Annotated in this window: 52 protein-coding genes (1 of these 52 cut by a window edge); 32 read left to right on the top strand and 20 right to left on the bottom strand. The window is 64.9% G+C overall.

Features of this window, described 5'->3' with window-relative positions:
* The 6 genes from IE126_RS12960 to IE126_RS12935 all read right to left on the bottom strand — a co-directional run.
* Positions 1-518, bottom strand: the 5' portion of a protein-coding gene (locus IE126_RS12960) for a CbbQ/NirQ/NorQ/GpvN family protein (RefSeq protein ID WP_189381242.1). 289 nt of this gene lie to the left of the window's left edge; the window shows 518 of its 807 coding nt (coding positions 1-518); it begins with the start codon at positions 516-518; the stop codon falls past the left edge of the window.
* Between the two features lie 5 nt (positions 519-523).
* Entirely contained in the window at positions 524-1,888 is a 1,365-nt protein-coding gene (locus IE126_RS12955) for a cbb3-type cytochrome c oxidase subunit I (RefSeq protein ID WP_189381241.1), read from the bottom strand.
* A gap of 12 nt (positions 1,889-1,900) precedes the next feature.
* Positions 1,901-2,356, bottom strand: a complete 456-nt coding sequence (locus IE126_RS12950; RefSeq protein WP_108129643.1) for a c-type cytochrome — start codon at positions 2,354-2,356, stop codon at positions 1,901-1,903.
* Positions 2,357-2,451: 95 nt separating this feature from the next.
* Positions 2,452-3,363, bottom strand: coding sequence for an FAD:protein FMN transferase (locus IE126_RS12945; protein ID WP_229825475.1), 912 nt, complete (start codon positions 3,361-3,363; stop codon positions 2,452-2,454).
* Entirely contained in the window at positions 3,318-4,517 is a 1,200-nt protein-coding gene (locus tag IE126_RS12940) for an NnrS family protein (RefSeq protein ID WP_189381240.1), read from the bottom strand. The genes IE126_RS12945 and IE126_RS12940 overlap by 46 nt, the downstream gene beginning before the upstream one ends.
* Positions 4,514-6,496 carry a NosR/NirI family protein gene (locus IE126_RS12935; RefSeq protein ID WP_189381239.1) on the bottom strand — a complete coding sequence of 661 codons (1,983 nt, stop codon included), beginning with the start codon at positions 6,494-6,496 and terminating at the stop codon, positions 4,514-4,516. Before IE126_RS12935 ends, IE126_RS12940 begins: the two co-directional genes overlap by 4 nt.
* Positions 6,497-6,638: 142 nt before the next feature.
* Between IE126_RS12935 and IE126_RS12930 the strand changes: the two genes are divergently transcribed.
* The 11 genes from IE126_RS12930 (at position 6,639) to IE126_RS12880 (ending at position 16,029) form a co-directional block, all read left to right on the top strand.
* The gene (locus IE126_RS12930; RefSeq protein ID WP_189381238.1) at positions 6,639-8,402 is read left to right on the top strand and encodes a nitrite reductase; all 1,764 of its coding nucleotides are present in this window, start codon (positions 6,639-6,641) and stop codon (positions 8,400-8,402) included.
* 104 nt (positions 8,403-8,506) lie between these two features.
* Positions 8,507-9,289 carry a uroporphyrinogen-III C-methyltransferase gene (gene cobA, locus IE126_RS12925; protein ID WP_189381237.1) on the top strand — a complete coding sequence of 261 codons (783 nt, stop codon included), beginning with the start codon at positions 8,507-8,509 and terminating at the stop codon, positions 9,287-9,289.
* A complete protein-coding gene (locus IE126_RS12920) occupies positions 9,282-9,590 on the top strand; it encodes a c-type cytochrome (protein ID WP_189381236.1) in 309 nt (102 codons plus the stop codon). The genes cobA and IE126_RS12920 overlap by 8 nt, the downstream gene beginning before the upstream one ends.
* Positions 9,587-10,726, top strand: coding sequence for a cytochrome D1 domain-containing protein (locus IE126_RS12915; protein ID WP_189381235.1), 1,140 nt, complete (start codon positions 9,587-9,589; stop codon positions 10,724-10,726). Before IE126_RS12920 ends, IE126_RS12915 begins: the two co-directional genes overlap by 4 nt.
* 2 nt (positions 10,727-10,728) lie before the next feature.
* Entirely contained in the window at positions 10,729-11,697 is a 969-nt protein-coding gene (gene ahbB / locus IE126_RS12910) for a siroheme decarboxylase subunit beta (protein WP_189381234.1), read from the top strand.
* Positions 11,697-12,167, top strand: coding sequence for an Lrp/AsnC family transcriptional regulator (locus IE126_RS12905; RefSeq protein WP_108129635.1), 471 nt, complete (start codon positions 11,697-11,699; stop codon positions 12,165-12,167). The genes ahbB (IE126_RS12910) and IE126_RS12905 overlap by 1 nt, the downstream gene beginning before the upstream one ends.
* On the top strand, positions 12,164-12,649 hold the full coding sequence (gene ahbB, locus IE126_RS12900) for a siroheme decarboxylase subunit beta (RefSeq protein WP_054302187.1): 486 nt from the start codon (positions 12,164-12,166) through the stop codon (positions 12,647-12,649). The genes IE126_RS12905 and ahbB (IE126_RS12900) overlap by 4 nt, the downstream gene beginning before the upstream one ends.
* A 3-nt stretch (positions 12,650-12,652) precedes the next feature.
* Positions 12,653-13,861, top strand: a complete 1,209-nt coding sequence (gene nirJ, locus IE126_RS12895; RefSeq protein WP_108129634.1) for a heme d1 biosynthesis radical SAM protein NirJ — start codon at positions 12,653-12,655, stop codon at positions 13,859-13,861.
* 67 nt (positions 13,862-13,928) lie between these two features.
* Positions 13,929-15,461 carry a nitrite reductase gene (locus tag IE126_RS12890; RefSeq protein WP_189381319.1) on the top strand — a complete coding sequence of 511 codons (1,533 nt, stop codon included), beginning with the start codon at positions 13,929-13,931 and terminating at the stop codon, positions 15,459-15,461.
* Complete coding sequence (locus IE126_RS12885; RefSeq protein ID WP_189381233.1) at positions 15,418-15,678, top strand: hypothetical protein; 261 nt, start codon at positions 15,418-15,420, stop codon at positions 15,676-15,678. The genes IE126_RS12890 and IE126_RS12885 overlap by 44 nt, the downstream gene beginning before the upstream one ends.
* A 123-nt stretch (positions 15,679-15,801) precedes the next feature.
* Positions 15,802-16,029, top strand: coding sequence for a hypothetical protein (locus IE126_RS12880; RefSeq protein WP_189381232.1), 228 nt, complete (start codon positions 15,802-15,804; stop codon positions 16,027-16,029).
* Between the two features lie 13 nt (positions 16,030-16,042).
* Here IE126_RS12880 and IE126_RS12875 read toward each other — a convergent pair whose 3' ends face one another.
* Complete coding sequence (locus tag IE126_RS12875; RefSeq protein ID WP_054302183.1) at positions 16,043-16,681, bottom strand: GntR family transcriptional regulator; 639 nt, start codon at positions 16,679-16,681, stop codon at positions 16,043-16,045.
* Positions 16,682-16,840: 159 nt separating this feature from the next.
* On the opposite strand from IE126_RS12875, the gene IE126_RS12870 reads away from it, so the two are divergent.
* Complete coding sequence (locus IE126_RS12870; RefSeq protein ID WP_189381231.1) at positions 16,841-18,334, top strand: amidase; 1,494 nt, start codon at positions 16,841-16,843, stop codon at positions 18,332-18,334.
* Between the two features lie 14 nt (positions 18,335-18,348).
* Here the strand turns inward: IE126_RS12870 and IE126_RS12865 are convergent, their stop codons facing one another.
* Positions 18,349-18,885 (bottom strand): MarR family winged helix-turn-helix transcriptional regulator, encoded by a 537-nt coding sequence (locus IE126_RS12865; protein WP_229825469.1) that lies wholly within the window; start codon positions 18,883-18,885, stop codon positions 18,349-18,351.
* A 125-nt stretch (positions 18,886-19,010) separates the two neighbouring features.
* Between IE126_RS12865 and IE126_RS12860 the strand changes: the two genes are divergently transcribed.
* The 3 genes from IE126_RS12860 to IE126_RS12850 are packed head-to-tail and all read left to right on the top strand — an operon-like array spanning position 19,011 to position 21,654.
* The gene (locus IE126_RS12860; RefSeq protein WP_229825467.1) at positions 19,011-20,168 is read left to right on the top strand and encodes an amidohydrolase; all 1,158 of its coding nucleotides are present in this window, start codon (positions 19,011-19,013) and stop codon (positions 20,166-20,168) included.
* Positions 20,169-20,196: 28 nt separating this feature from the next.
* Complete coding sequence (locus tag IE126_RS12855; RefSeq protein ID WP_108129629.1) at positions 20,197-20,934, top strand: DUF5058 family protein; 738 nt, start codon at positions 20,197-20,199, stop codon at positions 20,932-20,934.
* Positions 20,935-20,961: 27 nt separating this feature from the next.
* Positions 20,962-21,654, top strand: a complete 693-nt coding sequence (locus IE126_RS12850; protein WP_054302179.1) for a hypothetical protein — start codon at positions 20,962-20,964, stop codon at positions 21,652-21,654.
* Positions 21,655-21,702: 48 nt separating this feature from the next.
* On the opposite strand, the gene IE126_RS12845 is transcribed toward IE126_RS12850, so the two are convergent.
* A complete protein-coding gene (locus IE126_RS12845) occupies positions 21,703-22,434 on the bottom strand; it encodes a GntR family transcriptional regulator (protein ID WP_229825462.1) in 732 nt (243 codons plus the stop codon).
* Positions 22,435-22,494: 60 nt separating this feature from the next.
* On the opposite strand from IE126_RS12845, the gene IE126_RS12840 reads away from it, so the two are divergent.
* Together IE126_RS12840 and IE126_RS12835 are read left to right on the top strand one after the other, a co-directional pair.
* Positions 22,495-23,829, top strand: a complete 1,335-nt coding sequence (locus IE126_RS12840; protein ID WP_189381230.1) for a malonyl-CoA decarboxylase — start codon at positions 22,495-22,497, stop codon at positions 23,827-23,829.
* An 18-nt stretch (positions 23,830-23,847) separates the two neighbouring features.
* A complete protein-coding gene (locus IE126_RS12835; RefSeq protein WP_189381229.1) occupies positions 23,848-25,377 on the top strand; it encodes a malonate--CoA ligase in 1,530 nt (509 codons plus the stop codon).
* Positions 25,378-25,511: 134 nt separating this feature from the next.
* Here IE126_RS12835 and repC read toward each other — a convergent pair whose 3' ends face one another.
* From repC to pdxR, 4 genes are all read right to left on the bottom strand, one after another.
* Complete coding sequence (repC, locus tag IE126_RS12830; RefSeq protein ID WP_189381228.1) at positions 25,512-26,642, bottom strand: plasmid replication protein RepC; 1,131 nt, start codon at positions 26,640-26,642, stop codon at positions 25,512-25,514.
* Positions 26,643-26,924: 282 nt separating this feature from the next.
* On the bottom strand, positions 26,925-27,902 hold the full coding sequence (gene repB / locus IE126_RS12825) for a plasmid partitioning protein RepB (protein ID WP_189381227.1): 978 nt from the start codon (positions 27,900-27,902) through the stop codon (positions 26,925-26,927).
* 1 nt (position 27,903) lies between these two features.
* Positions 27,904-29,079: a plasmid partitioning protein RepA gene (gene repA / locus IE126_RS12820; protein WP_189381226.1), complete on the bottom strand. Its 1,176-nt coding sequence runs from the start codon at positions 29,077-29,079 to the stop codon at positions 27,904-27,906.
* A gap of 383 nt (positions 29,080-29,462) precedes the next feature.
* Positions 29,463-30,935: a MocR-like pyridoxine biosynthesis transcription factor PdxR gene (gene pdxR, locus IE126_RS12815; protein ID WP_189381225.1), complete on the bottom strand. Its 1,473-nt coding sequence runs from the start codon at positions 30,933-30,935 to the stop codon at positions 29,463-29,465.
* 108 nt (positions 30,936-31,043) lie between these two features.
* On the opposite strand from pdxR, the gene IE126_RS12810 reads away from it, so the two are divergent.
* The 6 genes from IE126_RS12810 (at position 31,044) to xsc (ending at position 37,456) form a co-directional block, all read left to right on the top strand.
* A complete protein-coding gene (locus IE126_RS12810) occupies positions 31,044-32,030 on the top strand; it encodes a TRAP transporter substrate-binding protein (RefSeq protein ID WP_189381224.1) in 987 nt (328 codons plus the stop codon).
* 66 nt (positions 32,031-32,096) lie between these two features.
* Positions 32,097-32,633: a TRAP transporter small permease gene (locus tag IE126_RS12805; protein WP_054302170.1), complete on the top strand. Its 537-nt coding sequence runs from the start codon at positions 32,097-32,099 to the stop codon at positions 32,631-32,633.
* Positions 32,633-33,973, top strand: a complete 1,341-nt coding sequence (locus IE126_RS12800; RefSeq protein WP_054302169.1) for a TRAP transporter large permease — start codon at positions 32,633-32,635, stop codon at positions 33,971-33,973. The genes IE126_RS12805 and IE126_RS12800 overlap by 1 nt, the downstream gene beginning before the upstream one ends.
* Before the next feature lie 54 nt (positions 33,974-34,027).
* Positions 34,028-34,411 carry a nuclear transport factor 2 family protein gene (locus IE126_RS12795; RefSeq protein ID WP_189381223.1) on the top strand — a complete coding sequence of 128 codons (384 nt, stop codon included), beginning with the start codon at positions 34,028-34,030 and terminating at the stop codon, positions 34,409-34,411.
* A 30-nt stretch (positions 34,412-34,441) separates the two neighbouring features.
* Positions 34,442-35,839 (top strand): NAD(P)/FAD-dependent oxidoreductase, encoded by a 1,398-nt coding sequence (locus tag IE126_RS12790; protein ID WP_189381222.1) that lies wholly within the window; start codon positions 34,442-34,444, stop codon positions 35,837-35,839.
* Positions 35,840-35,863: 24 nt separating this feature from the next.
* Positions 35,864-37,456: a sulfoacetaldehyde acetyltransferase gene (gene xsc / locus IE126_RS12785; protein WP_229825461.1), complete on the top strand. Its 1,593-nt coding sequence runs from the start codon at positions 35,864-35,866 to the stop codon at positions 37,454-37,456.
* A 176-nt stretch (positions 37,457-37,632) separates the two neighbouring features.
* Here xsc and IE126_RS12780 read toward each other — a convergent pair whose 3' ends face one another.
* A complete protein-coding gene (locus IE126_RS12780) occupies positions 37,633-38,661 on the bottom strand; it encodes an IS110 family RNA-guided transposase (protein WP_189381221.1) in 1,029 nt (342 codons plus the stop codon).
* Here IE126_RS12780 and IE126_RS12775 point away from each other — a divergent pair.
* From IE126_RS12775 to IE126_RS12760, 4 genes are read left to right on the top strand one after another with little or no spacing between them, the layout of a single operon-like run.
* Positions 38,660-39,010 carry a thiamine pyrophosphate-dependent enzyme gene (locus IE126_RS12775; protein WP_268245814.1) on the top strand — a complete coding sequence of 117 codons (351 nt, stop codon included), beginning with the start codon at positions 38,660-38,662 and terminating at the stop codon, positions 39,008-39,010. The two genes, IE126_RS12780 and IE126_RS12775, sit on opposite strands and share 2 nt — an antisense overlap.
* Before the next feature lie 59 nt (positions 39,011-39,069).
* Positions 39,070-40,083, top strand: a complete 1,014-nt coding sequence (locus IE126_RS12770) for a YeiH family protein (RefSeq protein WP_189381220.1) — start codon at positions 39,070-39,072, stop codon at positions 40,081-40,083.
* Between the two features lie 3 nt (positions 40,084-40,086).
* Positions 40,087-41,088: a phosphate acetyltransferase gene (gene pta, locus IE126_RS12765; protein WP_189381219.1), complete on the top strand. Its 1,002-nt coding sequence runs from the start codon at positions 40,087-40,089 to the stop codon at positions 41,086-41,088.
* On the top strand, positions 41,088-41,816 hold the full coding sequence (locus IE126_RS12760) for a sulfite exporter TauE/SafE family protein (RefSeq protein ID WP_189381218.1): 729 nt from the start codon (positions 41,088-41,090) through the stop codon (positions 41,814-41,816). The genes pta and IE126_RS12760 overlap by 1 nt, the downstream gene beginning before the upstream one ends.
* A 70-nt stretch (positions 41,817-41,886) precedes the next feature.
* Here IE126_RS12760 and IE126_RS12755 read toward each other — a convergent pair whose 3' ends face one another.
* The 3 genes from IE126_RS12755 to IE126_RS12745 all read right to left on the bottom strand — a co-directional run bounded on the left by IE126_RS12755 (position 41,887) and on the right by IE126_RS12745 (position 46,699).
* Positions 41,887-42,939, bottom strand: a complete 1,053-nt coding sequence (locus IE126_RS12755) for a 2,3-butanediol dehydrogenase (RefSeq protein ID WP_189381217.1) — start codon at positions 42,937-42,939, stop codon at positions 41,887-41,889.
* Positions 42,940-43,007: 68 nt separating this feature from the next.
* Complete coding sequence (locus tag IE126_RS12750) at positions 43,008-44,807, bottom strand: NAD(P)/FAD-dependent oxidoreductase (protein WP_189381216.1); 1,800 nt, start codon at positions 44,805-44,807, stop codon at positions 43,008-43,010.
* 140 nt (positions 44,808-44,947) lie between these two features.
* The gene (locus IE126_RS12745) at positions 44,948-46,699 is read right to left on the bottom strand and encodes a sigma-54-dependent Fis family transcriptional regulator (protein WP_189381215.1); all 1,752 of its coding nucleotides are present in this window, start codon (positions 46,697-46,699) and stop codon (positions 44,948-44,950) included.
* A gap of 196 nt (positions 46,700-46,895) precedes the next feature.
* Between IE126_RS12745 and IE126_RS12740 the strand changes: the two genes are divergently transcribed.
* From IE126_RS12740 to IE126_RS12720, 5 genes are read left to right on the top strand one after another with little or no spacing between them, the layout of a single operon-like run.
* Positions 46,896-47,105: a TOBE domain-containing protein gene (locus IE126_RS12740; protein WP_054302159.1), complete on the top strand. Its 210-nt coding sequence runs from the start codon at positions 46,896-46,898 to the stop codon at positions 47,103-47,105.
* A complete protein-coding gene (locus IE126_RS12735) occupies positions 47,102-47,596 on the top strand; it encodes an SAM-dependent methyltransferase (protein ID WP_229825460.1) in 495 nt (164 codons plus the stop codon). The genes IE126_RS12740 and IE126_RS12735 overlap by 4 nt, the downstream gene beginning before the upstream one ends.
* The gene (locus IE126_RS12730; protein ID WP_229825457.1) at positions 47,581-48,660 is read left to right on the top strand and encodes an ABC transporter substrate-binding protein; all 1,080 of its coding nucleotides are present in this window, start codon (positions 47,581-47,583) and stop codon (positions 48,658-48,660) included. The genes IE126_RS12735 and IE126_RS12730 overlap by 16 nt, the downstream gene beginning before the upstream one ends.
* Positions 48,661-48,682: 22 nt before the next feature.
* Positions 48,683-49,684, top strand: a complete 1,002-nt coding sequence (locus IE126_RS12725) for a FecCD family ABC transporter permease (protein ID WP_308429978.1) — start codon at positions 48,683-48,685, stop codon at positions 49,682-49,684.
* Positions 49,675-50,430, top strand: coding sequence for an ABC transporter ATP-binding protein (locus IE126_RS12720; RefSeq protein ID WP_189381214.1), 756 nt, complete (start codon positions 49,675-49,677; stop codon positions 50,428-50,430). The genes IE126_RS12725 and IE126_RS12720 overlap by 10 nt, the downstream gene beginning before the upstream one ends.
* A 5-nt stretch (positions 50,431-50,435) precedes the next feature.
* On the opposite strand, the gene IE126_RS12715 is transcribed toward IE126_RS12720, so the two are convergent.
* Genes IE126_RS12715 through nirB form a run of 3 tightly spaced genes read right to left on the bottom strand, consistent with a single transcriptional unit; the run spans position 50,436 to position 55,794 of the window.
* On the bottom strand, positions 50,436-53,030 hold the full coding sequence (locus IE126_RS12715) for a nitrate reductase (RefSeq protein WP_189381213.1): 2,595 nt from the start codon (positions 53,028-53,030) through the stop codon (positions 50,436-50,438).
* Positions 53,027-53,362 carry a nitrite reductase small subunit NirD gene (nirD, locus tag IE126_RS12710; protein WP_189381212.1) on the bottom strand — a complete coding sequence of 112 codons (336 nt, stop codon included), beginning with the start codon at positions 53,360-53,362 and terminating at the stop codon, positions 53,027-53,029. The genes IE126_RS12715 and nirD overlap by 4 nt, the downstream gene beginning before the upstream one ends.
* Positions 53,359-55,794, bottom strand: coding sequence for a nitrite reductase large subunit NirB (gene nirB, locus IE126_RS12705; protein WP_189381211.1), 2,436 nt, complete (start codon positions 55,792-55,794; stop codon positions 53,359-53,361). The genes nirD and nirB overlap by 4 nt, the downstream gene beginning before the upstream one ends.
* Positions 55,795-55,809 lie beyond the last annotated feature (15 nt).

Genomic DNA, 55,809 nt, shown 5'->3' with positions numbered 1-55,809 from the left:
TCCAGCGCGACGAACCGCTGCCGGGTCGAGGGTTTCAGCGTCTTGAGGATATTCTGGTAACCGGGGTTGTAGCTGGCGACCAGCAGGAAGTCGGGATGTGCCTCCAGCTCTTCGCCGGTGCGGTCGATCGGCAGGATGCGGCGATCATCGGTCAGCGGGTGCAGCACCACCGTCACGTCCTTGCGCGCCTCCACCACCTCGTCCAGATAGCAAATCGCGCCCTCACGCACCGCGCGGGTCAGCGGCCCGTCCACCCAGACCGTCTCGCCGCCCTTCAGCAGCCAGCGCCCGATCAGGTCCGAGGCTGACAGATCGTCATGGCAGGCGACCGTATAAAGCGGGCGGCCCAGACGATGCGCCATGGCGGCGACAAACCGGGTCTTGCCACAGCCCGTCGGCCCTTTCAGCAGGACGGGCAGGCGCCGCGCGGCGGCGGCGGCGAAGGTCTCGCATTCCACGCCCTGCGGCTGGTAGAAAGGGGCGTTCGCCGCCCCTTCCGTGATATGGGATCCATCCATCTGCATCACTCCGCCGGCTGGCTTGCGCCGCGTTCGATGATCTCGCGCCGGGGCACGAGCACGGCATAGATGAACAGCACCGCCCCCAGCACCACCGCGACACCCGAGCCGAAGCGCATGGCATAGAACAGCCAGAGCTGGTCCTGCACATCCATGTAGCCCTCGCCGTTCACCCGTTGCAGGTGGGTCTGGATCGTACCCGCGAAGGTCAGCGTGAAGGTCATGAACACCACACCGCCCGACATCAGCCAGAAGCTGACCATGTTCAGCACCTGATTATACGGGTCGCGGCCCAGCAGATGCGGCAGCGCATAGGTGATGATCGCCAGATTGAGGCAGACATAGGCACCGTAGAAGGCCAGGTGGCCGTGCGCGGCGGTGATCTGCGTGCCGTGGCTGTAATAATTCACCCCGTGCAGCGTGTGCAGGAAGCCCCAGACCCCGGCCCCGAAGAAGGCGAGCGTGGCGCAGCCAAGGCTCCACAGCAGGGCGGCCTTGTTCGGATGGTCGCGGCGGCCCTTCCAGACCATGACGAAGGCGAAGGACATCATGGCGAAGAACGGCGCCACCTCGAAGCTGGAGAAGATCGAACCGATCCACTGCCAGTAACCCGGCGTCCCGATCCAGTAATAGTGGTGTCCGGTGCCAAGAATGCCCGAGAACAGCGCAAGGGCGGCGATGACGTAAAGCCACTTCTCGACGACCTCGCGGTCCACCCCCGTCAGCTTCAGCATCAGGAAGGCGAGGATCGAGGCCATCACCAGTTCCCAGGTGCCTTCGACCCACAGATGGACGATGTACCACCAGTACATCTTGTCCAGCGCGAGGTTATCGGGGTTCACGAAGGCGAACAGGAACAGCAGCGCCAGCCCCCACAGCCCCAGAAGCAGGATATTGGTGATCGCGGTCTTGCGTCCGGCCAGCACGGTCATCGAGATGTTGTAAAGGAAGATCAGCGCCGCGACGACGATGCCCACCTTCACCCAGCGCGGCTGTTCGATGAACTCGCGGCCCTCGTTCCCCAGAAGCCAGTTGCCGTCAAACAGGTTGAACAGATAGGTGACGACCACCCCCGCCGTCCCGATGACGAAGATCGCAAGCTGAACCCAGGCGAGCTTGGGCGAGTGGATCTCACGTTCCGCCTCTTCCGGGATCAGGTAATAGGCGGCACCGAAGAAGCCCAGCAGCAGCCAGACGATCAGGCTGTTGGTGTGCAGCATCCGGCCCACGTTGAAGGGCAGGATTTCCGACAGGAAATTGGGCGAGATGTAGATCCAGCCCAGCACCAGCCCCATGGTCACCTGCACGGCGAACAGCGCCATGGCGACAACGAAATAGGCCAGCGCGATCTTTTGCGTTTGGTATTTCATGGCAGTCTCTCCTCAGCCCGCATCATTCGGCGGCCAGTCCTGCGCGCGGATCGTATTGGTCCACAGCAGGAAGTCGGCGATCTGGCGGTATTCCTCGTCGGTCAGCCCGAAGTTGGGCATCTGGCGGCGGCCCTCGATGCCGGTTGGCATGGCATCCATCCAGCCTTTCAGCGCGGTGAATGCGCCTTCGTGGTCGCCGGGTTCGATGCCCCAGCGCGTCATCACATTGGCCAGTTCCGGGGCGAAATAGGCGCCTTCGCCCAGAAGGGTGTGGCAGTTGATGCAGGCATGCTTTTCCCAAAGCAGTTTGCCCTGCGCCACGCTTTCGGTCAGCGTTGCCTTGTCGGTCGAGGTCTTGGTTATGTAGAAGTGCGAATGGGCCGTCAGACCCACGAAGATGAGGATGAAGAACAGTGACCCGCCGTAAAAGATATTGCGGGCCATGCTCTTGGTCATGACTTCGCGCATGGCGAGGTGTCCTTCCCTGAGCGGTTGCAGTCACCCTTCTGTGAAGAAGGCGCCCGAGTCCGGCCTTAACAAAAGTCAACCCGGCGATATGACATTCACGCCAGAAGCGCGATTTCGGCGCCGGGACATACGGCCAGCGTGCGGGTGATGGAGGCGCGGTCCATCAGGCAGAAGGCGGTCGACAGCGCATCGGCCAGCGCCGCATGCGGGGCAGTGACACTGACGGTCTGCCAGCGCGGCCTGAGCGGTGCGCGGGGTCCGACGATATGCGGCTGCCCCGCCCCGATCAGCGTGCCGCGCGGCGAAGAGGTGGCCATGGCGCCACCGCGCAGCGCAAATTCGCGCAGCGCCTGCCCTTCCGGCCCTGCAATGGTCACGCGCCAGGGGGTGCGGTCGGCGCGTGGGCCGGTGATGGCAATTTCGCCCATGTCGATCAGCGCATGGCCATAACCTTCGGACCGCAACAGCGCCGCAATGTGGTCGGCGGCCCAGCCCTGCGCAATGCCGTTCAGCGTCAGTGCCTGACCGGGGGCCAGCCGGATTTCACGCGCGTCGATCTGCACGCGACACAGCCCGATGGCAGCGCGGGCAGCCTGTTGGTCGCCGCCTGTCGCCAGAGCCTGCCACAACGGCTGCACCGTGGGATCGAAGGCGCCGCCGGTCAGATCATGCACCTGCCGCGCCAGCGCCAGCACCTCCAGCAGCGCAGGCGGCGGTCCGGCCAGACGGCCATCGCGGTTCAGCCGGGTCAGCGCGGAGTCGCGGTGCAGGCTGAAGACCTGTTCCATTCGCTCGATTTCGGTCACCAGCCGGTCGAAGGTCAGGCTGGCGCGGGCGGGATCGGCTCCTTCCAGCCGCATCGAGACGGCAGCGCCGAAGCCGCGGCCCTCCCAGACGGCAGCCTGCGCACCGCGCGGCGTGGCCAGAGCGGCGGCGGCGATGCTCAGGAACCGGCGGCGGTTCATCGTGGCGACCCGACCGGGGCGCGCGGCAGGCGCGGTTGCCACCAGACCAGCCAGAACTCTGCCAGATACAGGGTGAAGGCCATGACCCACAGCACACCGGACGTCAGCACCGCCGGTTCATAGACCTGCGGAAAGGCCGAACCGATCCAGCGCAGAGCGGCGGCGAACGGCAGCAGCGCATAGGCCAGCACCACGCCGCGCGGCGCGACGAGGGCGCGCCCGCTGTGGCCAAGGCTCGCGCGCGACATGATGGCCAGTGTCATGCCGCCGACACCGCCGATAGCCAGCAGATGCAGCGCCGCGATCTCGGACCCGAAGCCCAGACCTGCCAGCCCCAGCAGCACAAGGCCAAACGCATTCAGCGCATATGACAGATGCATGGTCCAGAGGATCGGCCGTCGCCAGGTCCAGCCCCCCCGCCACAGCGCGACCCGGCTCAGAGCCAACGCCCCGGCCAGCAGCGCCACCGCGCCGGTGAGCGTCTCGGGCAGACCGACCAGACATGCCACCGGTACCGCGATGGCCGCAGTGACCGAACCCGCCGCCAGTGGGCGCGGGTTGACGGGCAGGCGATCCTCGCGCCCCGAAGCCACCATGGCATTGCGGGTAAAGCCCGGCGTCACCCGCCCGCCCATGACAACGATCATCCCGGCCAACACCAGCAGCCCGCCGCGCAGCCCCTGCCCGGCGGTGCCGGTCAGCCCCATCCAGTCCAGATGCACCAGCAAGTTCGACAGCCAGAACAGTGCCAGCATCGCCACGAACAGCAGTTGCGGACCGCGCGGGCGGCGCAGAAGCTGGCTCAGCAACTGAACAGCAAGCAGCGGCGCGAAGGCCAGATCCGCCACCGCCACCATCGCGGGCGGCAGGTTGCCCGAGGCCCACAGCGCCAGCCGCCCCGCCAGCCAGACCGCCGCCGCCAGCGCGATGAAGCGGTGCGCCGCGCCCTTACCGCCGGTCCAGTTCGGCACGGCGGTCAGGAAGAACCCGGCCAGCGCCGCGCCGCCATAGCCAAAGATCATCTCGTGCGCATGCCAGTGCTGCGGCGCCATGGCGACCGGCAGATCGGCCAGCCCGCCCGTTGCATGAATCGCCAGCCAGCCGGTCCAGATGACCATGGCCAGCACGGCGAACAGCCCGGCGGACAGGAAAAAGACCCGGAAGCCTTCGTAGAACAGGCGTTTCACGGCACTCATGGTGTGGCTCCTTCCGTGGCACGGGCACGGCGTTTCAGCACCGGGCATTGCGTGCCGTCGTTCATGATGACCTGACAGCGCAGGCACAGGACACATTCATTGGGGTTGATGCGGCCGATGGCGTCGATGGCGCCGACGGTGCATTTCGTCTCGCACATCCGGCATTCGCGGCCGCATTGCGGGCGGCGCTTCAGCCAGTCGAAGATCTTCAGCTTGGCCGGGATCGCCAGCCCCGCACCCAAGGGGCACAGATAGCGGCAGTAGAAGCGTTCGATGAACAGCCCCACCCCCAGAATCGTCGCGACGAACAGCAGGAACGGCCAGGTCCGCAGGAAGCGCAGCGAGATCGCGGTCTTGAACGGCTCGGCCTCGGCCAGCAGCAGCGCGTCATGCATGGAATAGAAGGACAGCGCGAGGATGGAGACGAACAGCGTGTATTTGATGACCCAAAGCCGTTCGTGCAGCGCCTGCGGCACCGCGATCTGCTTCACACCCAGCCGCTGCGCCAGCGTATTGGTCAGCTCCTGCAAGGCGCCGAAGGGGCAAAGCCAGCCGCAATAGACCCCGCGCCCCCAGAACAGCATCCCCAGCGCGACAAAGGACCAGAGGATGAAGATGACCGGCTCGATCAGGAAGGTCTCCCACCGGAAGCCGGTCAGCAGGGAATGAACGAAGGCCACCACCTGCACAACGGAAAGCTGGCCGTTCAGCCCCATGCCAAGAACCAGAAAGGTGGCAGCCAGAAAGCCGATGCGCCCTGCCCGCCAAAGGCCCGGGCGTCGGGTGATCCATTCCTGCGCGAACAGGATCACGGTTAGCACCAGAAGCATCAGCACCACGATTGCCGCCTGCATCCGCTTGGCCTGCCAGATGCTGCGCCAGAGCGGCTCGGGTGTCGGCGCTTGCAGGATGAAAGCGGCTGGAAGCGCCACCGGCAGGCTGGCCGTCAGCGCCACCTCGCCCCCCGTCGCGGTCGGGCGGCTGGCGCGGACCTCCAGCGTGAAGGGGCGGGTCGGGTCGATGGCGGCGGGCAGGGCGAACAGGCTGATCTCCTTCATCGCGGGGGCATCCTTCAACGTCAGCCGCTTGATCATTCGATAGCCGTCCGCGCCGGGCTGCCAGCGGGTTTCCCCCTGAACCACGGTCAGCCGGTCGAACCTGCCCGTGCGTTTCCAGTCGGTGCCGCGATGCGATTGCAGCCCTGCGGACATGACCAGAAGCGCCGCCTCGCCCGGCCCCAGCGCGCCCAGGGCGCGGGTGAATTCCTGTTGGCCCAGCAGGTTCTGGCCGATGGCGGGCGGGTCGATCACCCCGGCCCAAAGATGCAGGAAATCGCCGGGACCGGGCGGGACCGGCACCCTGGCACCGGCCAGCGCCACCGCCGCCTCGGTCATGCCGATACGCGTTTCGCTCACCGCGCCGGAGGTCAAAAGCTGCCGCCAATCCGCCGGGGCGAAACTCAGCCGGTCGATGGCGCCGCCCGCAATGACGCCGCGCCCCACCGCAAGGGTGCGCGCGGTGCGCAGGATGCCGTCGCGGATAACCCCGGTGGAAACCGTGGCGCGGCTGATGATATCCGGCGCTTCGGGCGCTACCGGCGCGGCCAGATCGAGCCCGGCGAAGCCGCTGACATATCGGGCGATGTCGGCATCCGAAATCCCCAGCGTCAGTACGGGTTCGTCATGCCTGACCAGCCGCGCACCGAGGATCACCCCCTTGGGTGACAGCGCAACCCGCACATCCAGCGGCCGCCCGGAATAGCCCACCGACCCCGCAATTTCCGATGTGGAACCAAGATGCGCCAGCAGCATGTCGCCTGCATAGACCTCCCATCCCGGCACGCCCTCGTCGATCCGGCGCAGGATGAGCGGGCCGGTCACGCCGGTGAGGGCTGCAGCCTCGTCCGGCGTCGGCGCGTCTTCCGCACGGGCCAGACCCGCGCAGAACAGAACAAGCAGGGCAAGAAGGATCTGTCGCATGGCGGTCCCGTCCGGGGCATCCTCCGGTTCGTCCCGCACCCTGCCTGCGCGGGAACGTCGCGGCCTTAACCAAAGTCAAAGCCTCCGGCCGCCGATCACGGGAATGTGTGCCCAGCCTCACCAGCTGAACGGAGAGATTCCCATGACCCGCCGAGCCACCCGAGCCAGGACGCTTCTGTGGACCAGTGCCGCCCTCGCCCTCGGGCTGATGGTTGCCCCCGCCCAGGCGCAGGACAAGCCAAAGGAGCATGCAGACGGACCTGCCGCCGCCTATGAACCCTCGATGACCACCCTCGGCCAGCTCAAGGTCGAGATCCCGGGCCGCAAGCCCGATGATCCCGTGATGACGCAGGAGGAGTTCCAGAAAGCGACACAGATCTATTTCGAACGTTGCGCAGGCTGCCATGGCGTGCTGCGCAAGGGGGCGACCGGCAAGCCGCTGACCACCGATATCACGCGCGAAAACGGCTACGACTATCTGCACAGCTTCATCACCTACGGCTCGCCCGCCGGGATGCCGAACTGGGGCACCTCGGGCGAACTCAGCGAGGCGGATGTTGACCTGATGGCCCGTTACCTTCTGCTGGAACCGCCCGCCCCGCCGGAATGGGGCATGCCGGAGATGAAGGGGAGCTGGCAGGTGCTGGTGAAGCCCGAGGACCGGCCAAAGCAGAAGGAAAACGACATCGACATCGAGAACCTGATGTCGGTCACGCTGCGCGATGCGGGCCAGATCGCGCTGATCGACGGCGGCACCTACGATATCCGCGCGGTGATCGACACTGGCTATGCCGTGCATATCAGCCGCATCTCGGCCTCGGGGCGGTATCTGTTCGTGATCGGTCGCGACGGTCTGGTCAACATGATTGACCTCTGGATGAAGGAACCGGCCTCTGTTGCACAGATCAAGATCGGCATCGAGGCGCGATCGGTCGAGACCTCAAAATTCGAGGGCTGGGAAGACAAGCTGGCCATCGCCGGCGCCTACTGGCCGCCGCAATATGTGATCATGGATGGCGAAACACTGGAGCCGCTGAAGATCGTCTCTACCCGCGGCAATATCTATGACGAGCAGGTCTATCACCCCGAACCCCGCGTCGCATCGATTCTGGCCAGCCATTACAAGCCGGAATTCATCGTGAACGTGAAAGAGACGGGCAAGATCCTGTTCGTCGATTACACCGACCTCAAGAACCTCAAGACGGTGGAGATCGAGGCAGAACGCTTCCTGCACGATGGCGGGTTTGACAGCACGCATCGCTATTTCCTCGTGGCGGCCAACCAGCGCGGCAAGATCGCGGTGGTGGACACCAAGGAAGACAAGCTGACCGCGCTGATCGAAACCGGCGGTCAGACCCCGCACCCGGGGCGCGGCGCGAACTTCACCCACCCGGTCTATGGGCCGGTCTGGGCGACCTCGCACCTGGGGGATGAAAGCGTGGCGCTGATCGGCACCGACCCGGAGGGCCATCCCGATCAGGCCTGGAAGATCGTCGACAACTTCTTCGCACTTGGCGGCGGCTCGCTGTTCATCAAGACCCATCCGAACAGCACGCATCTTTATGTCGATGCGCCGCTGAACCCGGATGCCGAAGTGTCAGCCAATGTGGCGGTGTTCGACATCCCCGCCATGGGGGGCGATCCGGCGGTGGACCCGGAGTTCAGGACCCTGCCGATCGGCGAATGGGCCGGCATCGCAGATGGACAGCCGCGTGTGGTGCAGCCGGAGTTCAACAAGGAAGGCACCGAGGTCTGGTTCAGCGTCTGGAACGCGAAGGACAAGGAAAGCGCGATTGTCGTCGTCGATGACAAGACGCTGGAGCTGAAGCAGGTCATCAAGGATCCGCGTCTGATCACTCCCACGGGCAAGTTCAATGTGCTGAACACGCAGAAGGACATTTACTGATCCTTTCGCGTGTTCACGCCCCGCGGCTCCCCAGGCCGCGGGGCACCCGGAGGGGCGCATCTGCGCCCTTCTGTTCCTGTCACAGCCAGTCGGGACCGACAGCCATGAAAGACCTTGCCTCCTCACAGCCCGGCGGAATCGTGCATCTTGTCGGCGCCGGTCCGGGCGACCCGGAGCTTCTGACGCTGCGCGCGCTGCGCCTGATCCGCGAGGCCGACGTGGTGGTGCATGACCGTCTGGTCAGCCCCGAGATCATGGCGCTGGTGCCGCCCGGCACGCGGCGCATCGACGTGGGCAAGCTGCCAAAACATCATCGCCTGTCACAGGAAGGTATCAATGCCCTGCTGGTCGATCTGGCTGCGCAAGGGCTGTGCGTGGTGCGGCTGAAAGGGGGCGACCCGCTGATTTTCGGGCGCGGCAGCGAGGAGGCGGCGGCAATCCGCGCTGCCGGACAGCGCTGCACCCATGTGCCCGGCATCACCTCGGCGCAAGGGGCAGCCGCCGCGACCGGCGTGCCACTGACGCACCGGGGGCTTGCCACCGGCGTGCGCTATGTCACCGGCCACCGCGCGAGGGATGTCGCGCTGGATCTGGACTGGGCCTCGCTCGCCAGTCCAGAGACCACGCTGGTGGTCTATATGGGCGCCACGACCATGGCCGAGATTTCGGCGCGACTGGTGGCACAGGGACTGCCTGCCGATCTGCCGGTGCTGGCCATTGCCGCCGCGACCACGCCCCGCGAACGGCGGGTGCTGTCTACCCTTGCCGACATCGCAACCGCCGTCGCGGACGCCGAGCCGGGCGTGCCGCTGCTGTTCATCATCGGCCGCGTCGTCTCGCTCTACGCGCCGCTGCCCGGTGCCGCGCTTCAGGTGGCCCATGCCTAGGCTCGTCCTGCTCCTTCTGGTCCTGCCCGGCATGACGATGGCAGAGATCACGCCGGAACAGACCATGCGGCTGGAGCAAATGGTCACGCAGGATTGCGGATCATGCCACGGGCTGACGCTGAAAGGCGGGCTTGGCCGCGCATTGACGACAGAGGCGCTGGCCGGGGCCGATCCGGCCACGCTGGCCACCATAATCCTCGACGGCGTGCCCGGCACCGCCATGCCGCCCTGGCGCCCGCTGCTGACCGAGGAAGAGGCGCGCTGGATCGCCGACTATCTGACCACGAAGGACCAAAGATGAAACGCGCGCTTGCCCTTGCCCTGCTGACCCTTCTGCCGCTGCCCGCGCTGGCGCAGGCGACCGGCGACCTTGGCCTTGTGGTCGAACGCGCCAGCGGCAGCCTGCTGCTGGTGGATCGGTCCGACCGCGCGGCGTTGACGCGGATCGAGGGCTTGGGCGATCTCTCGCATGCCTCGCTGACCTACAGCCCCGACGAACGCTTCGCCTATGTTTTCGGCCGCGACGGCGGGTTGACCAAGGTCGATCTGATCGACCGCAAAGTGGTGGCGCGCACCATGCAGGCCGGAAACTCCATCGGCGGCGCCATTTCCGACGACGGCAGGCTGGTCGCGGTGTCGAATTACGAACCCGGCGGGGTGAAGGTGTTTGACGCCGAAACCTTGGCGCCTGTGGCCGACATCCCGTCCGCCGGCAAGACCATTGGTCTGGTCGACCTGCCCGGCCGCCGCTTCGCCTGGGCGGTCTGGGACACCGGCGAGGTGTTCATGGGCGATTTCTCGGGTGCCGCGCCGGTGGTGACCTCGCTGGGCATCGCCGGGGTCAACCCGTTCGACGCGGTGCTGACGGCAGATGCGCATACCTATCTGGTGGGCCTCTTCGGTGAAAAGGGCGTCATGTCCTATGACCTGTGGTCGCCGGAAACCCCGCCGCAGAAGTTCCTGACCGATTACGGCAAGACCGGTGCGGACATGCCGGTCTACAAGATGCCGCATCTGCAAGGCTGGGCCTTCACGGAAGGCCAGTTCGCCCTGCCCGCCGTTGGGCGGCACGAGGTTTTGTGGGTGGACAGCGAAACCCATGCCGACCGGGGCGCGACCCCTGTGCATGGCCAGCCGGTGTTCATCATCGCGCAACCGGCCTCGCCCTATGTCTGGGTGAACTTCGCAACACCCCTGAACGATACCGTGCAGGTGATCGACAGCCGCGACCACAAGGTCGTCGCCACGCTGACCCCCGGCAAGGCCGTGCTGCATATGGAATTCGCGCCACGCGGCGCCGAGGTCTGGATCAGCGCGCGGGATGACGACAAGGTGCTGATCTACGATACCCATACCCGTGAAAAACTGGCCGAGATCGCGGCCAAGGCACCCTCGGGCATCTTCTTCACTGCGCGTGCGCATCGGCCGGGGTTGTAACCATGGATGATCTGGACCTGCGCCTGCTGGACGAGTTTCAACGGGACCTGCCGCTTTGCCCGCAGCCCTTTGCGGTGATCGGCGCGGCCCTTCGCCTGACCGAAAGTGCGGTAGTCGACCGGCTGATCCGGTTGCGGGCCAACGGACAGGTGGCACGGGTCGGCGCCACGGTGCGCCCCAACACGGCAGGGGCCTCGACCCTTGCCGCCATGGCGGTGCCGGAGGATCAGATCGAGGACATCGCGGCCCTGGTCGGAGCAGAGCCGGGGGTGAATCATTCCTATCTGCGCGAGGCCGACTGGAACCTCTGGTTCGTCGCCACCGCCGCCGACCGGGATGACCTTGGGGCACTTCTGGACAGGCTTCGCATCGCATCAGGGCTGCAATTGCTCGACCTGCGGCTGGTGCGGCCCTTCAACATCGACCTTGGGTTCCGGCTGACCGGCGGCTTGTGCGCCATGCCTTCGGACCGCCCTCCCCTGCCCTATCAACTCCATCCCGGCGACGGTGCCCTGCTGCATGAACTGTCTGCGGGGCTGGCCCTGACCCCGCGCCCCTTCGCCGCACTGGCCGAGACGCTTGGCCGCGACGAAAGCGCGGTGATCGCCCGTATCGCCGTACTGCTGGCCGCCGGGATCATCACCCGGCTGGGCGTGATCGTGCGCCATCGCGCATTGGGGTTCACCGCCAATGCGATGGTGGTCTGGGATGCCGCGCCCGAACAGGCAGAGGCTGCGGGGCGCGCCCTCGCCGCCCATCCCGGCGTGACACTGGCCTATGAGCGCCAGCCGGTGCCCGGCCTCTGGCCATGGCGGCTTTATTCCATGATCCACGCCCGCAGCCGGTCCGAGGCGCTTGTGGTACTGGAGACCGCAACCCGCCTGCCCGCCTTGCAGGGCATGGCCTATCGCGTGCTGTTTTCGACCCGCTGTTTCAAACAGACCGGCGCCCGGCTGCGGAGGGCGGCGTGATGCGCCGCACCCTTCCCCCCGACGCGCTGGACACCACCGACCGGCTGCTGATCAACCGGCTTCAGGACGGGGTGGAGATCACCACCGCCCCGTTCGCCGCACTGGCCACGGCAACTGGTCTGACCGAAGAGGCCCTGCTGGCCCGCATCGCGCGCCTGCGCGAGATCGGCGCCATCACCCGCTTCGGCCCTTTTCTCGATGCGGCAGCCATGGGCGGGGCCTTCTGCCTGTGTGCCATGGCCGTGCCCGAGGACCGTTTCGAGGCGGTCATGACTTTGGTCAATGCCCATCCCGAGGTCGCGCATAATTATGAACGCCAGCACCGGCTGAACATGTGGTTCGTTCTGGCCTGCGAAAGGCCCGAAGGCATCGCATCGACCGCCGCCGGTATCGCGGCGGAAACCGGGCTGACCGTGCATCTTTTTCCGAAGATGCAGGAATTCTTCATCGGCTTCCGGGTAGAGGCATGAATATCGACGCCACCGACCGCCGCATCCTTCAGGCCACCGCTGGCGGCCTGCCGCTGACGCCGCATCCTTTCGCAGAAATCGCCCGCTGGCTCGATCTGACCGAGGCCGAGGTGATGGACCGCATGACCCGGATGCAGACCCAGGGCGTGATCCGCCGCATCGCGCTGGCGCCCAACCATTACGCGCTTGGCATGGTGGCGAATGGCATGAGCGTCTGGGACGTAGCCGACGACCGCGCGGCCGGGCTTGGCGCCAAAGTCGGCGCCCTGCCCTTCGTCAGCCATTGCTACCTGCGCCCGCGCAGCCTGCCCGACTGGCCCTATAACCTCTTTGCCATGATCCACGGCACCAGCCGCCCCGAGGTCGAGGCGAAACGCGGGCAGATCGCCCGCCTCCTCGGCCCGGCGTGCCGGGCGCAGGATATTCTCTATTCCACCCGCATCCTGAAAAAGACCGGGATGCGCCTTGCCGATGGGGGCTGAGCCATGTTCCGTCTGACCCAATACATGCGCGAACTGGTGGCCTCCACCCCGGTGCGCCGCCGCTCGGGCGCGGTGAAGCCCGTGGTGATCTGGAACCTGACCCGCACCTGCAACCTGCGCTGCCGCCATTGCTATACCACCTCGGCCGATGTGCCCTTTCCGGGGGAACTGAGTCACGCAGAGGCCATGGCGGTGCTGGACGACCTGCACGCCTTCGGCATTCCCGCGCTGATCCTGTCGGGCGGTGAACCGCTGAGCCGGTTCGATTTCTTCGATCTGGCGACGCGGGCGCGGGAACTGGGGTTCCGCCACCTCTCGCTGTCTACCAACGGCACGAAACTCGCCGAAAATATCGACCGCATTGCCGATCTGGGCTTCGATTACGTCGGCATCTCGCTGGATGGGATCGGCGCGATGAACGACTGGTTTCGTGGCATGGACGGCGCCTTTGACGCGGCCCTCGCCGGGGTGCGGGCCTGCAAGGCGCGGGGCGTGAAGGTGGGGCTGCGCTTCACCATCACCCAGGACAATGCCGCCATGCTGCCCGCGATGATGGACCTTTGCGATGCCGAAGGGGTGGACAAGTTCTATCTGTCGCACCTTGTCTATGCCGGGCGGGGCGACAAGAACCGGGGAGAGGATGCCGCCCACCGCCGCACCCGTCATGCGATGGATCAGTTGATGGACCGCGCCTGGATCGCGGTGGCCGAGGATCAGCCGCTGGAAATCGTCACGGGCAACAACGATGCCGATGCCGTCTATTTCCTGCGCTGGGTGCGGCGCAATTTCGATGCCGACAAGGCCGCGCAGGTCGAGGCGCATCTGGCCGCATGGGGCGGCAATTCCAGCGGACTGGGCGTCGCCAATATTGACCCGCAGGGCAAGGTGCATCCCGATACCTACTGGTCGGATTATACCGTGGGTTCGGTGAAGGATACGCCGTTCAGCCAGTTGTGGACCGGGGCCGATCCGATGCTGGCAACGCTGCGCCAGCGGCCGCGTCCCCTGAAAGGGCGCTGCGGCGGCTGCTCCTTCAAGGCGATCTGCGGCGGCAATACACGCATCCGCGCGCTTCAGATCACCGGCGACCCCTGGGCCGAAGACCCGGCCTGCTATCTGAACAACGCCGAAATCGGGCTGGATGCGGCCGAGCGGCTGACCGTCACGCCATTCCGGGGAAAAAGCCATGATCCGGCGCATCGTTTCCTGTAACCGCGCGTCTGGCGGCGAGGACAGGACGCCTCCGGCGGGGGGATATTTTCGCCGGGGTAAATGGGCAATGGCGGTTCTGCTGGGGCTGGCCGGGCCCGCGCAGGCGGGGCCGGACGGGGCGACGATCTATGCCGATCTTTGCGCCTCCTGCCATGCCGAAACGCGGCTGGGCGGCACTGGCCCCGCTTTGATCCCTGAAAGCCTTGGCCGTTTGCAGGGCGACAGGTTGCAGGCGGTGATCGCCGAAGGTCGCGCGATGACGCAGATGCCCGCCTTCCGCGACACGCTGCGCCCCGAAGAAATCGCGGCGGTGGCCGATTATCTCTCGGCCCCGCTGGCCGCCCCGCCGGTCTGGGATGCGGCGGCGATCGGCGCAACGCGCGAGATGACCACCGATTACCACGCCGCGCCCGCGCCGGTGTTCACCGCCGACCCCATGAACATCACGCTGGTGGTGGAAACCGGCGACAGCCATATCTCGGTGCTGGATGGTGACAGTCTCGCGGTGCTGGATCGGTTCGAAACTCCCTTCGCCGTGCATGGCGGTCCAAAATTCAGCCCTGACGGGCGCTATGTCTTTGTCATGTCGCGCGACGGCTGGGTGCAGAAATACGACATCTGGTCACTGCACGAGATCGGTCGGGTGCGCGCGGGCCTGAATAGCCGTAACATCGCCATGAGCGCCGATGGCAAATGGCTGGCGGTGGCAAATTACCTGCCCGCGACACTGACGATCCTGTCCACAGAGGATCTGAGCGTCGCACGCGTGATCCCGGTTGCGGATCGGCAGGGGCGGCCCAGCCGGGTCTCTGCCGTCTATCAGGCGCCGCGCCGCAAGACCTTTGTGCTCGCGCTGAAGGACGTGCCCGAAATCTGGGAAATCGCCACGACCGAGGATGGCGGCCCCTATTCCGAGGGGCTGGTGCATTCCAATGAAAACGGCATGGAAGAGGCGATGGGCGTCGAACGCGGGTTGTTCGCGCGGCGGCGCATCGCGGTCTCGGCACCGCTGGACGACTTTTTCTTCGACCCCGACTATCGCAACCTGATCGGCGCCAACCGCGAGGGCGAGACGGGGGTGGTGGTCAACCTCGACGTCGGGCGCGAGATCGCCAGCCTGCCCCTGCCCGGCATGCCGCATCTCGGCAGCGGGATCAGCTGGATGCGTGACGGGCGCCGCGTCATGGCCGTGCCGCATCTGAACGAAGGTCGGATCAGCGTCATCGACATGCAGGACTGGCATGTGGTGAAGGTGATCGAGACTTCGGGGCCGGGCTTCTTCCTGCGCAGCCACGACGGCGCACCGCAGATCTGGGCGGATGTCTTTACCGGGCCGCACAAGGGCGAGATGCATCTGATCGACAAGCAGACGCTGGAGGTGGTGAAGGTGCTGAAACCCGAACCCGGCAAGACGGTGGCCCATACCGAATTCACCCGCGACGGCAGCAGGGCGCTGGTCTCGGTCTGGGAGCAGGAGGGCGCGGTGATCGTCTACGACAGCCGCACCCTTCAGGAAATCACCCGACTGCCGATGCGCAAGCCTTCAGGAAAATACAATGTCTGGAACAAGATCACCTTCGAAGACGGCACCAGCCATTGACCCGCGCCGGATATGGTGGCTCAGGCTGTGGATCTGGCCTTTTGCGACCGGAGCGGTGGCGATCAACCTGTTCCTGCTGGGGCTGATCCTGCATTCCGCCGGTTTTGCCAATATCGCCCCCGTGTCCGCGCTGGTCTGGAGTCTGCCGCTCGGCCTCCCGGCGACCTGGGCCGCTTCACGCTGGATTGGCGGGCTGATCGCCGAGGCGGAGCGGTAACAACCCCGCCTTGCCCCCAGCGCAATGCTGCAATGCAGCATCTCCGGTTGTGAGCCCGGCCCTGCCGGCGTAAGTTCAGCCGCAAGGGGGGAAACCAACCGATCCATGCTTCAGGAGGTTTCCATGAGCTATACATCAGATATTCCGGACCGCAACGCGAGCCTTGGCAGGAAGTTTGGTGCGCAGGTTCTCGCATCTATTGGCGCTGCGCTGACCCGCTATGGCCGGATCCGGTCGCGGGCCGACCGCGTGGAACAGCTTCAGGCTCTGAGCGACGCGGAACTGGCCAAGCTTGGCCTGACCCGTGACCGGATCGTGCAGCACGTCTTCCGCGATCAGTTCTATTACTGAACTGTGAGGCCCCTCAGCGCCTCAGGGCGTTGATGATGTCCAGCGCCATCGTGTCGGAGAATGTGACGTGGGCGATCATCAGATCGCGCGCGCGGTCCCCCGCCGCATCCAGAATCGCGGCGGTGATCGCCTCGTGATCGCGGGCCGAGCGTATCTGTTCGCCCGGCAGCGCGTGGCGGGCTGCCAGATAGCCGATCAGCCGGTTCCCGGCGCCTAACGCCATCGCCCTCAGGTGCTCATTACCCGCCGCCGCCATGATACAGCGGTGAAAGGCAAGGTTCAGGTCATAATAGGCTGGCTGCGGACCACTGGCCGCGAGACAGGCGCGCGCGGCCTCCGACAGTTGTTCGGCCTGTATCGGGCCGATGCGCCGCGCCGCGCGATAGGCCAGCGCGCCCTCGGCCTCGGCCAGAACCTCGATCATCTTCATCAGCGCTTCGGCATCCAGCGCAGCAATGCGCGCGCCGTCGCGTGGGCGGCGTTCAATCACACCCACAGCTTCGAGCGCGATCAGCGCCTCGCGAATCGGCGTGCCGGAAATCATCAGCCTTTCGCGCAGATCCACCTCGTCAATGCGGTCACCGGGCAGCAGGGCACGCGCCTGCACCCGTTGCAGGATGTCATCGCGAACCTGATCCGCCTGCGCGCCCATATTCCCTAACTCCTTGATCCGGCATGGTCGATCAGGAGATAGCACACAAATTTCCACCATATAATTATAATTAAAGATTCTAAAATTATAGTTATTATTGACAGACCTGCTTTTTCACCCGACGCTTCCAACCATTGCAACTGGCATGAAAGGGAGGTCATGTCCGCCACCGCAAGGATCAGCAAGATCGACGATGACCTGCCCGCATTTACCGGGCCGGACCTGTGCAGGCTGGAAGCGACCGAGGTCGTGGCCCTGCTGCGCAAAGGTGAAATCTCGCCTGAAGAACTGCTGGACGCGGCCTGCGCGCGATTGCAGAAAGTGGAACCGGCGATCAATGCAATGCCCATCCTGTGCGAAGAACGCGCCCGCGCCGCCGTGCACAGGCTGGACCGCAGACCTTCGGAGCATTCCGGCTGGTTGGGTGGCCTGCCCTTGGCCATCAAGGATCTGACGCCGGTCGCCGGGGTGCGCACCACCTTCGGCACACGGGGGCTTGCAGACTTCATACCCGATCATTCCGACCCGCTTGTCGAACGGCTGGAAGCGAGCGGCGGTCTGGTGGTGGGCAAGACCAATACCCCCGAATTTGGAGCGGGCGGCAATACGTTCAATGAAGTCTTTGGCCCGACCCTCAACCCCTGGGACACGCGGCTGAACGCGGGCGGTTCATCCGGCGGTGCGGCTGCCGCGCTGGCGACGGGCGAGGTCTGGCTAAGCCATGGCTCGGATCACGGAGGATCGCTGCGTACTCCGGCGGCTTATTGCGGCGTCGTGGGGCTGCGGCCCAGTCCCGGCCGGGCCGGCGGTGGATCGGACGCCATCGGCTACATGATCGAAGGGGTTCAGGGTCCAATGGCGCGGTCCGTGCGCGATTGCGCGCTGTTTCTGGATGCAATGGCGGGGTATGAGCCGCGCTTTCCGATTTCGTACCCCGCACCGCACAAGTCGTTCCAGACCGCCGTCGCCGAAGCCGAACCCCAACTGCGCATCGCCTATGCCCCCGATCTGGGCGGCTTCTCAGCCGTGGATGCCGAAATGGAAACCCACTTGCGCAAAGTGCTGGAGCGGCTGGCGCGCGAAGGGGTGACAGTTGAGGAAACCTGCCCTCCCCTGCCCCATCTGGAACGCACCTATCACGCCCTGCGCGGCGAGATGTGGGCGGTGATGGGCCGCCGTCTGCCGCAGGAGATCCGCCGCCATTTCAAGGATACGCTGGAGGCGAACATGGCCTTCGGCGAAACGCTGACCATCGCGGAAATCGCCGACGCACAGCTGGACCGGACGGTGATCTACCGCAACATGCTGCGGCTGTTCGAAACCTTCGATGTGCTGGCCTGTCCGGTCGTGGGATGCATGCCGCATCCGCAAGAGGTGGAATGGGTGCGCGAAGTCGGCGGACAACAGTTGCATGGATATATGGACTGGCTGCGCTTTGCGTTCCTGGCGACCGTCACCGGCCTGCCCGCGATCTCGGTGCCGGTGGGGATCGGGCCGCGCGGGCTTCCGGTAGGACTACAGATCATCGGCAAGCCGCGCGGCGAGGCGGCGCTTCTGGCGGCAGCGCGGGTTGTGGAGCTTTCGGTTGGCGGGCCTTTCCGCCCCATCGACCCGGTGCTGCGGCATACCCCGCCCCCACTGGCGACCCAATGACGGCCGCAGCGGGGTTAAAGCGTTTCGGCGCGACGGGCGGCTTCGTCCAGCCGGATGGCAGCGCCGCGTTCGAACTCATCACTGTCGATCCAGTCGGCAAGCCTGTCCATCATACCCGTGAACGCCACAACCTCGGCGGGATCGAAGTTCTGGAACAGCAGCTCCAGCCCGACCTCCGACAGAAGATCGGCGCGGGCGCGCGCCGTGCCGCCGGTTTCTGTGATGTAAAGGCCAAAGCGGCGCGCATCCTGCGGGTCGTTGCGGCGTTCGACATGCCCGCCGCGCACAAGGCTCTGGATCAGCCGCGAGGCAAGGCTGCGTTCCAGCGCGCCATAGGTGGCGATTTCGGCAAAGCCGATGCCGGGGTTGTCGCCGATCAGCCGCAGCACCCGCACAGTTCGCACATCAAGCCCCACCAGGGCGACGAAACGATCATCAAGCGCCCTGACAGCAGCCGTACCCAGCATGTTCAGCTTGTAGACCGCGTTTCCCTGCCGAAACGCCTTTGACCAGTTCCTGTACATCGCGGCCTTTCCATCGCGTTTCGGCATGCGACCCCTGTGCAATACCGGCCCTGATCCATCAAGGCGCAAATATTCGTTAGGTACAATAGTATCAATATGAGACTATTTACAAATGCAACAATATAAACTGATTCGGGAGGAACATGATGGGGATGATCGAAAGCATCGTTGCGGCGCAGGACGAATTCGCCCGCATGCGCCGGGCCATGCACGAAAATCCGGGGCTCGGCTTTCAGGAGACCTTCGCAGCTGAGCTGGTGGCGACCAAGCTGCGCGAATATGGGCTGGACGAGGTGCATACCGGCATCGGCGGCACTGGTATCGTGGGCGTGTTGCACGGCACGCGGCCTTCAAACCGTACAATCGGCCTGCGCGCCGATATGGATGCGCTGCCGATCACCGAGGAAACCGGCAAGCCCTACAGTTCCAAAGTGCCAGGGGTGATGCATGCCTGTGGCCATGACGGCCACACAGCCACCTTGCTGGCGACCGCCTGGCATCTGTCGCGCGATCGAGATTTCGCGGGCAAGGTGCATTTCATCTTTCAGCCGGCAGAAGAGGGCCTGGGCGGAGCACTGGCCATGCTGAAGGACGGGTTGCTGGAGCGGTTTCCCTGTGACCGGATCTATGCCTATCACAACGCGCCAGGCTATGCGAAGGACCACATCTTCACCCGCAGCGGGCGGATGATGGCGGGCAGTCGCTTCTTCACCATCCGGGTGCAGGGCCGCGGCGGCCATGCCGCCCTACCCCAGACCACCATCGACGCCACGCAGATCGCCGCGAACATCGTGATGACGGCGCAAAGCATCGTCGCGCGCAACGTCGATCCCATCGAATCCGGCATCGTATCCTTCACCGATGTCTATGCCGGGACCAACAGCTTCAACGTGATCCCCGACAAGGCGTCGCTGAAGGGCTGCCTGCGCTATTTCAACAAGGCGGTGGGCGACCAGATGACCCAGCGCCTGACCGAGGTGGCACAGAGCGTGGCTGCCACCTATGGCGGCAGCGCCGAAATCATGTTCGAGGATATCTTCGTGCCGCTGGTCAACGACCCGGATGCGACCGCGATCGCGCTTGCCGTCGCCGCCGAAACGGTCGGCACCGAGAATGTGCATGGCGATGTGGCCCCCTTCACCGGCAGCGAGGATTTCGCCTTCATGGTCGAGGATGTGCCCGGCAATTACGTCATGGTCGGCGCCGGTCCCGGTGCCATGCCGCATAATCCGGGCTTCGATTTCAACGATGACATCCTGCCCACGGCAGCGAGCTATTTCTGCCGCCTGATCGCGGCGGAACTGGCCTGAACGAATAATCACCAACAGGGAAATCGAAATGGAACAGGTTCTTCAGGTCGCAAATGGCCCGGTCTTGTGGCTTTTTGCAACACTCGTGATCGGCGTCGTGGTGGTGCAGTCGCTGCTCTATCTGCGCATGACGCTGGATTTCTCGGACCGCTACGCCATCCTGACGGCGGAGGAACGGCGGGTGGTGTACAAGACCGCCGCGATCAATTCGGTCGGCCCCGCCATCGCGATCTTCTTCGTCGCGGTTTCGCTGATGGCCATGGTGGGCGGGCCGGTCACGCTGATGCGGGTGGGTGTCATCGGCTCGGCAGTGTTCGAGTTCCTCGCCGCCGATCAGGGCGCCAAGGCGCTTGGCGCGAAGCTGGGCGCCGATAGCTACACGCTTCAGGCCCTCGCGGCCTCAGTCTGGGTCATGACGTTGGGCGGCATGGGCTGGCTGCTTTCCGCCTTTCTGCTGACCAAGGGGCTGGACCGCGCGCAGGACAAGATGGCGGTCAGCAACCCCGGACTGATCCGCGCGGTCGGCACCGCCACCCCCATCGCCATCTTCGGTCTTCTGGGAGTCAATGCCGTGGTCGACAAGACCTGGCTCAGCAATTTCAGTATCGAGCCGGATGACATGGCCGCCGTCATCGCCGCCGCCGTGTGCATGGTTCTGCTGCATCTGGCAGGCAAGCACCGCGCCTGGCTGCGCGAATGGGCCGTGGGCCTTTCGCTGATCGTCGGGCTCGTCGCCGGTTCCGTCACCGGGCATCTGCTGGCCTGATCACAATAACATACGGGGAGACAAAACATGCCTGAACAAAACATGGAAGGTTTCTACAGAAGCAGCTTCATCCCGCGCGCCCATCGCATCGGTCGGCTGACGCTGGCTATTGCCATGGTGCTGTGCCTGATGCCCGCACTTTACCTGTCGTTCGTGCTGGGCGCCTTTCCGGGCGTCGGCCCGATCCTGACGGGCCTTCTGGCCATCGCCACCATCGTCGGCATCATGTGGGTGGTGGAGCCGGTTTCCTATTTCCCGGTTCTGGGGGTCTGCGGCACCTATATCAGCTTCCTGTCGGGCAACATCGGCAACATGCGCATGCCGGTGGTGATATCTTGTCAAAGCGCCATCGAGGCCGAGGCGGGTACCCGCAAGGCCGAGGTCGCGGCGGTGCTGGGCATCGTGGTCTCCGTTCTGGTGAACCTTGTGTTCCTGATTGCGCTGGTGCTGATCGGCAGCGCCTTGATCGCGGTCCTGCCCGCCCCGGTGGCGGAGGCGATCAAGGCCTATACGTTGCCCGCCCTTTATGGCGCGGTCGTGATCATGTTCATCAACAGCGCCACGCGCCGCAATGCGCTGACCGGGGCTGCGGCGGGGCTCGCCATCTTCCTGTCGCCGCTGTCCGAGATCTACAGCTCTGCCGCTGCGGGTATCCTCGCCATCGTGCTGGCGGTTGCGCTGAACTGGGGCAACCGCGCCGCTGTCCCGAAAGCGGCATGAGCCCCCTGCCCTGCCTGCGGGCCGTCCCGGTTCGGGGCGGCCCTTTCGTCATTCCCCGCCCGCCCGCAGCGCCGCGATGAGTTCGTGAAAACGGCTGCCCTGAATGACGACATGTGCATTCATTTCGGCCGCTGCCCGCACCGCCTCTCCGGCCTCGATTGCCGCGACGATGCGGCGATGTTCGTCCAGCGAACGCGTCATCCGTCCACGGAGCGTCAGCTGCCGGCGGCGATAGGGTTGCAGTATGGTTTGCAGCCGCAGAGCTTCGGCTTCGAGGAAGCGATTGCCCGAGGCGGCATAGATTGCCTGATGGAAGGCCGTATTCCGGCTGTAGTAGGCATCGGTGTCGCCAGTCTGGATCGCCGCTTCGCAGCCCGCCTGCGCGGTACGGATGCGTGCCACTTCGGACGCCGTCGCGCGGCTGGCAGCGAGGCGCGCGCACATCGCCTCCAGCTCCGCCATCACCTCGAACCGTTCGGTCAGCTCGACGAGGCCAAGCTCGGTCACGAATGAGCCGCGCTTCGGTTCGATCCGGACGAGTCCCGACGCTTCCAGGGCCTGTAATGCTTCGCGGATCGGGGTGCGTGAACAGGCAAACTCGGCCGACAGCGCTTCGGGGTCCAGCTTTTCACCCGGCACGAATCGGCCATCGACGATGGCATTTTCCAGCGCCTGCCGGATCTGCGCTGCGTTCATTCGGGCCGGGCGATCCAAGGCGACGTCCTGCTGAAGATTGATAACGGGTTGCAATTTAACCCTTCTTCGAAAGATGTCCAACATTCGTCATGTTATATACAACAATTATCTTAATATGTATAAGATGTCGCAGGAGGATATGCCATGCCACGCCCAAAACTCGCCTTTCTGACCGATCTGGTTCAGGCCATCACCGGCACTGAAGGGATCGGCCGCAAATCAGCGCCACCGGATGAAAATGCCACGCGCAAGGCTCTGGCCCGGCCCGCCCCCGAACGGCTGGCAGCCGCTTGCGAGGTGCTGATGGGCCGCGTCGGCGATGCCGCGCGCGTCGCGGTAGCGGAACAGGCCCTTGCCGCCTATGCCGAACTGGACGCGACAGGAAAGCGCGGCTTCTTCGATCTGCTGCGTGACCGCTTTGACGCTGACCCCACCCTCATCCGTCATGCCTTCGCCGCTTATGATGCGGCCCCTTCAGCCGCGACTCTGGTGCCGCTGTTTGACGCTGTGGAGCCGCCACGCCAGACCCTGCTCCGCCGTCTGAACACAGCGCCGGGAGCGACACGAAAGCTGGTCGATATGCGGGCCGACCTGTTGATCGCGATGCGCAACGATGCGTCCCTGCGACCGCTGGATGCCGATTTCGCGCATCTTTTTGCCTCATGGTTCAACCGGGGTTTCCTGCGGATGGAACGGATCGACTGGTCCACTCCGGCTTCCGTCCTTGAAAAGATCATGGCCTACGAATCCGTCCACCCGATGCAGGGATGGGAGGATCTGCGCCGCAGGCTCGATCCGGCCGACCGGCGGGTCTATGCCTTCTTCCATCCCGCGACCGGGGATGAGCCACTGATCTTCGTCGAGGTGGCGCTGACCCGCGATACCCCCGACCGCATCGCCCCGATCCTGACCGCGCCCGTCGCACCTGAGGCGGAGGAAGCTACGACTGCGGTGTTCTATTCAATCAACAACACGCTGGCCGGGTTGAAGGGCGTCTCTTTCGGTAATTTTCTGATCAAGCAGGTAGTGGCCGAACTTGCCGCAGAGCTTCCCGCGCTGCGCAGGTTCGTGACCCTCTCCCCTGCCCCGGATTTTGCGGCCTGGCTTGCCAGCGGTGAAGACGCGCGCGGTCCGGCCCTGGCAAAGCGGCTGGCTGTCGACGGATGGCAGAACGATCCTGCCAAAGCAGCCCGGCTGAAACCCGAGGTCGAGGCACTTGCGGCCCGCTACCTCACCGGCGCCCGCAACCGCTCCGGTGCGCCCCGCGATCCGGTGGCGCGGTTTCATCTGGGGAATGGAGCTGCCGCCTGGCGGGTGAACTGGCCTGCCGATCTGTCCGAAGGCGCACTGACGCGCGGCCATGGGCTGATGGTCAATTACCTCTACGAACCCGCCGCCATCGAAGCCCAGCATGAGGCTTTCGTTCGCGATGGCACCATCGCCACCGGCGCGCCCCTCGCGGCCGCCCTGACACGCTGATTTCAGCCGGAGACATCCATGCAGACGATCTATGAAAGCTTCCTTGCCTCGACCGAAGGCGCCCCCCAAAAGACGCTGTTCGAAAGGCCGGGCGCCCCCGATGTCACCTATGCGCAGGCGCGCGATCTGGTGCATCGTCTGGCCACCGTCCTGACCGGCTTTGGTGTGCAACCCGGTGATCGGGTCGCGGCGCAGACCGAAAAGAGCCCTGAGGCGATCTGCCTTTACCTTGCCACGCTTCAGGTCGGCGCGGTCTATCTGCCGCTCAACACGGCTTATACCGGCGCAGAGATCGACTATTTCCTGGAAGACGCCGCCCCGCTCCTGTTTCTGTGCAGCCCTGCAACGCGGTCAGAGCACCGGAGCCGCCAGTCAGCGGTGCTGCGCGTCGAAAGTCTGGGCGCCAAGGCGGATGGCACGCTGATGGATCAGGTCCGTATGGCCCACCCTATGACAAACCATGTTGCGCGGAAGATGGAGGATGCAGCCGCCATCCTTTACACATCTGGCACTACCGGCCGGTCAAAGGGCGCGGTGTTGACCCATGGCAATCTTGCGTCCAACACCGCCGCCTTGTCGCAGATCTGGCGCTATACCGCTGATGACCGCCTGATCCATGCGCTGCCGATCTTCCACACCCACGGCCTGTTTGTGGCCGTTAACATGACGCTAGCGGCTGGTGCCGCGATGATCTGGCTGACACGGTTTGAGACGGAGGAGGTGATCGGCCTGATGAGCCGGGCAACAGTATTGATGGGTGTGCCCACCTTCTACACACGGCTGCTGAAATCCGGCCGTCTTGATCATGCAGCGACCTCAAACATGCGGCTTTTCATTTCCGGTTCGGCCCCGCTGCTGCCGGAAGATCACCGTGACTTCGAAGCACAGACCGGCCACGCTATTCTTGAACGCTACGGGATGACCGAAACCTGTATGATCGCATCCAACCCTTATGACGGTTCCCGCAAGCCCGGTGCGGTTGGCATGGCCTTACCCGGGGTGGAAATCCGCATCACTGATCGCGAAACCGCCGGACCTCTGCCACGAGGCGAGATAGGCGCTATTGAGGTCCGGGGGCCGAATGTTTTTGCCGGTTACTGGAACATGCCGGAAAAGACAGCGGCGGAGTTTCGCGCGGATGGTTTCTTTATTACCGGCGATCTGGGGCAGATCGGCGAGGATGGCTACCTGCGCATTGTCGGGCGTGACAAGGATCTGGTGATCTCGGGCGGCTACAATGTCTATCCCAGGGAGATCGAGGCGCTGATTGATGAGATTACCGGTGTGGCTGAGAGCGCGGTGATCGGGCTGCCGCATCCCGATCTTGGCGAGGGCGTCACCGCCATCGTGGTTGGCGAAACGGAAGGCGTGATTGACGAGGCGGGCATTCTCCGCGCGATTGGCGATCAGCTTGCCCGCTACAAGCAGCCCAAGCGTGTGCTTTTTGTGCCGGAACTGCCACGGAACGCGATGGGCAAAGTCCAGAAAGCTGAACTGCGGAGACGTTTTGCGCAGCTTTACCAGAAGGGGACGCTGCCGGAGGCGTAACCGAAGCAAGCATGGCACGGAAGATGTTATTCTGTCCCGATGCATAAAATGCTGCGCAGCCAAGCCATGTTTACCCGGGTATACGTCTGATGGTCTCCTCGTGGGGGTACCAATGTTTACCGGGGCAAACATGCTCATGCCGTTTGCGGGCTTCGACGATTAACCAGCGAGCGGAACATACGCACAAGATCAAAGCCCTGTTGCCGTGCCTTGTCGGAAAGCCGGGACAGATAGCCTTGGGGGTTATGAATCCTTCCGAATGCCTCGATCAAACCCAGAACAGCGAGCGCCGCGCCAAGGGGGCCGAGACGGGTTCGGGCTGTCTCAACGACGGTTGGTGACAGACCAATCGCGGGTGCCAGAGCAGCGGAAAGGGCAACAATGTCACGCCAGCAACGTGGCTTCTCCAGCGCCATTTCTGCGGCAGTGGGGGCCAGGGCAAGACATTCATCGATGGAAAGATCAGCTGGGTTCCGATCCTCGTTCTGGGGTAAATCAGGTGTGACAGGCCCCTTGGCTATAAATTCGTCGCAGTATTCAGATTCATAAGATTCTTTTTTTGAACTCTGAATGTGCCGGTCATTTTGACTGTCGCTGGCGGTCAGATGAGATGTTGCTGAAGGCTGATCTACCGACGTTTCATCCACAGTATCGTTGATCTGGGCAAGAAGTTCGCTCAGTTGGTGGCTGTCGACCGAACGGCGCAGGGCGCGACGGGCCTCTTCGCAGGCCGTCGTTTTCGACGGATTGGTCTGGTGATACAATGCGTGGCGGATCATCGCGCGCAGAGCTTTGCGCCGCAGTTCTTCGCGGCGTTGCTCCTCCGCCAGCGCCTCAAGATCTAGGTCAAGGCTGAAGAGCGGGCCAAGGTCGATGCCATAGACCAGTTGCGCATCGCGAACCTGATAGCGCTTTCCGTTCGGGCTGAGTTTGCGGGCCAGCAACCCTTTTGACTGAAGATGAACGATCCGGCGCCGCAGGGTGCGTTCATCAATCCCGTCGCAGCGTTCCATCAGCGCGCGATTGGAGGCAAAGACAACCAGCCTCGTGGGATCGGCGTTATCCGGCACGAAGGACAACAAGCCGCGCAGGACCGTGATATCCCGGTCGCGCAGACCAAGCGGGCTGCGACAGATGCGGACAAGATCAAGCAGCCGCCAGCGCGGATCTTCGGACTTAGCAGCAGCTCGGGCAGGTTGCGGCGGACAAAAAGTACCTGCCCGCCGAACGTGCGCACGCACGGGCGATGACGAAATATGTTCCATGGCATGTTCAGTGGAACGATCCAGGCGGTCCGATGTCTCCGGACGCATACATCTGGCAGGAAAGCGATACTTTTCCCCAGAAAAAAGGACAAAAGATATCGGATCACCGCGATGCGATGTTGCGTGTGATTCGGGCCTGCGCTAGTTTGCTCTTGCTAGAAGATGAGCATTCTCAGGGTTGGCGCCCTGTGGTTTGCGCGGGCCTTCCGGGTGGGTTCCATTCGGGAGGCCTATCCTTTTCCGGTCCTGCTCCTCTGTTGTTTTCTCTGCTTCAACGTTTGATCACCCTTGTCTTGAACGGGTGACGAACTCCTGGTGAAGTTGCGAGAACACCATTTCCGCATTCTCGTGCAGCCAGGCAGCGAAGGCAGTCTGACCCGCGGAAGGACGAAAGCCGAGCTTCCCCCGGTTCAGTTCGACTTCGCCCAGGTCTGAGCCATCCTTCGCTATGATGCTGACGGCCGTGCGCGGCGCTGCTGGCGCCTTTGGTGGCTCAGGCAGAGCCTTCACCCAGGCGGCAAACCGCTGGTCCGAGTTGGAGCCTTCAGCAAATGGGGCAGGGTGGATCGTTGAGGCGTCGATCCCCTGTTCCAGCACTTTCACCGCCAGCTCATACCAGCGTTTCCAGCCGATTGAGGGCGCGGCCCCAATACGCTCCAGCACATCACGCGGAAAGGCTTCGCGCACCTTGCGCATATGCGACGTATGGCTGCGGTTCACGTTCAGCGCATCCTGAACAACCCGCGCATCATAGCCGGCCTCCTCCAGATCACCGGCGAACAGCGCCTTTTCGATGAAGGACGGGTCTTTGCGCAGGTTGTTTTCCTGCCCCTGCGCCAGCACCGCCTCTTCATCTGAAAGCGTGCGGATCAGCGCCTTGACCGGCGTCCCAAGCCCCCGGATCGCCGCGAGTCTGCGGCGACCGTAGACCACCTGATAACGCCCGCTGAGCGTCGGATGCGGGCGCAGCAGGATGGGAACCTGCTGGCCATGCCGGGCAATGCTGTCGCGAAGGTCGGTTATATCTTCGTCCAGCGCGCCAATGCGGTCTTTCAGGCCCGTATCCTCGATCAGATTGGGGTCGATATCCTGAATGGACCGGCTGCCGACGCTGCGCAGATCGTTGCGGATGGCGGCAATCGGCCCGGCGCTTTGAAACACCTCGGGCATCTTTGGCGCGGGGCGGGGCAGGGGGTCTTTCCCGCCTTCTTCGGACCGGGCGGCGGGGGCGATGCCCTCGAACATGTTCTTGCGTGCCATGTCAGATCCTCCCCCATGCGTGATGGATGTCTTGCTCCAGCTCGCGCGCGACCGCATTGATCGCTTCCATCGCACGGTCGTAGGTGTTGCGGTTCATGCTGCCCCGGCCAACCTCGAAAAGCGTCTGGTGTGTCAGCCCGGCGTCGGAAATGGCGGTTGATTTCAGGAAGGTTTCGGTCATTACCCGCTTCCCGAAATTCGCTCGCAAAAGCCCGGCAACCTGTGCCTGCGGTCCGTCTGATGGCTCGAAACGCGATACCAGATAGCGCAGGAAATCGTATTCCAGCGTCATGCCTGCGTCGCGGATCGTGTCCAGCAGTGACGAGGTCATGGTCAGGAACTGGGCCAGCGATGCCACGTCGATAAAGTTCGGCACGACCGGAATGATGATCGAGGAAGAGGCCACCAGCGCCGAAAGCGTCAGGAACCCTAGCTGCGGCGGGCAGTCAATGAAAACAAGATCATAGCTTGATTCTACGGACTGGATCGCTTCGCGCAAACGCAGATAGAACGGCGGTTCGGAGCCATGCCGCAGGGCGTAGGGCGTCTCGGTTTCATATTCCGAAAGGATCAGACCGCCCGCCGCGATATCAAGCCCGTGGAAATAGGTCTTTCGCACGACCTCGCTCATCGGCAGCGGGTTTTCGTAGCGTATCGCGTCGTAAATCGTGCCCTTCTGGGTAAAGTCGATCTCGGGGCGAAGCCCGGTCATGGAGGACAGCGAGGCCTGCGGGTCCATGTCGATGACCAGCACGCGATAGCCGTGCAGGGCATACCACTGGCTCAGATAGGCCGCGGTGGTGGTCTTTGCGCTCCCACCCTTGAAAGATACGCAAGAGATGATCTGCAAAGGCTCGGTGCCGACCCGCCCCCGCAGATACAGTGACGGGTCGCGCGTGGTGCGCGCCAGCGCCAGCCGGATCTGCGCCAGATCTTCGGCAGAATAGAGCTTGCGCCCGCGTTCATCCAGGGGAACGTCGGGGATCTTGTCTTCGGCATGCAGTTTGCGCAGGTGGCCCGGTGCCAGCCCGAGAAATTCTGCCGCTTCGGTCGAGGAAAAGCTTCTGAGGTGCTTGCGGGCATCCGGCGCAAAATTGCGCTCCAGATGCATCCGGATCGATTCATGCAATGTGGATGCATCGCCTTGAAGCTCGGCAAATACCTGCTCTGCTGTCATGCTGCCCTCTCATATCAGGCTGGCGCGGTTGGCCCGCACTCAGCATACTCTTCCGAGCCTTTGGTTCTTTGTAGCGCAGAAATCCGAAATTCTCGCAGTTTTCCGCTACGAACAGAAATGCGCCAAGTCGGTCCGTCACGCAAGGAAATTCTACAACTTGTGTAGGGACACCGTCGCGGACGGCGCCCCGCAGGGCATGGGTATCAACTAATTTATTGATAAATAAACACAAAGCCGGACCCTTGCGAGGGGCGACCAATCCAGATCTTGTTGGCGCCGCTGTCGCCATCATCCGGGTCGGCGTCAAAAACGGGACTCATTCGAATCGCGGGGCAGGGCGGTCGTGGTGCTAAGGCCTGTCCAAATCCGATATTGGGGCAGGCTCAGCCCAGTCGTGCCACGGTTTCAGCCAGATGCGCCACACCAGCCCTGATCCTGTCTTCGCTGATCGAGGAATAGCCCAGACGGAAGTGACGGCAGATGCCGTCAGGGGCAGCAAAGAACGGATGGCCCGGCTCGATCAGCACGCCTTTTGGCCGCAGCGCTTCGGCGAAACTGGCGCTGTCGATGGTTTCGGGGGCGGCAACCCAGAGGCTCGACCCTCCGTGGCGGGCGGCGCCCACCACTTCCAGCGGGGTCTGTGACAGGGCGCTGACCAGCGTTTCGCGGCGGCGGCGGAACACCTCGCGCAGGCGCACCAGATGGGCGTCGTAATGGCCGAGCGCCAGAAAATATCCGGTCACGCGCTGCATATGTCCGGGCGCATGACGCAGCATCATCGCGCGCAGCGCCCGCGCCTGCCGGATGAACGGCTCGGGCCCGACCAGATAGCCGATACGCAGGCCCGGAAACAAGGATTTGGAAAAACTGCCCAGATAGATCACCCGCCCCGAGGCATCCAGCGACTTGAGCGAAGGGGAGGGGGGTTCGAGAAAGCTCATTTCGGTTTCGTAATCATCCTCGACCACCAGAAAGTCATGCCGGTCGGCGGCGGCCAGCAGCGCACGGCGGCGTTCCAGCGTCATGGTGATACCGACGGGGATGGAGTGGCTGGGCGCAACCAGAACCAGCCCGGTCTGGGGCGGAAGGTCATCGGGGTTCAGCCCCTCCGCATCGGTGGGAACGAACAGCGTGGGCATGCCGTGCAGCCGGAGGCTTTCGGCGAAGTCGGGGAAACCAGGGTCTTCGACCACCGCCAGCCGGTCCGGCAAGGCCAGCAGCCCGACCGCGATCCACAGGGCGTTCTGCGCGCCCAGCGTGATCAGCACCTCTTCCGGCCGGGCGCGGATGCCGCGGCGGGGCAGGGTGTTGCGGCAGATGTAATCCACCAGCACCGGGTCATCCTGCGTCAGGCTGTCATCCGCCAGTTCGGCGAAGTCGCGCGCCCCCAATGCGCGGCGGGCACAATCGCGCCAGGCGGTGTGGTTGAACAGCTTCGGGTCCGCCTGCCCGTAGATGAACGGATAGGGATAGCTGCGCCAGTCCAGCGGCTTCACGATGCGTCGCCGCCGTGTCAGATCAGGCAGGCGCACGGCCCAGTTCACGCGGCTGACCGCTGTCTGGTCAATCGCTTCCAGACGCCGGTGCGGCACTTTCTGCGAAACCGCGAAACCGGACCGCGGCAGGCTTTCAAGATAGCCCTGCGCCACAAGCTCCTGATAAACCAGCGTGACGGTCAGGCGAGACAGGCCAAGATGCGTCGCCAGTGCGCGCGTCGAAGGCATCCGGCTTCCCGGTTGTGCCCGCGTATCCAGCAGGGCCGAGGTGATCGAGGCCGTAAGCTGCATCTGCAACGGCTCGCGCCGGTTGCGATCCACGAAGAACATGTCGGGCGAGATCTGGCCGGTCAGCAGCATGCGAAACTGGACCTAAGTTTGTGCGCATCTGGATATAAACATGCCTGACGTCGCGTGACAACCTGACGCAGCCCGACCGGGAGAGTCGGCTGAACAGGGAGTTCCACCATGACCTTTTCGTCCCGCACGCTGCGCCGTGCGACTGTCCTTGCCATGCTTCTGGCCAGCGCCGTCCCGGCTGCCGCACGCGATTTCCGCATTGCGGTCGGTGACGGGGCAGGCGGCACGCAAGAGGCGCTTGGCCTTGCCTTCATCAAGGCGCTGGAAGAAAAATCCGGCGGTGCGGACAGCGCCAGGCTGTTCCTGAACGGCCAGCTTGGCGATGAACAGGATACGGTGACGGCGGCCGCGACTGGCACGCTGGATTTCTCGATCCTCGCCATCAACAATATCACGCCCTTCTCTCCCTCGGTCGGCACGCTGACCCTGCCCTATGTCATCCTGTCGCTGGAGGATGCCGAGAAGATTACCCAAGGCGAAATCGGTCAGCAGATGGTTGACCGCACGGTCGAGGACGCGGGCGTGCGCATCATCGGCTGGGCCTATTCGGGGTTCCGTGTCCTCACCAATTCCAGGAAGCCTGTGACCACGGTGGCCGATCTTCAGGGTCTCGTCGTGCGGGTGCCGAAGAACGAGATCATGATCGAGACCTACAAGTCCTGGGGCATCAATCCGACGCCGATGGCCTGGTCGGAAACCTTTGCCGCGCTGCAACAGAAGGTCGTGGACGGGCAGGACAACCCCTACATGACCGTGCACGCGATGAAGTTCGACGAGGTGCAGAAATATGTCACCAACATCCGCTACATCTTTTCGATCGAGCCGCTGATCGTCTCGGAACAGCTGTTTCAGTCGCTCAGCCCCGAAGAGCAGGCCAATGTGCTGGCGGCGGGGCAGTTCCTGCGTGATCAGGAGGCGCAGATCAAGACGGACCTGGTGGCCAAGGGCATGGAGATCAGCGACCCGGCGGATGGCGAGGCAGAGTTCATCGAACGTGCCACCACGACCGTCTGGCCAAAATTCTATGACAGTATCGGCGGCAAGGAGGTGCTGAACGGCGTCCTCGCCTCGCTCGGTCGCCCGACCGTCGAGTGATCGCCACCGGGGGCCGCCTCCTGTAGCGCGGTCCCACCCCCTGTCGTCTTGCAACAAGGGTCAGCCATGTCTTCCTTCTGGCGCCATCTCGACAAGCTGGAAAGTTATCTTTGCCAGCTTCTGCTCGCCTGCTTCGTCTGCCTGCTTTTCGTGCAGATCGTCGCGCGGTCGGTTTTCGGCAATTCGATCACCTGGATCGAAGAGCTTTCCGTCATCCTGTTCGTCTGGTTCGCCTATTTCGGGGCCAGCTATGCGGCGCGCATGTATGCGCACAACCGCGTGTCCTTCCACATCAACCGGCTGCCGCGGTCCGTGGCGCGCTGGGTTGAGGCGGTGGGGGATCTGGCCTGGATCGGTTTCAATCTGGTCTTCATCCGCTACGCCATCGAATATCTGAGCCTGATGAAGCCTTTCGTGAAGGCGCAAACGCTGGGCTGGCCGATGAAATGGGTCATGCTGGTGCTGCCCGTCGCCTTCACGCTGATGACGCTGCGCATTCTTCAGGTCAACTATCTGAAGCTTGTGCGGGGCCAGGACCCGCGCGACCCCGACGAAGTGGATATGGCCGCTCTTGCCGCCGCAACCAGGGCGGAGGCGGTGTGATGGACGGTCAGATCACGCTGGTCCTTTTTGGCACCTTCTTCTTCCTGATGATCCTCGGGGCACCGATTTCGGTCGGGCTGGGTGTCTCGGCTCTGACGACGATGTGGTTCCTCGGCGACAACCCGATCAAGATGGTACAGATCGCCTTTTCCTCGGTCGGGGCCTTCCCGCTGATGGCGCTGCCGGCCTTCATTCTTGCCGGGGCACTGATGGAGGCGGCAGGCATCTCGCGCCGTCTGATCACTGTCGCGGAAAGCCTGGCCGGCCCGTTCACCGGCGGCATCTCGGCCGCCACGGTGGTGGCCTGCCTGTTCTTCGGCGCGATTTCCGGCTCCGGTCCCGCCACGACAGCGGCGGTGGGGATGCTGATGATCCCGGCGATGGTGCGGGCGGGCTATGCCAAGGGCTATGGCGCCGCCGTCACCGCCGCCTCGGGCGGGCTGGGCATCGTCATCCCGCCGTCCATTCCGATGGTGATTTTCGGGATCTCGGCCATGGGCATGCAGCCCCCCGCCGAGGCGGTGGAGAAATTCGGCGCCTTCCAGACCGTGTCGATTTCCAAGCTGTTCATCGCGGGGTTCCTGCCGGGCTTCCTGATGGCGGCGGGCCTTCTGGTGATGAACTGGCTGCGCTGCCGCGCGGCAGGCTATTGTGGCGGGGCCGACCCGCTGTCGCCCGCCCATATCTTTGACGCCTGCCGCAAGGGATTCTGGGCGCTGATGGCCCCCTTCGTGATCCTCGGCGGCATCTATGCCGGGCTCTTCACCCCGACCGAGGCTGCCATCGTCGCCATTGCCTATACGCTGTTCGTCGGCATCTTCATTTATCGGGAGATCCGCCTGACCGAGGTGATGAAATCGCTTGAGGCGACGACCTGGCTGACGGGGCGTGTGCTGCTGGTGCTGTTCACCGCCACGATCTTCGGCCGCATTCTGGTGGAAAACCAGATCCCCGCGCATATCGCCGATGCGATGCTGGGTCTTACGCAGAATATCGCCGTGATCTGGGCACTGATCATCGTCTTCCTGCTGTTCGTCGGCATGTTCATGGAAACGCTGGCCGCCATCATGATCCTCGTGCCGGTGATGCTGCCGGTGGCCTATTCGGTGGGGATCGACCCGATCCACTTCGGTATCGTGATGATCTGCACTCTTTCGGTCGGGTTCCAGACCCCGCCGCTGGGCGAGAACCTCTTTATCGCCGCCGGGATTTCCAAGGTTTCCATTGAGGAAATCTCGGTGCGCGCCCTGCCATTCGCCGCCGCCAGCACCGCGATGATCGCCGTGATCGCGGCCTTCCCTGAAATCGCGCTCTGGCTGCCCAGGGTGATGGGCTACTGACCTCCGTTTTCCGGCCTGCCCGTTCTGGCCCGGCCACTCTTGAAAGGACCAACCATGACCCTGACCGCCGATGACCTGAAGGCTACGTTCGATGCCTTCAACCGCCATGACATCGACGCCGTGATGACCCATTTCGCCGAAGATTGCGTGTTCACCACCGTCGGCGGGTCCGAAGTGTTCGGCACGCGGATCGAAGGCCGCGACGCTATTGCCCAGGCGTTTGTCGCGGTCTGGACGGCGATGCCCGATGCAGAATGGGCTGATCACCGGCATTTCGTCTGCGGCGACCGCGCCGTGTCGGAATGGACGTTTCGCGGCACCGATGCCGAAGGCCGCCGGACTGAGGCGCAGGGGGTGGACCTGTTCACCCTGCGCGACGACAAGCTGGTGATGAAGCAGGCTTTCCGCAAACAGCGCCCCGTCATCCAGACGCGCTGATCCCATCCCCACCATAGCAGGAATGCGTCGATGCAAGGCACGACACCAAGACGCGCACGCGCGCCATACAACCAGAAGTATGATCCGGTGACGGATAAATCCATCGGAAGTGGCTGTGACTATGCCCCGACCTACTGGATCGGCACCGCCGGGCCTGCTCCGCAGGATGACGGCCCGGTGACAGGCGACATGGATGTCGATGTCGTTGTGATTGGCTCTGGCTATACCGGGCTGTCCTGCGCGCTGCATCTGGCCAAAGAGTTTGGCATCAAGGCGCATGTGCTGGAGGCCAACGGGGTGGCTTATGGCTGCTCCACCCGCAACGGCGGACAGGCACAGATCTCGTCCGGGCGGCTCAAACGTTCGCAGTGGATCGAGCGCTGGGGCGTGGAAACCGCGAAGGGCCTGCACGCCGAGGTCACCGAAGCCTTCGATCTTTTCCGTGGCCTGATCCGCGATCACGCCATCGACTGCGAACCGCAGGACGGCGGGCATTACTATATCGCCCACAAGGGCTGGATGATGCCGAAGCTGGCGAAGGAAGCGGCCCTTCTGCGCGAAACCTTCGGTTACGGTGCCCGGATACTTAACCGCGAGGAACTGCACGAAACGGCGGTGCGCGATCAGGAAGCCCATGGCGCCATGTGGGAGCCGGACGGCACCGCGATCCATGCCGCGAAACTGGCCTTCGGCTATCTGCGCGTGGCGCGCGAGCTGGGGGCGAAGGTCCATACCGACAGCCCGGTGGAAAGCTGGCAGACGATCAATGGTGTTCACCATCTGCGTACCCCCGGCGGCACGGTGCGGGCGCGGGCGGTAGCGGTGGCAACGGCAGGCTATGCGCCGCGCGGCCTGCATCCGCGCCTGCGTGACCGGATCATGCCGATCATGTCGAACTCCATCGTCACCCGCAAGCTGACGGCGGCCGAGCGTGAGGCCTGTGGCATCAGGGTCGGGTCGCCGCTGACTGACACGCGCACCCTGCGCCATTACTATCGCCTGTTGCCTGACGGGCGGGTGCAGATCGGATCCCGCGCGGCGATCACCGGGCAGGATGCGGACAATCCGGCGCACCTGGCAGGCCTGCGCGCAGCGCTGGCCCGCAAGTTCCCGGCGTTGCGCGGCATTGATCTGGATTACAGCTGGTGGGGCTGGGTCGATGTCAGCCATGATATGATGCCCCGCATCACCGCCATGCCCGGCCTGCCCAATGCCTTTTACGCCATGGGTTATGGCGGCAATGGCGTCATGTATTCCGCCCAGGCCGGGCGGCGCATAGCCCAGATGGTCGCCGGGCGCGCCTCGGATGTGCCGCGCCTGCCGATCTTCCATCAGGAACTGCCTCACGAGGGCTGGAAGACGCCGTTCCGGCGGCTCGGCCAGTGGGGACTCTACAAGCTTTACCACTTTCAGGACGAACGCGGCTGACGGCTGCGCAGAAGGAGAGATGCAATGAAAATGACCACCGAAGAAGCCTTCGTGAAAGTGCTTCAGATGCACGGGATCGAACATGCCTTCGGCATCATCGGTTCTGCCATGATGCCGGTTTCGGATCTGTTCCCCAAGGCGGGCATCACCTTCTGGGATGTGGCGCATGAAACCAATGGCGGCCTGATGTGCGACGGCTTCATCCGCGCCACCGGCAAGATGGCCATGGCGATTGCCCAGAACGGGCCGGGCGTCACCGGCTTCGTGACGGCAGTGAAAACCGCCTATTGGAACCATACCCCCATGCTGCTGGTGACGCCGCAGGCCGCCAACAAGACCATCGGTCAGGGCGGTTTTCAGGAGATGGAGCAGATGCGCCTGTTCGCCGACAGCGTCTGCTATCAGGAGGAAGTGCGCGACGCCTCGCGCATCCCCGAGGTGCTGAACCGCGTGATCCTGCGGGCATGGCGCAATTCGGCCCCGGCGCAGATCAACATCCCGCGGGACATGTGGACGCAGGTGATCGACGTCGATCTGCCGCAGATGGTGCATTTCGAACGCCCGGCGGGCGGCGAAGAAGCGGTGGCCGAGGCCGCGCGTCTGGTGTCCGAGGCCCGGTTCCCGGTGATCCTGTCGGGCGCGGGTGTGGTGCTGGGCGGGGCGATCCCCGATGTGGTGGCGCTGGCCGAACGGCTGGATGCGCCGGTCTGCTCCAACTACCAGCACAATGACAGCTTCCCCGGCACGCATCCGCTGGCCATGGGCCCCTTGGGCTACAACGGTTCGAAAGCCGCGATGGAAGTCATCGCCAAGGCCGATGTGGTGCTGGCACTGGGCACGCGGCTCAACCCGTTCTCGACCCTGCCGGGCTATGGCATCGACTATTGGCCGAAAGAGGCCAAGATCATTCAGGTCGATATCAACGCCGACCGGATCGGGCTGACCAAGAAGGTGACGGTCGGCATTCAGGGCGATGCCGGCAAGGTGGCGCGCGGCATCCTCGCACAGCTTTCGGGCACCGCGGGCGACGAAGGCCGGGCCGATCGCCGCGCGCTGGTTTCGCAGACCAAATCCCGCTGGGCGCAGGAGCTTTCCAGCCTCGATCACGAACAGGATGATCCGGGCACCGTCTGGAACGAGGAGGCCCGCAGCCGCGACGCCGATCTGATGTCGCCGCGTCAGGCCTGGCGTGCAATTCAGGCAGCGATGCCGGACGAGGCCATCATTTCGTCCGACATCGGCAACAACTGTGCCATCGGCAACGCCTATCCCGCTTTTGAAAAGGGCCGCAAATATCTGGCACCCGGCCTGTTCGGCCCCTGCGGCTATGGCTTCCCCGCGATCCTCGGCGCCAAGATCGGCTGCCCCGATACCCCGGTGATCGGTTTTGCCGGTGACGGTGCCTTCGGTATCTCGATGAACGAGATGACGGCCTGTGGCCGCGACGACTGGCCCGCCATCACCATGGTGATCTTCCGCAACTATCAGTGGGGCGCCGAAAAGCGCAACACGACGCTGTGGTATGACAACATGTATAACCGCCCCTTGCGCAAGAGGTTTTTTTGGGGGGAGCAATTTGGCGCGGTGTCGGGTGCTGACATGTATCCGGCCTCGTGATGCGGCCATTGTCATGCCGCGGGCCCGCATGGTGTTCGCGGGTCGGAACCAAATCAACGCCGCGTGCTCGAGGGCACTCTGTTGCGCTCTGGTTTTCCAACCCTGTCTCGCGACCGTTGCGCCAAGCTGCTCTCAGCCCTCCTCCGCTCCGACGACCTCGCGACCGCTGACGGACTTTACGTCGCCATGGCCGGAGCCCGATAGACCTCTCCGCTCTTCATCAACGCCCAGACGATCCGCGCCATCTTGTTGGCCAAGGCCACGCGCACCAGCATCGGCGGCTTGCGCTCCAGCATCCTTGCCAGCCAGGTGCCGGGGCGCGCTGACGTGTGGCAATGACGCTTGATGATGACGCTGTTGGCGCCGATGATTAGTAACCGACGTAGAGAGCGCTCGCCCATCTTCGTCGTGGCACCGAGCCGTTGCTTCCCGCCGGTCGAATGCTGCCTGGGCGTGAGGCCAAGCCATGCGGCGAAGTCTCGGCCCTTGCGAAACATGTCCGGTGGCGGGGCCAAAGTGGCTATGGCTGTAGCGATCAACGGGCCGATGCCAGGGATCGTCATCAGGCGCCGGGCGACAGCGCTCTCCCGGGCACGGCGGCCGATCTCCGCGTCCAGCGCCTCGATTTGCTCATCGAGCTGAGAAAGCGTTACAGTCAGGACCCTCAGGGAAGCCTGCGCCGTTGCGGGCAGTCCCGAGTCCTCGTCCGCGACAAGGGCAACAAGGCGACGTGCATTCGTCGCACCCTGTGGCACGACCCAGCCGTACTCGGTGAGGTGTCCGCGGAGCGCGTTGATGGCCTGAGTTCGCTGCCGGATGAGCAACTCTCGGACGCGGAAGACGCTGCTCGCCCCTTGGGTTTCCTCACTCTTCACGGGCACGAAGCGCATATTCGGTCTCTGCGCCGCCTCGCAGATCGCCTCGGCGTCAGCCGCATCATTTTTTTGCCGCTTGACGAAGGGCTTCACATAGGCGGGCGGGATGAGCCTGATGTCGTGACCGAGCTTGGACAGTTCCCGCCCCCAGAAATGCGCGCCGCCGCAGGCCTCCATCGCCACCAGGCTGGGCGGCAACTTGGCGAAGAACTCGATCACCTGAGCCCTTCTGAGCTTCTTGCGTAAGACAGCATTGCCTTTGCTGTCAGCGCCGTGGACCTGGAACACATTCTTCGCCAGATCCAGTCCGACCGTGATAATCTCCGACATGACCGCCTCCCAATTTGGATTGTTGCGATCCCACCATGGCACATCGATGCCGTCGGGGGGCGGTTACAGCATCAACTTCGTCGGCACCGAACTGGACCGCGACACAAGCTATGCCGCGATTGCGCGGGCTTGCGGGGCGCATGGCGTGCAGGTCCGCTCCACCGCCGATCTGACCGAAGAACTGCGCCGCGCGGTGGAGCGTCAGATGAAGGACCGCAAGACTACCTTCATCGAGGTTCTGCTCAATCAGGAACTGGGCGAGCCCTTCCGCCGGGATGCGATGAAAAAGCCCGTGCCGGTGGCGGGGATCAGCCGTGAGGACATGCGCCCGCAACGCGGCGCGGTCTGAGACATCCGGCGCGGCCCCGATAATGCGGGCCGCGCCGACCCTTTCTCTTGAGGTTCGTCATGCTTGACACCGTTACCCGCGCGCCGTCGCAGATCCGGCTGCTGTTTCCCGGCCTCATCACCGCCACGCTGGTGGGCGTGACGGCACAATTCCTGTCGGAACATTACGGCGCGCCCGCCATGCTGATGGCGTTGCTGCTGGGCCTCGCGCTCAATTTCCTGTCCGAAGATGGCAGCCGTACCGCTCCGGGCATCGCCTTCACCGCGCGCACCGTCCTGCGTCTGGGGGTTGCGCTGCTGGGGGTGCGGATCTCGGTCGAGATGTTGGGCGCCCTTGGCCCCGGCCTGATCGCGCTGACCGTGGCGGGGGTGGGGGCAACCATCCTGTGCGGGTTGGCGCTGGCCCGGCTGACCGGACGCGACTGGCGCTTTGGGCTGCTCACCGGCGGGTCGGTGGCGATCTGCGGCGCCTCGGCCGCCATGGCGATTTCGGCGATCCTGCCCCGGCACGAGAAATCGGAACGCGATCTTGTGTTCACCGTGCTGGCAGTGACTGTGCTGTCAACCGTGGCCATGGTGGTTTACCCAATGATTTCCAACGCGCTCGGCTTCACTGCGATCGAAAGCGGCGTGTTTCTGGGCGGCACCATCCATGATGTCGCGCAGGTCGTGGGCGCTGGCTTCTCGGTCGGGCAGGAAGCGGGTGAGACCGCGACACTGGTCAAGCTGATCCGGGTGTCGATGCTGGCGCCGGTTGTGCTGATCGCCTCGCTCGCGATCCGGGCGAAGGGGCTGGCGGCGACCGAAGGCGCGCGTCCGCCGTTGCTGCCGGGCTTCGTTCTGGGCTTCGTGGCCCTGGCCGCCCTCAATTCGATGGGTCTGATCCCGGCAGAACTGGCCGAGGGCGCGGCACTTCTGTCCCGTTGGGCGCTGCTGATCTCGATTGCGGCGGTCGGCATCAAGACCTCGCTGGCAAAAATGCTGGAGGTCGGTCCTGTCGCCATCGGCCTGCTGGTCGTCGAAACCCTGTTTATCGGCAGCTTCGTGCTGACCGGCCTGCATCTGCTGGATTGAGCCATGAAACCGCTGGACCGCATTCTTGAAGCCTGCCACGCCACGCCGCGCCACATCCTGTTGCCAGAGGGTGAAGACCCCCGCATCCAGGCCGCTGCCGTTCAGGCCGTGGCACGAGGGCTGGCCCGCATCACCCTGCTGGGCGATCCGGCGCGTGTGGGTCCGGCGCTGGATGCGCTGGGGGCAGCGCCCGGCGCGGTGGCGGTGATCGACCCGGCCCGCGCCCCGGATCTGGAGGCGCTGGCGGCCGAATGCCACCGCCTGCGCGCGGCGCGGGGGGTGACGCCGGATCAGGCCCGTGATCTGGTGCGCGATCCGCTGGTGCAGGCCGCGCTGCGGGTGCGGCTTGGTCAGGCCGATGGCACCGTGGGCGGGGCGGTCGCCACCACAGCCGATACCGTGCGCGCCGCCTTGCAGTTCATCGGGCGCGCGCCGGGCATCAATACGGTGTCCAGCTTCTTCCTGATGCTGTCCTGCGCCAAGGACGCGCCGATCAAGGGCGGCATGGTCTTTGCCGATTGCGGGCTGGTCATCACCCCGACAGCGGCAGAGCTGGCCGACATTGCCCGCGCCTCCGCCGCCTCTGCCCGCGCCCTGCTGAACGAGACGCCCCGCGTGGCGCTGCTGTCCTTTTCCACCGCCGGATCGGCGGAACATGACAGTCTCGCCCGTATCCGCGAGGCGCTGGAGCGGGTGCGGGCAGCCGAGCCGGATCTGGAAATCGACGGCGAGATCCAGTTCGATGCGGCCATCGACGATGCGATCCGCAGTCGCAAGGCACCGGGCAGCCGTTTGTCGGGGCGCCCCAATGTCTTTGTCTTTCCCGATCTGGCATCGGGGAATATCGGCTACAAGATCGCGCAGCGGCTGGGCGGGCTGACCGCCATCGGGCCTGTGCTGCAGGGGCTGAACCGTCCGGCAAACGACCTGTCGCGCGGATGCAGCGCCGAAGATGTGCTGGCGGTGATCGCCGTCACTTCGGCCCAATGCAGGGACGCCGCCTGATGAGCATAATGCTGCCCGCCGTGCTCGCGGCCATTCTGGTCGCCGGGCTGGCGCGGGCGGTCACCGGCTTTGGTTTCGCGCTGTTGGCGGTGCCGCTGCTCAGCCTGCATATGGCTGTGCCCAAGGCCGTGGCGCTGACCATCGTTCTTCAGGTGGCGATGGTGCCACGGGATGTGTTTGTCTCATGGCGGCGGCTGGACCGGGGCTATCTGCTGCGGCTGCTGGTCTGGGCGCTGCCTGCCATACCGCTCGGCCAGCTCGCGCTGCTGTCGGTGCCTGCCGAGGGCGCGCGCGTGGCATTGGCGGGGCTGGTGCTGACGGGCGTGGGGATGAGGGTGGCCCCGCCGCCCCTCGCCGGACTTCTACGCCGGATGCCGGTCGGCGTGGCCGGTTTTCTGGCGGGCTTCATGGGCGGGCTGGCCGCGATGCCCGGCCCGCCCGTTGTCCTGCATGCCCTGTCGCGCCCCGACGCGCCCGAGCGGACGCGGGCCACCCTGCTGCTGTTCTTTGGGGCGCTTTCCATCTGTGCGCTGCCGGTACTTGTGCAAAGCGGTGCGGCGGATGCGGGTCTTGGCCGGCTGGCGCTGATCGCGCTGCCCGTGTTGCTGCTGGCCGACAGTCTGGGCCGCCGCCTGTCGGGATATATCAGCGTCCCGGCCTATCAGGGCCTTTCCGCCGGGCTGCTGTGCCTGGCGGCCTGCCTGGCGGTTTACCCGGTGCTGCGCTGATAAAGGCCAGACAACGGGGCAGGGGGCTGGCCCCCGTCAGACAGACCGGGGGCCCTTCCTCAGGCCACGATCACTCGGGTGCCTTTACCAGAATTTTCACCTGCGATTTTTCGGCCACCAGCGCCTCGAACCCCTGCGCGACGATATCGTCAAGCGCGATGCGCTTGGTGACCAGCTTCTCGGCGCTGAAATAGCCCTCCACCATAAGCTCCATCACCGCCGGATAGATGTGGCGATAGGCAATGGTGCCCTGAAGCTGACGCTCTTTCAGCACGACGGTGTTGGGGTGAAAGGCCGCGTCACCTTCCCAGATCGAGACGATCAGCGTCTGGCCCTCATGCCGGGTGCTGTCGATGCACTGCTGCAATACGCGCGGAACTCCGGTCACCTCGAAGGCCACATGAACGCCGCCGGTCACTGCGCGGATCATTTCGACCGGATTGGCCGTCATCGGGTCAATCGCGGTGGTCGCACCCAGTTCCAGCGCCTTGCGCCGCCGCTCGGGCGACGGTTCGACGACGTGGATCTGCGCCGCGCCCGCGACGCGCAGCGCCTCGACCACCAGAAGCCCGATGGGGCCCGCGCCAAAGACGGCAGCGGTATCCCCGGCCCGGATCGCCGACATCCGCACCGCATGCAGCGCCACGGCGGCGGGTTCGACCAGCGCGCCCTGTTCCATCGACAGTTCGTCCGGCATCTTGTGGACCATGCGCGCAGGCACCACCGAGGTTGCGGCAAAACCGCCGTGACCGCCGGAAAGCCCGACGAAACCAAGGCTGTCACAGAGGTTGTATTTCCCCTCGCGGCAGCCCGGACAGGTTCCGCAGGCAAAGATCGGCTCTATGGCCACCCGATCGCCGGGGCGCAGGCCCGTCACGCCCTCGCCCAGCTCGGTGACGGTGCCGCAATATTCGTGGCCCATGGTGATCGGCGCCTTGTCGCGGCTCAGCGGATGGGCCTCGCTTACCGGAATGAAGATCGGCCCGGCCAGATATTCATGCAGGTCGCTGCCGCAGATCCCGGTCCAGGCAACCTTGATCGCGACCTCTCCGGGGCCGGGGGCAGGGGTGTCGATATCTTCGACGCGAATGTCCTTCACGCCATGCCAACGTGCGGCTTTCATGGAAGTCTCCTTCAGTGCAGGGAAAGGTTCCCGGCCCTCGTGAGGCCGGGGAGGATGGTGCAGTCGCGTCAGGACAGGTGATGCACCTCTTGCAGCCCGTAGACCGGGGTCTCGATCCCCTCCATCCGGGCCTTGAGCTGAAGCGCCAGATACAGCGAATAGTGTCGCGACTGGTGCAGGTTGCCGCCGTGAAACCAAAGCTGCTCCTGCTGCGTCGGCTTCCACATGTTGCGCTGCTCGCCCTCCCACGGGCCGGGGTCTTTCGTGGTGTCGGAGCCAAGTCCCCAGACCTTGCCAACCTTGTCGGCGACCTGCTGGCTGATCAGATCGGCCGCCCAGCCGTTCATCGAGCCATAGCCCGTCGCCAGCACCACCAGATCGGCCGGCAGCCGTGTGCCATCGGTCAGCACAACGGCGTCTTCCTCGAAATGATCAATGCCGCCCTTGGCCAGTTTCACCTCGCCGTCGATGATCAGCTGGCTCGCGCCCACGTCGATGTAATAGCCCGAGCCGCGGCGCAGGTATTTCATGAACAGGCCCGAACCATCATCGCCCCAGTCCAGATCGAAACCCGCCTTTTCCAGCCCGGTGTAGAAGGCCGCGTCGCGTTCACGCATCTGGTCGTAAAGCGGGATCTGGAATTCGTGCATGATTTTGTAGGGCAGCGAGGCGAAGATCATGTCCGCCTTTTCGGTCGTCATGCCATTGGCCACCGCCTGTTCGGAATAAAGCGCGCCAAGACCGATCTCCATCAGGCTGTCCGAGCGCACGATATGCGTGGACGAACGCTGCACCATCGTCACATCGGCATCGCCTTCCCAAAGCGCGGCGCAGATGTCATGGGCCGAATTGTTGGAGCCGATGACCACGGCCTTCCTGCCTGCCCAGGCATCCGGCCCCTCATGCTGGGACGAATGCTGGATCGTGCCCCTGAACGTCTCCATGCCGGGGAAACGCGGCATGTTCGGTTTGCCAGACATGCCGGTCGCCAGCACCAGATGGGTGGGTTCCAGCGTAACCGCCTCGCCGTCGCGGTTGACCTCGACCCGCCATTTGCCGGTGGCCGGATCATGGCTGGCGCGCGTCACTTCAGAGCGCGTCCAGTAATTGATCTCCATGACCTTGGTATACATCTCCAGCCAGTCGCCGACCTTGTCCTTGGGCGTGAAAACCGGCCAGTTGTCGGGAAACTTGATGTAGGGCAGGTGGTCATACCAGATCGGGTCATGCAGGCAGAGCGACTTGTAGCGGCTGCGCCACTGGTCGCCGGGCCGGTCATGCTTGTCCAGCACGATGGCGGGCACGCCAAGCTGGCGCAGCCGCGCACCAAGCGCGATGCCGCCCTGACCGCCGCCGATGATCACGACATAGGGCTGGGTGGTGTAGCCCAGGCTTGCCTCTTCCGCCTCGCGGCGTTCCTTCCAGGAACTGCGGTTCTTCTGCGCGCCGTGTTCGGCCCCCATCGGACGACGGGTGCCGCGGGGTTCCTCGAAGCCCTTCAACTCCTGAAGTGCGGTCAGCAGGGTCCAGATCCGGCCATCGCGCAACCGCATCAGGCCCCAGCCGCGCCCGGCCTTCGTCTCGAAGGTGATCCATGCCGTGATCACACCGCCCTCCTCGGCGGGGGTCTCTCCGGTCTGGATCTGGAAGTTGCCGGGCCGGGTGCGGGCAAGCTGGCTGTGCAGCAGGTCCGCCACCCCCGCAGGCCCCTCGACCGTCTTGAGGTTCCAGCTTACCGCAACCAGGTCGCGCCAGTAGCTGTCGGTCGCAAACAGCGCCGCCGCGCGCTCGGCATCGCCGCCCTCCAGTGCGGCGTTGAGGCTGTCCAGCATCTCCTGTGTTTGGCTGACCACTGTCATATCAAGCATCGCGTCTCCTCCTCTGCGCGTGTCTCGCGAGGAAGTATCGGGCGATGAATCGGGCGCGATCCACGTTTGCGAGGGCTGATGCCGGGGAAAAGTGGTCGCTGCGGCGCGGCATGTTGCGCGTGCAACGCCCACGCAACAGATCACGCGGGCGGCTGCAACCCGGCAGCGCGTATCCGGCGCAGGATGGTCGAACGGTTGACCCCGAACCGTCGGGCGGCGCGCGCCATGTTCCAGTCGCAGGCGACCAGAACCTGCTCCAGCGCCGCCCACGGATCGGCTGAGCCTGCGGCGGGCGGTTCGGGTGAAGGCGCAGCCTCGACCGGGCCGGGCAGATCGGGCAGGTCGATGACCGGCCCGATGCAAAGCGCCGCCGCGACATCGAGCACCTGTTCGAGTTCGCGGATATTGCCGGGCCAGCGCCGTCCCATCAGATCGGCACGGGCGGAAGGCGACAGACGGATCGTGTCGGCCGCGTGGCGGCGCAGGTGGCGCGACATCAGCCAGTCGATATCCCGCCGCAGCCGCAAAGGCGGCACTTCCAGCACACAGCCCGCAAGCCGGTGAAACAGAGGGCGCGGCACGCCGATCCGGGCCGGATCAAGACAGGTCGTGGACAGCGGGCGCAGGTTGGGCCTGCGATCCAGCAGCCCGCTCAGCGCGACGGCGGTTTCCGGGGCCAGATCCTCGATCCGGCGCAGGACAAGCGTGGTAGGGCCAACGGCCTCCAGACAGGCATCGGCCAGAGCCTCCGGCGTCAGCCCGGCGCATTCGAGGCTGATGAACCCCTGCGCCTTGCCCGTCATGTGGATCGCCCGTGCAAGCTTGGTCTTGCCGGTGCCGGTTTCACCCGTGATCGGCAGCGGCACGGTGCCGGGGGCCAGCCGCTCGGCCTGATCCAGCAGACGCGACATACCGGCGTCCCCGCCGGTCAGCCCGGCCAGCGCCCCGCCGGTGCGCATCCGCTGATGCGGCTGGCGCGGCGCCTTGGGGGCGATGGCATGCCCGAACAATGCTCCGCCGTCGCGCGTTTCGATCACGCGCTCTTCGGTCGGGCGGTCGCGCATCAGATCGGGCAGGTCATCGACGCTCATGTTCAGAACTTCGTCGATCCGGTGCCCGAGGATCGTTCCGCCGTCGGGAAACAGCCGGCGCGCGGCGCGCGTGTAGCCCAGTACACGCCCGGAGCCATCCAGCCGCACCGCCGCCTCGGGATCGACGTCCAGAAATTCCGGGCTGGACGAAAGCCGCAGCACCCAGTCGCGCGGGCTTTCGGCCATCAGGTTCGCCATTTCGACCCGCCGCGCCGCCGTGGTCACAAGGCTCATCGCAAGGTTCTGGCTGGTCTTGGGCGCAGGAGATCGCAGCAGCGAGATATCCAGCACCGCCGCAAGCTGACCAAGGCTGTCGAAGATCGGCGCCGCCGTGCAGGACAGGGCGGTATGCGCATTGCCGAAATGGTCATCCTGATGCACCGTCACCGGCTCCTGCAGGACGATGCAGGCACCGACCCCGCAGGTTCCCGCCAGATTCTCCGACCAGTTCGACCCGAGATAAAGGCCCGAGCGGCGCAGATCCTCGGTGAAAAGATCGTCGCCGAAAAAGTCGACGCAGACGCCCTTGGCATCGGTCAGCAGCAGCACATAGTTCTGCCCCGCAACCTGCCGGAACAACGACTGCAACCCTGATCTTGCCGTGGCGATCAGCCATTCGGCCTGCTTGCGGTGATCACGCAGTTCCGCCTCGGTCACGATATGGGCGGGGTCAGAGCGGGTCGGGTCCATGCCGTAAAGCTCGACACAGCGCCGCCAGGAGGCAGAGACAAAGCTGTCCCGCCCGGTCTGGCTACCGTCCAGCACCCGCCCGATCTCCTCGACATGCCGCAGGTCTTTCATGCGCATCGCCTCCCGTCGGGACTGTAGCACAGACCGCCGCCATCGGAGATGGAACATTGGTCGGAGATAGCGGGCATCCGCCAGCGGCCCTCTCAACCCTGCCGGCAACCGCGCGCGTGCGCGCGCATTGCTTCTGGACGAGGCTGTTCGATACGGGATATGTTTCAATGAACATATCGAATCCACAGGTGACAACATGAAACTGAGCGCGAGGAATATGCTTTCCGGGACGGTGGTGGATATCACCACAGGCGCTGTCACCAGCCATGTCAGGATCGACATTGGCGGCAGCGTGCTGACCGCCTCGATCACCAACAGCGCGGTGCAGGATCTGGGTCTGGTGGTGGGCGGCCAGGCCATTGCCGTCATCAAGGCCAGCGATGTCATGGTCGGAACCGTTGAATGATGCCGCAGGCTCCGCTTGTCTGGAACGGCCTGCGCCCCGGCGAGATTGTGACCGAATCGCAGATGGCTCAGGACGCGACAGTTCAGTTCATCGGCACGATCCACACCCCCTGGGCCGACCCGCATGCCTGCCCGAAATGGGGCGACGAGGTCGATGGCCCCGTCTGTTGGATCAACCTGCACCCCCGCTGGCAGCCAGCGCTGAAGGGTATTCTCGCGAAAGACCGGCTTCAGTTGCTGTACTGGCTGCATCTGGCGCGGCGGGACCTGTTGCAGCAAAGCCCGAGGTCGGATGGAGAAACCCTTGGCACATTCGCCATAAGATCCCCGCTTCGCCCCAATCCGATCGCCTCGAGCCATGTCCGGGTCATTGCGATTGAAGGGCCTCTGCTTTCGGTGCGGGGACTTGATTGCGTCAATGGCACGCCCCTGCTCGACATCAAGCCGGAAGGCGCTGCCCTGAAAGGAGACCTGTCATGTCCCTGCGCATAGCCAAGAGCCTGTCAGAGCCGGGGGATACCCGCCGCCCCGTCCGGGTCAGGATGCTGGCCGTTCTGGTTGCAGCGGTCCTGCTGGTCTTCGCCGGCGCTTTCACGGCTTCGGCGCGTGAAATCCTTGACGCGACGGGTCGCAAGGTCATCGTGCCGGATCAGCCGATGCGCGTTTTCGCGGCAGGCCCCCCTGCGTCGGTGCTGCTTTACGCCCTGAAGCCGGAGGCGATGATCGGCTGGGTGCGCGCGCCGCGCGACCGGGATCTGCCCTATCTTCAGACCGCGACCCACGCGCTGCCCGAACTCGGGCGGTTATCCGGCAAGGGCGGAACGCTGAACCTTGAGGTGCTGCTGGCGGCGAAACCGGATCTCATCGTCGATTTCGGAACCGTCAACGAAACCTATCTGACGCTGGCCACCAAGGTGCAGGAACAGACGGGTGTGCCCTATGTGCTGATTGACGGGTCATTTGCCAATACGCCGGCGGCGATCCGCCAGATGGCCGAAATCCTTGGCGTGCCCGAACGGGGCGAGGCGCTGGCAAGCTATGCCGAGGCGACCTTTGCCATGGTGACGCGGGTGCTTGAGGCCGTGCCGCCCGAGGACCGGCCGACTGTCTATCTGGCGCGCGGGCCGGAGGGACTTGAAAGCGCCGCCAGAGGCGCGATCAACGCGGAAATCATCGAATGGGCGGGTGGGCTCAACGTGGTGGGCGGCCCCGACCGCGGATTGGTGACAACCTCGGTCGAGCAGATTCTGGCCTGGGCGCCCGCCACTGTCGTGACCATTGACCGCGACTTTGCGAGGGATGTGGCCACCCTGCCGGGCTGGAGCGATGTTCCGGCCGTGCGGGACGCGCGGGTTCTGCTGGCCCCCGCCGAACCCTTCGGCTTCATCGACAGTCCGCCCTCGATGAACCGGCTGATCGGCCTGCACTGGTTGATGCACAGCTTCTACCCAGAGGTCGCGGAAGGTGATCTGGGGGCCGAGGTCGCCCGTTTCTACAAGCTGTTTTATCATGTGACTCTGGATGATGCGGCAGTGGCCGGACTTCTTGAAAACTAGGTCGCGACGGGGTGCGGTCCCGGTGGGGCGGCTGCCGCAGACCGGGGTTGCAGCAGCGGTTTTGCTGCTGTGCCTTGCGCTGTCCCTGATGGTCGGCCCTTACGGTCTCTCCCTGCGGCAGATCGGCGGGCTGATGCTGGCGGCGCTTTCGGGGCGACTGCCAGACGGACCCGAAGCCTCGGTTCTGTTCCAGATCCGTTTGCCGCGTGTGCTGGCTGCGGGGCTGGTTGGTGCCGCGCTGTCGGCGGCTGGGGCGGCCTATCAGGTGACTTTCCGCAATCCGCTGGTCTCGCCCGATATTCTGGGTGTTTCCGCCGGGGCGGGGTTTGGCGCGGTTCTGGGGATTCTTCTGGGCCTGCCGATCCTTGCCATTCAGGGGCTGAGCTTCACGGGCGGTATGGTCACCGTCGGGCTGGTGATGGCCCTGGCCGTGGCCTTCGGCAACCGGGGCGAGGCGCTGTCGCTGATCCTGACCGGCATCGCCATCGGGGCGCTGGCCGGGGCCGGAACCGCCATGGTGAAAACGCTGGCCGATCCCGATGACCAGCTTCCCGCCATGACGTTCTGGCTGCTGGGCAGCCTTGCGGGAACCCGGACTGCCGATGTGGCCTTCCTTTTACCCGCCCTTCTGCTGGGGGCGGGGCCGCTGATCCTGATGCGCTGGCGCATCGGCCTGCTGGCGCTTGGCGAAGAGGAAGCCCGCGCCCTTGGCGTGGAAACCACGCGGCTGCGCCTTGTCGTGATTGTCTGTGCCACGTTGATGACGGCGGCAGCGGTTGCCACGGCGGGCACGATCGGCTGGGTCGGTCTGATGGTGCCCCATATGGCACGCCTGCTGGCAGGTGCGCGTTTTGACCGGGTCTTGCCGCTGGCAGCGCTGCTGGGCGCGGCCTTCATGGTGCTGATCGACACCGCTGCGCGCAGCCTTGCCGTGACCGAAGTGCCGCTTGGCGTGCTGACCGCCATTCTGGGGGCGCCGGTCTTTCTGACCCTGCTGGCGCGCGGAGGCCGGCGATGGAACTGATCCATGCCAGCGGGCTGGCCATCGCTGCCGGGCGGCGCGTGCTGGTGCGCGACATTTCCTTCACCCTGCACCCCGGTCAGGTTCTGGCCCTTCTCGGTCCGAACGGAACCGGCAAGAGCACGCTGTTCCGAACCCTTCTTGGCCTGACCCCGGCAGCGGCGGGAACGATCAGGCTGCAAGGTGCCTCCCTGCCCTTGCCGCGCCGGGCCATTGCGGCCCGGCTGGCCCTGGTGCCACAGGCCATGCAGGCGGCTTTTCCGTGGACTGTGCGCGATTTTGTCCTGATGGGGCGGACGATGCACCTCTCCGGCTTTGCCGCCCCCGGCAAGGCCGATCACGCGGCTGCCACTGCTGCGCTGGAGGAGATCGGCCTGCTGTCCCATGCCGAGCGGCTGGTGACGCGGCTTTCCGGCGGCGAGCGCCAGTTGGTCCTGATCGCGCGGGCGCTGGCGCAGAATGCACCGGCCCTGTTGATGGATGAACCCTCCTCCGCGCTGGATTTTGCCAATCGGGAACGGCTGGCCGATCTGATGGAGCGGCTGGCCCGCCGCAGGCTAGGTCTCATGTTCAGCACACATGACCCGGCGCAGGCGGCAAGGCTGGCGTCCGAGGTGCTGACCATCGACCGGAGCGGTACCGCGCGGTTGGGCCCTGTGGCAGATCAGCTTGCCCCCGCCCGTCTCGCCGCCCTTTACGACATGCCTGAAGAGGCGGTGCGGCGCGGTCTGGGGAATCTGCTGCGCTGAATGCCTTATTCCGCAGCCTGAGGTCGGGCCAGTTGTGCCAGCATTGCCGCAATCTCGGGCCGGCAGGCGCCGCAGTTGGTGCCTGCCCCTGTCGCCTGCCCGATGGCCGCCAGATCGCAGGCTCCGTCGCGGAAGGCCGATTGCAGACGGTTGCGGCCGACACCTGCGCAGGCGCAAACCAGTGGCCCGTTATCGGCCCGGTCCGAGCCGCCTGCACAGGGGGCGAGGGTCGCGGCGCCGCGCGGCGTGCCGATCCGTGCGATAGCGGCATCCCGCGCGATCATCACAGGGGAGGGGGCCGCGAACAACAGCGCCACCACGCGCCCCGACAGGATCAGCGCGATGGAAACCTGACCGCGCGCCGCATCTTCCGTTTGCATGACTTCTGCATCCGGCAGGTCAAACAGTGCGCGCGCAAAGGCTAAGGGATCATCCGGGGCTTCCAGTAAGGCGAGTTCGGCGGCAAGGCCGGTTTCGGTGACCCGCCGTGCCCAGTAGCCCCCGTCAGGCGCGATGCTTCCGGCGGCGCAGGCAAAAGCAAACCAGCGAGCAGGCCAGGGTCGCAGAGATACTGCCGCAGCTTTCGATTCGGGCTGACCTGACAGAGGGTCCGTCACGGCGCTGACCACGGCGTCTATCCGGCCTGTGGGCGCCGTCTCGCCGGTCCAGTGCATCGGGGCGAAAATCTGCCGGGGTCGCACGCGATCGGTGACCACCACGCGCAGCACCGCACTTCCGGAGGCAGAGCGGACCTCGGCCAGTGACCAGGGCGACAGACCCGAGCGCAGCGCGTCAGAGGGGTGAACCTCGACAAAGGGTTCGCCAAGATGCTGGTTGAGCCGGGGCGCCTGTCCGGTTCGCGTCATGGTATGCCACTGGTCGCGAATGCGTCCGGTGTTCAGCCGGAACGGATGCTCCGGGGTAAGCATCGCCTGCGGTGGGGTGCTTGTCACCGCAATCATGCTCGGCCTGCCGTCGGGGGTGAAATACCGGCTGTCGCCAAAGAACCGGCCCCCTTGCCGCAACGCAGTGCTGGGCCAGCGAAAGGGTTCCATTCTGTCATAGTCGGCATCACTGATCGCGGCCTTGCCCGAAATATCGAAATCGCGCCCCAGCGCCCCCGCAATGCCAGACAAAGCGGCATGTTCGCGGAAGATCGCGGCGGGGCCGGGCCAGTCGAACCTGTCAAAGCCCATGCGCCGCGCCACCCCGGCGAGCATCCACCAGTCGGGGCGGGCGGCGCCGGGTGGCGCCAGCACCGCACGCTGGCGGCTGATCGTGCGGTCGGAATTGGTGACGGTGCCCGATTTCTCGGCCCATGCGGCGGCGGGCAGCAGAACATGGGCCAGCCGCGCGGTATCTGTGGCGCCGGTCACGTCGCTGACAGCAACGAATTCGCAGGCTGCGATGGCGGCGCGCACTGCATCGGCCTCGGGCAGGGTGACGGCGGGGTTGGTATGGATGATCCACAGCGCCTTGACCCGCCCGTCACCCACGGCGCGGAACAGGTCCACCGCCTTCAGCCCCGGTCGTTCGGCCATGCGAGGGGCGCGCCAGAATTGTGCGACCGCCGCGCGATGGGCCGGGTTTTCCAGCGACAGGTGACAGGCCAGCTGATTGGCCAGCCCGCCCACCTCGCGCCCGCCCATGGCATTGGGCTGGCCGGTCACGCTGAACGGCCCCATGCCGGGGTGGCCGATGCGGCCCGTTGCCAGATGGCAGTTCAGGATCGCATTCACCTTGTCGGTGCCCGAACTGGACTGGTTCACACCCTGCGAAAACACCGTCACGACCTTTTCCGTGCGGCACCACAGATCAAGGAACCGTGCCAGATCCGCAGGGCCAAGGCCGGTTTCACCGCTGTCGGCGCGGGCGGATTGCACCGCCGCCTCCAGCCCGGTGGCATCGCTGGCCAGAAGCTCCCGGTCTGCCAGTGCGGCCAGCAGCCGGTTGAACAGCGCCACATCCGCGCCGGGGGCAATGGGCAGATGCAGGTCGGCCGCCCCTGCGGTAACGCTGCGGCGTGGGTCGATGACCACGATCTTCGTGCCCCGCGTGGCCCGTGCCGCCTCGATCCGCTGCCACAGGACCGGATGGCACCAAGCGAGGTTCGACCCGACAAGGACGATCAGATCCGCCTCCTCCAGATCGTCATAGATGCCGGGCACGGTATCGGCACCGAAGGCCCGGACATGCCCCGCCACGGTCGAGGCCATGCAGAGCCGCGAGTTGGTATCGACATTGGCGCTGCCGATGAACCCCTTCATCAGCTTGTTGGCGACATAGTAATCCTCGGTCAACATCTGCCCGGACAGATAAAGCGCCACCGACTCCGGCCCGTGTGCGGCAATTGTCTGGCGAAAGCGGGTGGCGATCAGGCTCAGCGCCTGATCCCAGTCTGCGGGCCTGCCGTGGATCTCGGGCGTCGTCAGGCGGCCGGAGCGCCCGACCGTCTCGCCAAGTGCGGTGCCCTTGGAACACAGACGCCCGCGATTGGCCGGATGGTCCGGGTCGCCCCGCACGATCAGCCCGCTTTCACCCGCAGGGGCCAGCAGGACACCACAACCGACACCGCAATAGGGACAGGTCGAGCGGATCATGCGACGCGCTTTCCGGCCAGCCGTTCCACGTCGATCAGCACGCGACCCGCCAAAACCTGCGCGGGATAGGTGGCTACCGCCCCCTCATCCGCGCCCTGTGCCCGGCCGGTTTCCAGATCGAAGACCCAGGCATGCAGAGGGCAGGTCACGGCATGGCCGTGCACGATGCCATCGGACAGCGGCCCGCCCTTGTGGGGGCAGCGGTCATCCAGCGCGAAAACCCGGTCGTCATGCGTGCGGAACACCGCGACACAGCCTTCGGGCGTGCGCAGGGTGCGGGCGCCCCGCAGCGGAATCTCTTCCAGCGCGGCAATGTCGATCCAGCGCGTCATTCTGCGGCCTCCTGCATCAGCGTGGCAAGGGGGTGGAACCGCCGCGCCGCCTCGGGCGTGGCGCGTTCGGCCCAGGGGTCTTTCTGGCAGACGGATTGTGACAGGTCGAAGCGCTCGATCAGCCCGGCGCGGATTTCCGGGTCCAGCACCCGACCCTTTACCCAGTCCAGCCCGACCTTCTTCAGCCATTTGTAGGGCCGGTCCAGATAGCGGGCATTCTCGCGGTAAAGCTGGATGAAGGCGATGGTGAGGGCAATGGCCTCGTCCTCGGTGGCGACGGCGGCAAGACGCTCGGTTTCCTTCAGATCCATGCCCGCCGCGCCGCCGACACCGATCTGATAGCCGCTGTCAACGCAGATGATCCCCACATCCTTGCAGGTCGCTTCGGCGCAGTTGCGCGGGCAGCCCGACACCGCAAGCTTGACCTTGTGAGGCGTCCATGAACCCCAGAGCCGTTGTTCCAGCCTGATGCCCAGCCCCGTCGAATCCTGCGTGCCGAAGCGGCAGAATTCCGACCCCACGCAGGTTTTCACCGTGCGCAGGCCCTTGGAATAGGCATGACCGGAAACCAGACCGGCGGCATTCAGATCGGCCCAGATCGCGGGCAGATCCTCTTTCCGCACACCCAGCAGGTCGATCCGCTGTCCGCCTGTGACCTTGACCATGGGCACGTCATATTTGTCAGCAGCATCGGCAATGGCGCGCAGCTCGGCGGCATTGGTGACACCGCCCCACATGCGCGGCACGACGCTGAAGCTGCCATCCTTCTGGATATTGGCATGCAGGCGTTCGTTGACGAAACGGCTCTGGTCGTCGTCGCGGTAGTCCAGCGGCCAGTCGGCCAGAAGGTAGAAGTTCAGCGCCGGGCGGCAGGTGGCGCAACCGCACGAGCTGTTCCAGCCCAGCTCCTGCATCACGGCGGGCATGGATTTCAACGCATTGGCCTTGATCAGGCGGCGCACCTCGTCATGTGTGAGGCTGGTGCATCTGCACATCGGCTGCGCAGCGGGCCGGGAGAAGGCATCGCCCAGCGTCGCGGCCAGAACCTGTTCCACCAGCCCTGTGCATGTCCCGCAGGAGGCGCTGGCCTTGGTGCGGGCGCGCACCAGCCCCAGATCGGTTGCCCCCTCGCCGATCGCCCGGACGATCTGTCCCTTGCAGACGCCGTTGCAGCCACAGATCTCTGCCTCAGGCGGCAAGGCTGCAACGGCTGCAAGAGGGTCCGACTGGGCCCCCCCCTCGAACGCGGGGCCGAAGATCAGCGTCTCGCGCCGGGCCGAGATATCGGCGCCCTCCCTGATCTGCTGGAAGAACCAGTTGCCATCCGCCGTGTCGCCATACATCACCGCACCGATCAGCCGGTCATCCGCGATCACCAGCCGTTTGTAGATGCCGCGCGCCGGGTCGCGGAACACGATTTCCTCGCGCCCCGGCGCCTCGGCGAAATCGCCTGCGCTGAACAGGTCGCAGCCGGTGACCTTCAGCTTGGTGGCGGTCTGCACCGGGGCAAAGGCTGCCACACGGCCGTTCAGCACCCCGGCCAGCACCTTTGCCTGATCGTAAAGCGGGGCGACGAGGCCGAAGAGCTGGCTGTCGAACTCGACGCATTCGCCAAGCGCGAAGATCGCAGGGTCCGATGTGGTCAGCTGTGCATCGACCACGATGCCGCGCCCGACCTCAAGCTGCGCGTCATTGGCAAGGCGCACCTCGGGGCGGATGCCGACCGCCATGCACACCAGATCGGCGCCGTAGACGGTGCCATCCTCCAGCAGCACGGCTTCAACCTGGTCGGTGCCGAGGATCGCCTTGGTCGCCCCCCGGCAATGGACACGGATGCCGCGCCGTTCCAGATCCTTCTGCAAAAGGTAACTGGCGGCGGGGTCAAGCTGACGCTCCATCAGGTGGCCCATCAGGTGAATCACCGTCACATCGGCACCGCGCGCGGCCATGCCCGCGGCGGCCTCCAGACCCAGAAGCCCGCCACCGATAACCACGGCCCGCGCGCCGGGACGGCTGGCCGCGATCATGGCGTTGGTATCCTCCAGATCGCGGTAGGTCACGACGCCCGGCAGATCCTTGCCCGGCACCGGAAGGATGAAGGGCGCCGAGCCGGTGGCGATGACCAGCCGGTCATAAGGCACCGGGCCGCCTGCGCCGTGAACCACCTTCGCCGCGCGGTCGATCCGGGTCACGCTTTCCCCGAAGCGGCAGTCGATGCCATGCGTGGCATAGAAGGCGTCGTCATGGGTGACGATCTCGGCGTAAGTCTTTTCGCCCGACAGCACCGGGGACAGCATGAGGCGGTTGTAGTTGCCGCGCGGTTCGGCGTTGAACAGGGTGATGTGCCAGGCGTCCGGGGCGGTGTCGCGCAGATGCTCGATCAGCCGGCCAGAGGCCATTCCGGCACCGATGATGACAAGTCGCTGGGTCATGGGGTGTCCTCGCGG

The sequence above is a fragment of the Gemmobacter nanjingensis genome (assembly GCF_014652195.1).
In the GTDB taxonomy this organism is placed as follows: Bacteria; Pseudomonadota; Alphaproteobacteria; order Rhodobacterales; family Rhodobacteraceae; genus Gemmobacter; species Gemmobacter caeni.
The sequence above is the reverse complement of the archived record's forward strand: the minus strand, read 5'-3'. Positions and strand labels throughout refer to the sequence as shown.

What these genes read in the sequence shown, in the direction of transcription:
- IE126_RS12770 (WP_189381220.1), top strand. Translation starts at nt 39,070, where the DNA reads ATGCTTGACACCGTTACCCGCGCGCCGTCGCAGATCCGGCTGCTGTTT.
- ahbB (WP_189381234.1), top strand. Translation starts at nt 10,729, where the DNA reads ATGGATGATCTGGACCTGCGCCTGCTGGACGAGTTTCAACGGGACCTG.
- IE126_RS12920 (WP_189381236.1), top strand. Translation starts at nt 9,282, where the DNA reads ATGCCTAGGCTCGTCCTGCTCCTTCTGGTCCTGCCCGGCATGACGATG.
- IE126_RS12715 (WP_189381213.1), bottom strand. Translation starts at nt 53,030, where the DNA reads ATGATCCGCTCGACCTGTCCCTATTGCGGTGTCGGTTGTGGTGTCCTG.
- IE126_RS12930 (WP_189381238.1), top strand. Translation starts at nt 6,639, where the DNA reads ATGACCCGCCGAGCCACCCGAGCCAGGACGCTTCTGTGGACCAGTGCC.
- IE126_RS12800 (WP_054302169.1), top strand. Translation starts at nt 32,633, where the DNA reads ATGGACGGTCAGATCACGCTGGTCCTTTTTGGCACCTTCTTCTTCCTG.
- IE126_RS12795 (WP_189381223.1), top strand. Translation starts at nt 34,028, where the DNA reads ATGACCCTGACCGCCGATGACCTGAAGGCTACGTTCGATGCCTTCAAC.
- IE126_RS12805 (WP_054302170.1), top strand. Translation starts at nt 32,097, where the DNA reads ATGTCTTCCTTCTGGCGCCATCTCGACAAGCTGGAAAGTTATCTTTGC.
- IE126_RS12890 (WP_189381319.1), top strand. Translation starts at nt 13,929, where the DNA reads ATGGCGGTTCTGCTGGGGCTGGCCGGGCCCGCGCAGGCGGGGCCGGAC.
- IE126_RS12880 (WP_189381232.1), top strand. Translation starts at nt 15,802, where the DNA reads ATGAGCTATACATCAGATATTCCGGACCGCAACGCGAGCCTTGGCAGG.
- pta (WP_189381219.1), top strand. Translation starts at nt 40,087, where the DNA reads ATGAAACCGCTGGACCGCATTCTTGAAGCCTGCCACGCCACGCCGCGC.
- ahbB (WP_054302187.1), top strand. Translation starts at nt 12,164, where the DNA reads ATGAATATCGACGCCACCGACCGCCGCATCCTTCAGGCCACCGCTGGC.
- IE126_RS12935 (WP_189381239.1), bottom strand. Translation starts at nt 6,496, where the DNA reads ATGCGACAGATCCTTCTTGCCCTGCTTGTTCTGTTCTGCGCGGGTCTG.
- IE126_RS12860 (WP_229825467.1), top strand. Translation starts at nt 19,011, where the DNA reads ATGATCGAAAGCATCGTTGCGGCGCAGGACGAATTCGCCCGCATGCGC.
- IE126_RS12735 (WP_229825460.1), top strand. Translation starts at nt 47,102, where the DNA reads ATGATGCCGCAGGCTCCGCTTGTCTGGAACGGCCTGCGCCCCGGCGAG.
- IE126_RS12835 (WP_189381229.1), top strand. Translation starts at nt 23,848, where the DNA reads ATGCAGACGATCTATGAAAGCTTCCTTGCCTCGACCGAAGGCGCCCCC.
- IE126_RS12875 (WP_054302183.1), bottom strand. Translation starts at nt 16,681, where the DNA reads ATGGGCGCGCAGGCGGATCAGGTTCGCGATGACATCCTGCAACGGGTG.
- IE126_RS12810 (WP_189381224.1), top strand. Translation starts at nt 31,044, where the DNA reads ATGACCTTTTCGTCCCGCACGCTGCGCCGTGCGACTGTCCTTGCCATG.
- IE126_RS12885 (WP_189381233.1), top strand. Translation starts at nt 15,418, where the DNA reads ATGTCTGGAACAAGATCACCTTCGAAGACGGCACCAGCCATTGACCCG.
- IE126_RS12775 (WP_268245814.1), top strand. Translation starts at nt 38,660, where the DNA reads ATGACCGCCTCCCAATTTGGATTGTTGCGATCCCACCATGGCACATCG.
- IE126_RS12840 (WP_189381230.1), top strand. Translation starts at nt 22,495, where the DNA reads ATGCCACGCCCAAAACTCGCCTTTCTGACCGATCTGGTTCAGGCCATC.
- IE126_RS12855 (WP_108129629.1), top strand. Translation starts at nt 20,197, where the DNA reads ATGGAACAGGTTCTTCAGGTCGCAAATGGCCCGGTCTTGTGGCTTTTT.
- IE126_RS12865 (WP_229825469.1), bottom strand. Translation starts at nt 18,885, where the DNA reads ATGCCGAAACGCGATGGAAAGGCCGCGATGTACAGGAACTGGTCAAAG.
- pdxR (WP_189381225.1), bottom strand. Translation starts at nt 30,935, where the DNA reads ATGCTGCTGACCGGCCAGATCTCGCCCGACATGTTCTTCGTGGATCGC.
- IE126_RS12905 (WP_108129635.1), top strand. Translation starts at nt 11,697, where the DNA reads ATGCGCCGCACCCTTCCCCCCGACGCGCTGGACACCACCGACCGGCTG.
- IE126_RS12740 (WP_054302159.1), top strand. Translation starts at nt 46,896, where the DNA reads ATGAAACTGAGCGCGAGGAATATGCTTTCCGGGACGGTGGTGGATATC.
- IE126_RS12940 (WP_189381240.1), bottom strand. Translation starts at nt 4,517, where the DNA reads ATGAGTGCCGTGAAACGCCTGTTCTACGAAGGCTTCCGGGTCTTTTTC.
- nirD (WP_189381212.1), bottom strand. Translation starts at nt 53,362, where the DNA reads ATGACGCGCTGGATCGACATTGCCGCGCTGGAAGAGATTCCGCTGCGG.
- IE126_RS12850 (WP_054302179.1), top strand. Translation starts at nt 20,962, where the DNA reads ATGCCTGAACAAAACATGGAAGGTTTCTACAGAAGCAGCTTCATCCCG.
- IE126_RS12845 (WP_229825462.1), bottom strand. Translation starts at nt 22,434, where the DNA reads ATGTTGGACATCTTTCGAAGAAGGGTTAAATTGCAACCCGTTATCAAT.
- nirJ (WP_108129634.1), top strand. Translation starts at nt 12,653, where the DNA reads ATGTTCCGTCTGACCCAATACATGCGCGAACTGGTGGCCTCCACCCCG.
- IE126_RS12755 (WP_189381217.1), bottom strand. Translation starts at nt 42,939, where the DNA reads ATGAAAGCCGCACGTTGGCATGGCGTGAAGGACATTCGCGTCGAAGAT.
- IE126_RS12750 (WP_189381216.1), bottom strand. Translation starts at nt 44,807, where the DNA reads ATGCTTGATATGACAGTGGTCAGCCAAACACAGGAGATGCTGGACAGC.
- IE126_RS12720 (WP_189381214.1), top strand. Translation starts at nt 49,675, where the DNA reads ATGGAACTGATCCATGCCAGCGGGCTGGCCATCGCTGCCGGGCGGCGC.
- IE126_RS12950 (WP_108129643.1), bottom strand. Translation starts at nt 2,356, where the DNA reads ATGCGCGAAGTCATGACCAAGAGCATGGCCCGCAATATCTTTTACGGC.
- repC (WP_189381228.1), bottom strand. Translation starts at nt 26,642, where the DNA reads ATGGAACATATTTCGTCATCGCCCGTGCGTGCGCACGTTCGGCGGGCA.
- IE126_RS12760 (WP_189381218.1), top strand. Translation starts at nt 41,088, where the DNA reads ATGAGCATAATGCTGCCCGCCGTGCTCGCGGCCATTCTGGTCGCCGGG.
- IE126_RS12915 (WP_189381235.1), top strand. Translation starts at nt 9,587, where the DNA reads ATGAAACGCGCGCTTGCCCTTGCCCTGCTGACCCTTCTGCCGCTGCCC.
- repA (WP_189381226.1), bottom strand. Translation starts at nt 29,079, where the DNA reads ATGACAGCAGAGCAGGTATTTGCCGAGCTTCAAGGCGATGCATCCACA.
- xsc (WP_229825461.1), top strand. Translation starts at nt 35,864, where the DNA reads ATGAAAATGACCACCGAAGAAGCCTTCGTGAAAGTGCTTCAGATGCAC.
- IE126_RS12955 (WP_189381241.1), bottom strand. Translation starts at nt 1,888, where the DNA reads ATGAAATACCAAACGCAAAAGATCGCGCTGGCCTATTTCGTTGTCGCC.
- IE126_RS12870 (WP_189381231.1), top strand. Translation starts at nt 16,841, where the DNA reads ATGTCCGCCACCGCAAGGATCAGCAAGATCGACGATGACCTGCCCGCA.
- IE126_RS12745 (WP_189381215.1), bottom strand. Translation starts at nt 46,699, where the DNA reads ATGAAAGACCTGCGGCATGTCGAGGAGATCGGGCGGGTGCTGGACGGT.
- IE126_RS12790 (WP_189381222.1), top strand. Translation starts at nt 34,442, where the DNA reads ATGCAAGGCACGACACCAAGACGCGCACGCGCGCCATACAACCAGAAG.
- nirB (WP_189381211.1), bottom strand. Translation starts at nt 55,794, where the DNA reads ATGACCCAGCGACTTGTCATCATCGGTGCCGGAATGGCCTCTGGCCGG.
- repB (WP_189381227.1), bottom strand. Translation starts at nt 27,902, where the DNA reads ATGGCACGCAAGAACATGTTCGAGGGCATCGCCCCCGCCGCCCGGTCC.
- cobA (WP_189381237.1), top strand. Translation starts at nt 8,507, where the DNA reads ATGAAAGACCTTGCCTCCTCACAGCCCGGCGGAATCGTGCATCTTGTC.
- IE126_RS12780 (WP_189381221.1), bottom strand. Translation starts at nt 38,661, where the DNA reads ATGTCGGAGATTATCACGGTCGGACTGGATCTGGCGAAGAATGTGTTC.
- IE126_RS12730 (WP_229825457.1), top strand. Translation starts at nt 47,581, where the DNA reads ATGTCCCTGCGCATAGCCAAGAGCCTGTCAGAGCCGGGGGATACCCGC.